The organism is Pseudomonas sp. NPDC087598 (assembly GCF_044743525.1).
GTDB lineage: Bacteria > Pseudomonadota > Gammaproteobacteria > Pseudomonadales > Pseudomonadaceae > Aquipseudomonas.
Window position 1 is genome coordinate 55,424 of the sequence record NZ_JBIUWQ010000005.1, and the last position, 54,880, is coordinate 110,303.

Consider the following 54,880-nt stretch of genomic DNA (forward strand, 5'->3'; position numbering starts at 1 on the left):
ATCGTTGAATCCTGAATGCTTGTCTAGGAATCAGCGCACAGGCAAACGCCGCGCGTTGGCGCAGTGAGCTGAAAAATCAAAACGGCAAAGGCACTCAGGCGAGCGGTGGGGCGCGAGGGTTGGCGGAGGGCCAGATGAAGCGGGCAGGCAGGTCGGCACTGACGATGGGCGCCAGTGGCGGGCTGTGTTGCTCTGGCAGGATCGCCAGGGTCAGGCTGGAGTTGAACGCCGGGCCCATGCCGCCAGTCGAGCACAACGGGCAGCCAAACGCTTTGGACAGCGTTGGTAGTTTTTCTTCGGTTGGATTGCTGGTGAGCGGTGCTTGAGTCGCCGGATCAACCGTACAAAACTGACCGCCGATGCCGTTGAGCTGCATCCCGACCATTTGTCCGTGACCGATGCTGCAGGCGAACACGTTGAACAGGACGCAGCAATAAAGCATCCAGGCCAGCAGTGAACGATCGGTACGGGAGAATTTCATGGGGCGGCACTTTACCGTACCGCTGATCGGTCGTGCACTTGAAAAAATTGCGACTAGGATGATTTGTTCAAATCCCTTTCAAGGATTTCAACCATGACCTTAGTGCTGGCTCAATGGCTGGTGACTGTTTTTGCGGTGATCGCCCTGGTGCATGTGTATTGGGCGCTGGGCGGACAATGGGCGGCGGTGGCGGCAGTGCCGCAAGTTCCGGTGGCAGGCCTGGTGCCGACGCTGCGTCCGGCGTTCAAGCCTTCGGGCTTGATCACGTTGCTGGTGGCGGCGGCATTATTGGCGATTGCCGCGCTGGTGTGTCTGCGGGTCGGGTGGGGCGTGCCGGCGGTGCATCACAAGGCGTTGCAATGGGTGATCAGTGCGATTGCATTATTGATGTTTGCCCGGGCGATTGGTGATTCGCATCTGGTGGGTTTTTTCAAGGACGTGAAGGGTTCACGGTTTGCGCGGCTGGATACCTGGGTGTATTCGCCATTGTGCGCAGCGTTGGGGGCGGGATTGTTGGCAGTGGCCTGGGTTTAAAAAGCAGGATCAAAAGATCGCAGCCTTCGGCAGCTCCTACAGGGGGTTGCATTCCAATGTAGGAGCTGCCGAAGGCTGCGATCTTTTAATGGGTCAGCTACCGCTTTCAGTGCGGCGGCTGCTGACTTCTGCCGGTACATCATCCCCGGCCATGCGCTTGCGGAACAACGCCGCCCGGGCCAGCAGCAATGTGGTCACCGGCACGGTGATCGCCAGCAGGATCGGAATCAGCCAAGCGTGCAGCACCGGCCCGGACTTCAGCGCCGAAAAGCAGATGATCGAAGCCAGCGCCACGCACCACGCGCCCAGTGTCGAAGCCAGTGCCGGCGGATGCATGCGTTGGAAATAATCCTTCATCCGCAACAGACCGGTCGCGCCGATCAGCGCAAACACGCCGCTGAGGACCAGCAGAATCGCCACCGGAATCTCAACCCACAGAGACAGTTCCGCGTTCATTCGATCACCTCGCCACGCAGCAGGAATTTCGCCAGGGCAAACGAGCCAACGAAGCCGAACAGCGCGATCAGCAGCGCCGCTTCGAAGTAAGTGTCACTGGAATAGCGAATGCCCAGGGTCAGCATCATCAGCATCGCCACGATGTACAGATAGTCCAGCGCGAGTACCCGATCTTGCGCCGACGGCCCTTTGAACAGGCGTACCAGCGTCAGCACCATGGCCAGCGAGAACAGGAACAGCGTCAGCAGAATCGCGTTGGACAGTAATGGGCTCATTCGAAAATCTCCATCAGCGGCCGCTCGTAAGTGCTCTTGAAGTGCTCGATGAATTGCACTTCGTCATCCAGATCCCAGACGTGCAGCAACAGAATGCTGCGATCCAGCGCCAGTTCCGACCACACCGTGCCGGGCACCACCGTGCAGATCATCGATAACGTGGCCAGGCCATGAGCATCGCGCAGGTCCAGCGGTACTTTCACGAAACAGGAACGAGGTGGGCGGCGACCGGCGTTGAGCACACCCCAGGCGACGATCAGGTTCGATACCACGACATCGCGGCCGACCAGGAGGAACAAACGCAGAATCGTCCCCGGACGGCGAATGCGCACTTGTTTCGGACGCAGTTTGCGCATCATCAAAGGTGCAGCGAAGCCCAGTATTGCGCCGAGCAGCAGGTTGCCCGGGCTGATCGACAGGTTCAGGGTCAACCACAACGCACACAGTGCCAGAGAGAGTAACGGAGCCGGAAACACACGCTTCATGGCTGCACCTCCAGCATCGCGGCCTTGGCTTCCGGGCTGGGCACCGCGCGGGTGCCGAGCACCGCCATGACGTATTGCTGCGGATTGTTCAGGGCATCGGCCGTGGCCTGGGTGTAGCGCAGCAGTGGTTCAGCCTTGAAAGTCAGAGCGATGCTCAAGCCCAGCAGCAGGAAAATCGGCGCGCATTCGAGTTTGCGCAGGAGCGGCGAAGGGCGTTCTTCCGGTGTCCAGAAGCGCTGGATGCCGAGGCGCGAGAACGCCATCAACGATGCCAGCCCTGACAGGATCAACAGCGCCAGCAAGGCCCACGCGGCATTGGAAATCGGTGCGCCGGTACCCAGTCCCAGCGGATTGAGCAGTGCGCCGATCAGGCTGAGTTTGCCGATGAACCCGGACAGCGGCGGCATCCCGATGATCAGCAGGGCGCAGGCAATGAAGCTCAGGCCGAGAAACGCCATGGTCCACGGGATGACCTGGCCGACCACGGCTTTCTGTTCATCGTCGAGGTTGATGCCTTTGGGCGGTTGCAGGGATTCCTGCGGTCGCGGCAGCAGCTCGCTTTCGTCTTCCAGCGGGATCTCGTTGGCCGAACGCGAACGCTCGATCAACTCGGCCAGCAGGAACAGCGCGCTCAAGGCCAGTGTCGAGCTGACCAGATAGAACAGCGCCGCGCCGATCAGGTTCGGCTGGGCGAAACCGACCGCCGACAGCAGAATCCCCGCCGAGACCAGAATGCTCAGGCTGGCCATGCGCTCCAGGCGTTGTGCGGCAAGAATCGCCAGCGCTGCGCAGGCGATGGTCGCCATGCCGCCGTAAATCAGCCAGTCACCGCCGAAGAATGCCGACGCCCCGGCCTGACCGGAAAACAGCAGCGTCCACAGACGCAGCAGGGTGTAGACGCCGACCTTGGTCATGATCGCGAACATCGCCGCGACCGGTGCACTGGCCGAAGAGTAGGCCGGCACCAGCCAGAAGTTCAGCGGCCACATGCCGGCCTTGGCCAGGAATGCTACGGCGAGAATCCCCGCGCCGGCATGCAGCAAGCCGCGGTCGGCTTCCGGCACCAGCGGAATCTTCAGTGCCAGGTCGGCCATGTTCAGGGTGCCGGTGACGCCGTAGATCAGTGCCGCGCCGATCAAAAACAGCGACGAGGCGAGCAGGTTGATCGAGATGTAATGCAGGCCCGACGACACGCGCGCGCGCCCCGATCCGTGCAGCAACAGGCCATAAGAAGCGGCCAGCAGCACTTCGAAGAACACGAACAGGTTGAACAGATCCGCCGTCAGGAACGCGCCATACAGGCCCATCAACTGAATCTGGAACAGTGCGTGGAAGCTCGAACCGGCCCCGTCCCAGCGGGCCATGGCGAAGAGCAGGGCGCTGACGCCGATGATCCCGGTCAGCACCAGCATCAGCGCGGACAGGCGATCGACCACCAGCACGATGCCGAACGGCGCTTGCCAGTTGCCCGGCAGGTACACGCCGATCGAACCGGGCACGCCGGTGGTCTGCGTCCATTGCAGCAGCAACACCGAAATGAACAGGCCGACGAGGCTGGAGAACAGGTTGATTTTCGCCTTCAGCGGCCGGTGCCGCTCGCCGAGCATCAGCATGATCGCGGCGGTCAGCAGCGGTAGCAGAATCGGTGCGGCGATCAGGTGAGTCATCGCCATCATTCTTTAGGCTCCCGGCCGTCAACGTGGTCAGTGCCGGTCAGGCCGCGCGAGGCGAGCAGCACCACCAGGAACAGTGCGGTCATGGCGAAACTGATGACGATCGCGGTGAGTACCAGCGCCTGCGGCAGCGGGTCGGTGTAGTGCAGCAAGTCTTGCGTCACGCCGTCCTTGATCACCGGCTCCTTGCCGATGAACAGGCTGCCCATGCTGAAAATGAACAGGTTGACCGCGTACGACAGCAGGCACAGGCCCATGACCACTTGAAAGGTCCGTGGTCGCAGGATCAGCCAGACGCCGGAAGCGGCGAGGACGCCGATGGCGATTGCGATGACTTCTTCCATCAGACGGCTCCTTTGCTGGCGACGGACTTGGGCAGCGACGCAGTCTTGTGACCACGCACCGATTGGTGGGCGAGGGCGGTGAGGATCAGCAGCGTCGAGCCGACCACCACGGCGTACACGCCGATATCAAAGAACAGCGCACTGGCGATATGGATGTCACCCAGCAGCGGCAGGGTGAAATGCCAGGTATGCGTGGTGAGAAACGGATAGCCGACCACCATCGCGCCGAGCCCGGTGGCAGTGGCGAACAGCAAACCGGTGCCCATCCAGCGCAACGGCCGCAGGCTCATTTGCGCCTCGACCCACTGCGTGCCGGCGACCATGTATTGCAGTATGAATGCCACCGACATCACCAGCCCCGCGACGAAACCGCCGCCCGGCTGATTGTGGCCGCGCATGAACAGATAGAACGACACCACCAGCGCAATCGGCAGCAGCAGGCGCACCAGCACTGCCGGCACCATCATGAAGCCGAGCGCGGTGTCGCTGGCCGAACGCGGGTTGACCAGATCGGTGACCACATCCGGTGCCAGCAAGCGTTGCTGGGCCGGCAGTTGCAGGCTTTCTTTCGGTGGGCGGAAGCGGCGCAGCAGGGCGAACACGGTCAGCGCTACCGCAACCAGCACGGTGATTTCACCGAGGGTGTCGAAGCCACGGAAGTCCACCAGCATCACGTTGACCACGTTGCTGCCACCGCCCTCGGGCATGGCGCGACTGAGGTAGAACGAAGAGATGTCGTTCGGTGTCTGCCGGGTGAGCATGGCGTAAGACAGCAGCGCCATTCCGCCGCCCACGGCGATCGACAGCAGCAAGTCGCGCAGACGGCGAATACGCGCCTTGCGCAGGCTGCTCGGCAGTGGCGAGACTTCTTCGATGCGTCGCGGCAGCCAGCGCAGGCCCAGCAGGATCAGCACGGTGGTGACCACTTCGACCGCCAGTTGCGTCAGCGCCAGATCCGGAGCGGAGAACCAGACGAACGTCACGCAGGTCATCAGGCCACAGACGCTGACCATGGTCAGGGCGGCGAGACGGTGATACTTGGCCTGCCATGCCGCGCCGAGGGCGCAGGCAATCGCCAGCAGCCACAGGGTCACGAAGACGATGGAACCCGGAATCTTCGGCCGGTCGCCCCAGCTCAGGCTGCTGTGCAGCATCGGGATCAGGCCGGCGAGTACCGCCGCCAACACCATCAGGAACAGTTGCATTTGCAGGCGTCGGGTGCCGAGCCGGCGTTCTACGCGACGGGCCATGCGCATCATCACCACCAGACTGCGCTCGAACAGACGCTTGCCGTTGAAGCGGCCTACCAGTGGTGGATATTTGAAGCGGCCACGCTTGAGCTGATTGCGCAGCAACAGATAAACCACGATGCCACCGGACATGGCGATCAGGCTCATGATCATCGGCGCATTCAGGCCGTGCCAGATCGCCAGGCTGTACTCCGGCAACGTTCCGCCGACCACGGGCAGCGCGGCAGCCGCCAGTAGCGGGCCGACCACTTGCGCCGGGAAGATCCCCACGACGAGACAGGTGAACACCAGCAGTTCGACTGGCGCACGCATCCAGCGCGGTGGTTCGTGCGGGGTGTGCGGCAGGTCGGTGGCGGTGGGGCCGAAGAACACGTCGACGGTGAAGCGCAGCGAGTAGGCGACGCTGAAGGTACCGGCGATGGTCGCGACAATCGGCAGCGCCGCTTCGACCCACGCCGTGGCGTTGATGAACACGGTTTCGGCGAAGAACATTTCTTTCGAGAGGAAACCGTTGAGCAGCGGCACGCCGGCCATCGAGGCGCTGGCGACCATGGCCAGCGTCGCGGTGAAGGGGATCAGCTTGATCAGACCGCTGAGCTTGCGGATATCCCGCGTGCCGCTTTCGTGGTCGATGATGCCGGCGGCCATGAACAGCGAGGCCTTGAAGGTCGCGTGGTTGAGGATGTGGAACACCGCCGCGACCGCCGCCAGCGGACTGTTCAGGCCCAACAGCAAGGTGATCAGGCCGAGGTGGCTGATGGTCGAGTAGGCGAGTAGACCCTTGAGGTCGTTCTGGAACATCGCGCAGTACGCGCCGAGCAGCAGCGTACACGCGCCGGCGCCGCTGACGATGTAGAACCATTCTTCACTGCCGGACAGTGATGGCCACAGGCGCGCGAGCAGGAACACCCCGGCCTTGACCATGGTCGCCGAGTGCAGATAAGCCGAAACCGGGGTGGGCGCCGCCATTGCGTGCGGTAGCCAGAAATGGAAGGGGAACTGGGCGCTTTTGCTGAGGGCGCCGATGAGGATGAGGGGTAGCAGAATAGGGTAGAGGGCATGTGCACGAATCTGATCGCCGGCGGCCAGGACCTTGTCCAGGTCATAGCTGCCGACGACATGGCCGAGGATCATGACCCCCGCCAGCAGGCACAATCCCCCTGCACCCGTGACCATCAGCGCCATATAGGCGCCACGGCGTGCGTCGGCGCGGTGGTGCCAGTAGCCGATCAGCAGGAACGAGAAGAGGCTGGTCAACTCCCAGAAAAACACGATCTGGATCAGGTTGCCGGAGATCACCAGCCCGAGCATGGCGCCCATGAACGCCAGAAAAAAAGCGAAGAAACGCGGCACCGGGTCGTCCGGCGACATGTAATAGCGGGCATATAAAGAGACGAGGGTGCCGATGCCCAGCACCAGCATCGAGAACAGCCAGGCAAAGCCGTCCATGCGCAGAACGAAGTTCAGACCGAGGCTGGGCAGCCACATGAACTCTTCGCGGATCACGCCGCCATGGGCAATTTGCGGGTACAACAGCGCGACCTGGACGGTACCGATCAGTGCGACCAGACCTGCCAACAGGGATTCGGTATTACGCGCGTTGTGTGGCAGCACGGCTGCCAGACAGCTGCCAATGAATGGCAGAAGCAGTAGAACTATCAGGGACATAGGCTTCTAATCTGCGGAAGTTTGTGAAGCATCATACGTGCCAGCTCCCCGATCACCAAACGCCAGGATGTCTCAGAATCCTACAAAGTAGTCTGGAATTAACTGTTTGGCATTGTTTCAGGTGGAGGGATGTTGCCTGTGATGGCCCTATCGCGAGCAGGCTCACTCCTACAGGGGAACGCATTTCAATTGTAGGAGTGAGCCTGCTCGCGATAGCAATTGATCAGACGCTGAAACTCTCAACCTTGAGTCTCTTGCTCCAATTCTGTCTCGGAGTCTTCAGATTTGCCCTTGGTCTTCAGCTCACTGACAATCACCGCCGCCACAATCAACCCGGCCCCCACCAATGCAATCGCCGGCAGTCGTTCCCCGGCGATCCGCCCGACAATCCCGGCCCATACCGGCTCACCGGCATAGATCAACGTGGCCCGGGTCGGCGAAACGCTCTTCTGCGCCCAGTTCATTGCTACCTGAATTGCTGCACTCGCCGCGCCCAGACCCAAAGCCGTCACCAGCAGGGTCCAGGAGAAGTCCGGAAGCACCTCACCCGTTGGCACCACCAGCAGAAATGACAACACCGAGGTCGTTGCCAGTTGCACCACGGTCACCCGGCGCACATCGACCTGGCCGGCATAGGTGCTGATCAGAATGATCTCGGCAGCAATCGCGATGGCGCTGATGAGCGTGGCAATCTCACCGGGACTGAAGTTCAGCGAAGCCCCGGACGGCCCGGACAGCAACATCAACCCGGTAAACGCCAGCATGATGCCGATGCTCGGCATCAATCCCGGACGCCGCCCGAGCACCAGCCATTGCAGCAATGGCACGAACGGCACATACAACGCGGTAATGAATGCCGACTGACTGCTCGGAATGGTTTGCAACCCGACCGTCTGCAAGCCGTAACCGAGCATGATTGCCACGCCGATGAAGGCGCCAGCCTTGAGTTCGAACAAGGTCAGTTCACGCAGATGCCGCCAGGAGAACAGCGCAACGATGCACGCTGCTGCGGCAAAGCGCAGGCCGACGAAAAACATCGGGCCGCTGACGGTCATCGCGTGTTGAACCAGCAAAAAAGTGCCGCCCCAGACCATGGTGATCAGCACCAGCACGCACTCGGCCTTGCTGAAGCGGTTGAAGCGAAGCGGTGTTTGGGGGCTGTTCACGGACGTCATGACCTTGCGCACTATAAAAGACAGGACGCACAATGCGCCCAACGTTGCGCAGTATACTGCCCAACCTCAGCGAGTGAGCAATATAGTGCACAAAGATTCCCACCAACGAGCCTCCGTCCTGCAACACGTCAGCCTGAATGTCCGGCGGCTGCGTCATGCCGCCGACATGAGCCAGACCGCGCTCGCGGAAAAGTCCGGAGTCAGTCGACGCATGCTGGTGGCGATCGAGGCCGGCGAAAAGAATGTCAGCCTGACCACCCTCGACCGCGTTGCCGAAGCGCTCGACGTCGCCTTCAGCGATTTGATCCAGGCACCCGATGCCCGCGATCCGAGCCGCATCAATGAAGTGGCATGGGCCGGAAAGATCCCCGGCAGCAAAGCAGTGCTGCTGTCCAAAGCCACCGCCACCCGCGAAGTCGAGCAGTGGGAATGGTGCCTGCAACCGGGCGAGGTCTATCCCTCCCAACCGGATGCCGACGGCTGGAGCGAGCAGATCTATGTGTTCGAAGGTTGCTTGACGTTAATGCTCGGCGATCAACCGCAGCACATCGGCACCGGTGAGTTTTTCATGTTTGCCAGCAACCAGCCGCACGCGTATCGCAATGATGGCGACGTGGCGGCGCGGTTTGTCCGAAATGTGGTGATTTGAATGATTCAGCGCGCAGACATCCTGATTATCGGCGGTGGCCTCAGTGGCTCGATGCTGGCGGTGCAATTGTTGCGGTTACCCGCTCAGCGCAAGATTCTGATTATCGAACCGCGCGCCGAACTGGGCCGGGGCGAAGCCTATAGCGCGGTCGAATTGGGCCACACGCTCAACGGCAATGCCGCACGCATGAGCGTTGATCCGGATAACCCGGATGATCTGACGCAATGGCTGACCGAACATATTGCCGCCGGGGGCTGGCCGGAGTCTGCCGAGCAGCAAGTGCCCGTCAGTGAACTGTTCCCGCCTCGCGGACTGTTTGGTGTCTATGTGCAGCAGCGCCTGGCGGAAGCGCGAAAGGTCGGCGAGCAATACGGCTCGATCGTCGAACATATCTGCGCGGAAGTCGTTGACCTGCAAACTGAAGCTGATTCTGTGCAGATCACTTTGAGCGATGGCCAGGCATTGCGGGGCGCCTACGCGGTACTCGCTACCGGCATGTTCCCCGCTGCACGCACGCCACAGAAAGAGTCCAGCGGCCTGAATGCCGCCGCACTCGATCCATGGGATGTCGCGGCCATGCGCCAGCTCGATCCGTTATCGACCGTGCTGATCATCGGTTCCGGCCTGACCATGGTCGATGCCGTGGTGTCGCTGGAACAGGCCGGGCATCGTGGGCCTATTGAAGTGTTCTCCCGTCACGGTTTGCTGCCCCGTGTGCGCCGGCAACCGCCAGCCTGGGTGGATTTCCTCGCTGAAAATCACAATATTCGCTCGCCGCGACAATTGTTGCGCGAGCTGCGCCGGCATTGCCGTGACGCTATCGCCCAAGGCATCGATTGGCAGGCACCGCTGGACACGGTTCGGGTGCACATCGGCCGATTGTGGAGTCAGGCAACTGACGTGCAGCGTCGACAATTCGTACGTCATGTGCGGCCGTGGTGGGAAAGCCATCATCATCGTTCGCCGCCGCTGAGTGCGCAGTTGGTTGAGCGTTTATCTGCAGAGGGACGGCTGCGGATTCATGCGGCTTCTTTTAAAGGGATTGAGCCGATCGTGGAGGGCGGGGTGAGTATCCGCATTCGTCGGCGGGGTGAAACAGAAACTTGCGTGATGCAGGGGGCGGCGTTGATCAACTCCAGCGGGATCGAATACGACTGGCGGCGTGTTGCCAGGCCATTGCCTCAGCAGTTGCTGGCACGTGGCCTGGTGCGGCCGGGGCCATTGGCGCTGGGGATTGCGGCTGCGATTGACGGTGCCGTGCTGGACGATAACGGGCAGGTCGCGAATCGGTTATTCGCCATGGGACCGCCGTTGCGCGGGATGTGGTGGGAGAGTACGGCGGTGACGGATGTGGCGTTGCAGGCGAAGGCACTGGCTGCGCGGTTAGTGGGGACGTCGAAAAATTGAGGTGCACTTTCGGGCCTGTTCGCGAGCAAGCTCGCTTCCACAGGACTCTGGTTGTAAACACCATTTGTGCTACACCACAGAACCTGTAGGAGTGAGCCTGCTCGCGATAGCGGTGGTTCAGTCGATATAAAAGGTGACTGATCTACCGCTATCGCGAGCAGGCTCGCTCCTACATTTATAGCGTGGTAAGTGAAAGAGTTACGCCACGACTCGATAGCACGGCACATACGCCGCGCCGCCCGGCAGTTTCATCCGGTGTTGGGCGACGAAGGCTTTGAGCAGCGCGTCCAGCGGTTGCATGATCGCCGCGTCACCGCGGATCTGGTACGGCCCGTGTTGCTCGATCAGGCGGATGCCCTTGTCCTTGACGTTGCCCGCAACGATCCCGGAGAACGCCCGGCGCAGGTTGGCCGCCAGTTCGTGCGGTGGCTGGTCGCGGTGCAACTTGAGGTTGGCCATGTTTTCGTGGGTCGGATCGAACGGACGCTGGAAGCCTTCGTCGATCTTCAGCAGCCAGTTGAAGTGGAACGCGTCGTTGCGTTCGCGGCGGAACTGCTTCACCGCTTTCAGGCCCTGAGTCATCTGACGCGCGACTTCGGCCGGGTCGTCGATGATGATTTCGTAGTGCTGTTTGGCGGCTTCGCCGAGAGTCGCGATGACGAACGCGTCGAGTTGCTCCAGATACGGCGCGGCATGCTTCGGCCCGGTCAGGATCACCGGGAACGGCAAACCCTCATTGTCCGGATGCATCAGGATGCCCAGCAGATAGAGGAATTCTTCAGCGGTACCGGCGCCGCCCGGGAAGATGATGATGCCGTGGCCAACCCGCACGAACGCTTCCAGACGTTTTTCGATGTCCGGCAGGATCACCAGTTCGTTGACGATCGGGTTCGGCGCTTCGGCGGCGATGATGCCCGGCTCGGTCAGGCCGAGGTAACGCCCGCCGTGAATGCGTTGTTTGGCGTGGGCGATGGTCGCGCCCTTCATCGGGCCTTTCATCACGCCGGGACCGCAACCGGTGCAGATGTCGAGGCTGCGCAGGCCCAGTTCGTGGCCGACTTTCTTGGTGTATTTATATTCTTCGGTGTTGATCGAGTGACCGCCCCAGCACACGACGATTTTCGGCTCAACGCCCGGACGCAGAGTGCGGGCGTTGCGCAGCAGGTGGAAAACGTAGTCGCTGATGCCTTGCGAGGTGCTCAGGTCGATGCGTTGGCTGTCGAGTTCGTTCTCGGTGTAGACGATGTCGCGCAGGGCGCTAAAAAGCATTTCGCGGGTGCTGGCGATCATTTCGCCGTCGACGAAAGCGTCGGCCGGAGCGTTCAGCAGCTCCAGGCGTACACCGCGATCCTGTTGGTGAATGCGGATTTCGAAATCTTTGTAGGCTTCAAGGATGGTCTTGGCGTTGTCGACATGCGCGCCGGTATTGAGGATGGCCAGGGCGCACTGGCGGAAGAGGGTATAGGTGCTGCCGGATCCGGCTTCGCTCAGTTGCTGAACTTCACGTTGAGAAAGGGTTTCCAGGCTGCCTTTCGGGCTGACCGAGGCATTGATTACGTGTCGTTGGGTCATGCAATGATCCTTAAAACGATGTCATCCCAAAACCAGGCGAATGGCATCCGAATAGTGTGTATCCATGAATGAAGATGGCACGATCTGCGCTATACCGCCATGTCCCCGTTGGACGCTGAAAAGATGAAAAGGAGCCCCAGCATAGCTAAATCCTTCGCAGAGGCGATAATGCGCGGGCGAGTTTTTTCCGTTGCTCTTTTTGTCGCTCAAGGAAGTCATAACTGATGTTCGAGATTCAGCCGATGGACGCCGCCACTTTTCGCCAGCAGACCCGGCGCAGCACAGTGATCATCGCGGTGCTGTTTCTGGTGCTGGCGATGTTGTTTTCAACGGCGGCAGTCGCGCTGTTCGGCGAGCCCGGGGGCGATAACCTGCGCTTCAATGTCGGCGGCGTGTTTGTCGCGTTCCTGTTGACGGCGGCGCTGTTGTGCGGGCGCTTCTGGAACCAGACGTGGATGGCCCCGGCGGTGTATAGCTGGCGGCTCAAACGCAGCCTGATGAGCGTCACCAATGTGATGCACCAGGTGACGGCGGCGGTAGAAAAGAATGATCCGACGGCAATGAAGGTGTTGCGTTTCTATCACCTGGGGCTGACGCAAATGCATGAACTGGACGGCAACTCCAGCGATCATGCGCAACTGCACCGTGAAGTCGAAGCCCATAAAGAGCGGATGCAGGCGCTGGGGCTCGACATCGATCAGCCACGCCTTGATCCGGCGTGGCTGCAAGCCTTGAAACCTGCGTCGCGTTAAAGCGCGATGCGGCTGGCGCGGCGCTGTTTCCACGAACGAATCAGGCGCCCGTACACCAGCAGGTTGACCGCCAGAACCACGCTGCCCAGCACCAGTTGAATCCCCGGGGTCAGCCCGGCCGGGTAAATGATCGGCCAGATGTAATGTTCGATGAAGCCGCCGGCGTATTCGGTTTGCCCGGCGGCGTGGCGCATCAGGTTTTCCCAGTAGGTCAGCGGACAGGTCAGGTGCAACACCTCGACCGCAAAGCCCCACGCGGCGGCCGGCAGGTGCAGCCACATCAGCCGTGGCCACTTGAGGACCAGCAGCCCGCCGAACAGCACGAACAGAATGAACAGCAAATGAAACAGCACCAGCCCGTCGGCTGCGATTCGGTACAGCATGTCGTCTCCCTGACGCAATTGTGAATGGCGCTATGTTACGCGCAAGGCCTGGGCAATTGCGCAAGATTGTTCAAGACCGGGCGGTGTTTTTGCTGGCACAGTCGTCGACCGTTTTCCTGGGTTGAAAAGCGTTATGTCTGATTCACTTATGCCGCGCAGTGCGTTTCTTCGCGGCGCTGCGGCGATCATGCCGCTGTCTCTGGCGACCGCGCCGTGGGGGCTGCTCGCCGGCTCCATGGCGATTGAAGCCAACCTCACGCCCCTGCAAGGGCAGGGCTTGTCGAGCATTGTGTTTGCCGGTGCTGCGCAATTGGTGGCAATCGGCATGCTCAAGGGCGGTGCCGGGATCTTCTCGATTCTGCTGACCACGCTGCTGCTGACCTCGCAACATCTGTTGTACGGCATGAGCATGCGCTCGGTGATTTCGCCGCTGCCAGGGCGTTGGCGAATCGGCCTGGGCTTTTTGCTCACCGACGAATTGTTCGCCCTGACCAGCCAGCATGACCGGCAGCAGTTCAATCGCTGGTATGCCTTGGGTGTCGGCCTGACGTTCTACATCGCGTGGAACCTGTTTACCTTCGCCGGAATCGTCCTGGGCAGCAGCATTCCGGGTCTTGAGCATCTGGGTCTGGACTTTTCGATTGCCGCGACCTTCATTGCCCTGATCACGCCGGTGGTGCGCAACGTGCCGACCGTGGTCTGCGTGGCGGTGTCGCTGTTCTGTTCGGTGTTGTTCAGTTATTGGCAATTGGGCTCGGCGCTCGTCCTGTCGGGACTGGCCGGGATGACCGCAGGGTTTATCTGCAACAAGCTGTATCGGGGGCGCACATGATGGTTTGGGCGGTAATTGTCGGGATGGGGCTGCTGGTGTTCCTCAACCGCTATGTGTTTCTTGAGCCGCGTTTGCCGGTGCGTCTGAGCAGTAACGCACGGCAGTTTCTCGGTTTCGCGGTGCCGGGCATGTTGACGGCAATCTGTGGGCCGATTGTATTCATGCCAGAGAAACAGCTGAATTTGCAGTGGGATAACCCGTATTTGCTTAGTTCGCTGGTAGCGATCGGGCTGGTGATCTACACGCGCAGTACGCTACTGAGCATGTTATTGAGCATGGGGTTTTTCTTTTTATTGCGTTGGTGGTTGTAAGTTGTCTGATGAAAACTGATCTACGCTTTATGGATGATGATTTCCTCTGAGAGCGAGGTGCGCATGGCAACCGAGAAAACGCGTCCGGATGATGACGATGAGCCAACAGAAGCGGAGATCGAGGAGCAAAAGAGAAGAGAGGAGCAAACCTGGAAACACGACGACAGCAGAGAGCTGTCGGATCGAGATCAGGAACGTCCTTTGAAACCCTGAACGCCGGAAACAAAAAGCCCCGCATAAGCGGGGCTTTTTGCATCTCAGATGTCTTCCAACTGCGTGAAATCGGGGTGTGCCGCCCGATAACCCAACGTTTTGTCGATCCAGGCATTGAGCTCATTGACCATCACCGGCGGATGGCCGGGATACCCTTCGAGGGTGGTGCGCAGGATACGTTCGATCTCAGGCACTGAACGCAGGTTTCGAGTCTTGATGTAGTGGCCGATAAAACAGTCGAGTTGAAAGCGTTCTGTCATGGACAGATAAATACACTCCAGGCCGTTGGCCTGTTTGATTGCAAAATCGTCGCGCAACTTAGTTCTCTGCAAGGCTTGTTAAAGTTGTAGGGGATTCCTGGTTTTGTTGACTCTTTGGTCAACTGGTATGCCAATTGGAAATGCGGCGCGCATGCTATCCGTAGTGCAACTAAATGTATGTATGACGGTTGAAATGTCAGACAGGCGGTTAGATCGCTCAAACGATTGTTTTATTGGCCTTGTCTCAGGGCTGAAACACCCCTTGTAAAGATCACGCATCACCCTGTAGGCGCTGCCGCAGGCTGCGATCTTTTGATCTTCGAGTCCAAAGTCAAAAGATCGCAGCCTGCGGCAGCGCCTACATAAAGAACGGGTGGCGCGGGGAGATTTTTAGGCGACTTCGGCAATCAGGCCGGCGCCTTGGTTGCGCACATTGCCCACGGCTTTGTCGACCTTGTGCCACTCGAACGTCTCCGCAGGCTCACCCTCGAACAGCAGCATTTGCTCGGCGCGTTCCACGGGCGTTGCAGGATCGAGCCATTCGCGCGCCAATTCTGCACACAACACCACGGGACGACGATCATGAATGTCGAGCATGCCGCCCGCACTGTCGGCGGTAATGATCACGAAACCATCGTCATCGCGAGGGTCCGTGCCGGGCGTGGGAAATTGCCCGATGGCGGCGCAGAAAACCGGCCCATGATCCGCCCGACGGATCAGCCACGGTTGTCGGCTTTTATCCTGTGTATCAACCCACTCGAACCAGTTGTCGATGGGGACGATCAAGCGCTGACGCCAGATCGCCCGGAAGAATGGCCCGTGGGCAACTTTCTCTACCCGGGCATTGATTGGCGCAGCGCGGTCCCTGGCCCAGTGCGGGCGCCAGCCCCAGCGCAAATTGTCGGCGTAGATTCGTTGCTCGTGCTGGTGCAGAACCGCCAGTGCGGTGGTCGGCGCGGCGTTATAACGCGCCAGCGGTGCATCGCCGACGTGATTGATCAACGCATCGGGAATGCTCAGCACCGCGACAAAGTCGTGAATGCCACGGTACTGCGAGAGTCTTCCGCACATCGGCTGAATCTCCTGATGGACGATGTCAGCTTAGTCGGCCCGGCGACTCACTCCCTGGCGGCCTGACCGGTGAACGTGTCGCGCCATCTCAGCCAGCGACGTTCCAGTGCGGCGAGCAAGCCGTCGCTGAGTTTGCCGAGCAGGGCGAGCACGATAATCGCGGCCAGTACGATGTCCGGACGCGATGTTTCGCGGCCGTCACTGAGCAGGTAGCCGAGGCCTTTGGTCGCGGCGATCAGTTCGGCGGCGACGAGAAACATCCACGCCAGGCTCATGCCGCTGCGCAGCCCCGTGAACAGGCCGGGCAGGGCGGCGGGCAGGAGAATCCGCCGCACCAGTTGCAGGCGGCTGAAGCCGTAGATATGGCCGACCTCGACCAGTTTGCGGTCGATGTTGCGAATCGCCGCGACCACGTTGACGTACACCGGGAAGAACGCGCCGATGGCGATCAAAACGATTTTCGAGGTCTCGTCGATGCCCAGCCACAGCAGCAACAACGGCACCCACGCCAGGCTCGGAATCGAGCGCAACGCGGCGAAGGTCGGCTCCAGATAGGCCTCGGCTTCACGGCTCAAACCGACCCACGCGGCGAACACCAGCGCCAGACTGGCACCGATGGCAAACCCCAGCAGTACGCGAATCAGACTGGCGCCGATGTGTTTCCACAGGGCGCCTTCGGCGAGGTCGGTGAGGGTCAGGGCGATCTCGCTCGGCGCCGGCATTTGATAGGACGGTAACCAGCCGATACGCACGATGATTTCCAGCGCAATGATGATCAGCGCCGGCAGGGCGAGGCCCTTGAATCTTCGTTGCCACGCTGGATTGAGGGGCGGTTGCTGGCGTCGCGGTACTGTGAGTGGTGCGGGCAGGTCTTTGCTGTGACTGGTCATGGGCTTGGCTCCGCTCACGACGAATCCGCGACGCGCGCGGATTCGTCGTGAGGCTGTTCGATTACTGGCGGGCGACGACTTGCTGCACACCGCTGTCGAGCAGTTGGTCGATGACTTGATCGACATTGACGCCACGGCGCACCAGCTCTTCGGAAACCAGAATCGGCGCGGCGGCTTTCGAGGCGACGACATCACTGGCGGTCAGTTGCGGACTGCTCAAGTCTGTGCGCGACAGCTGCAATTTGGCCACGTCCAGCGGCAGTCCCGATTCCTTGGCCAACAGCGCGGCGAACTCGTCAGGATTTTTCAGTGCCCATTCGCGGGCCTGTTCGTAGGCTTTGATTACCGTGTCGATAGTCTGCGGATGTTCCTTGGCGTACTGCTCGGTAACGCTGACCACGCCGTAACTGTTGAACGCCGGGTTGCGATACAACAGGCGCGAACCGGCCTGTACCTGACTGGCGGCCATGTGCGGATCGAGGCCGGCCCAGGCGTCGACATCGCCTTTTTCCAGCGCGGTGCGGCCGTCCGGATGTTGCAGGTGGACCAATTCCACATCGTCCTTTTTCAGCCCGGCCTGTTGCAGGCTGCGCAGGGTAAATAGATACGGGTCGGTGCCTTTGGTCGCAGCGATCTTCTTGCCCTTGAGGTCGGCGATGCTCTGGTACGGCGAGTCCTTGCGCACGACCAGCGCGGTCCATTCAGCGCGGCTGTAAACGTAGACCGATTTGATCGGGCTGCCGTTGGCGCGGCTCAGCACAGCGGCGAGGCTGGCGCTGGAGGCGAAATCGACGCCGCCGCTATTGAGGTACTCCAGTGAACGGTTGCTGCCCTGGCTCAACACCCAACTGACTTTGGTCTGCGGCAGGGCTTTTTCGAGGAAACCGAAATGTTTAAGCACCAGGCTGACCGGTGAGTAATAGGCGTAGTCCAGATGGACTTCCGCCGGAGCGGTTTCGGCGGCATGGGCCATCGGTTGCAGGCTCAATACCATTGCGCTGGCGGCGAGCAGTGTTTTGAGACGGGAAAACGGTAATGACAGTTTCATGGAGCGCTCCGGCAAAGGCACAGGTTTCTTATGTCCAAAAAGATATTTTTGTCGAATGCTTCCTGCATGAATGGAATATTGCAGGCTCTGTGCCATGTGCCCTCAAGTGCCGGTTTACTGGGGTTTCACTGAAGACTGTCGACGTATCGCTGTTGCTCTGTGAACAGTGTGATTTGCCGCTGTTGCTGCACGGACAGTGGAAATCCGCAGTGCTGAGCTTATGCATTAATCGAATTTAAAAGTGGTGATTTAACAGCGTTATGTTCTATGCAATTCAATTTGCAGGACTCGTCATGAAGCTCTCCCGTTTCCTACGCAGCGCGCTGACCGCTGCCCTGTTTGCATCGCCGCTTTCCTACGCAGCCGAACCTTTGGTCCTGCATGTCGGTGACCAGAACTACTACAACATCCGCGCTTCGATTGAAGCCTCCGGTGTGTTGAAAGACGCGCCTTATACGGTTGACTGGAAGCATTTCCAGGCGGCCGCACCGTTGGCAGAAGCTCTGCAAACCGGAGCGATTGACCTGGGATTCCTCGGTGACTCCGGTTTTCTGTTTCTGGCAGCGAAGCAGGCGCCAGTGAAGTTGATCGGCGTCTCCCGCCAGAATCCGGACACGATTGCGTTGCTGGTGCCCAAGGATTCCCCGGTGAAAACCATCGCCGACCTGAAAGGCAAGAAAGTCGCTTACTGGCCCGGCGCCTGGAGCCAGCAATTGACCTTGCGCGCGCTGGAGCAGGGAGGACTGCCAGAGAATTACGTCGACTTCGTCAAGCTGATGCCGATCGATGCCGCCGCCGCATTGCCGCAGGGCAGCATCGACGCCTTTCCGGTGTGGGAACCGTACATTTCCCAGCAGATTGTGTTTTCCGGCGCTCGACCGATTCTCACGGCGAAGAATCTGATGCCGGGGCTCAGTGCGATTGCGGCTTCAACGCCGTCCATCGACAGCAAGCGTGAGGCGATTGCCGATTTTCTCGGACGTTTGAAGCAGGCGCGGGCTTGGGTCGATAGCCATACCGATGAGTACGCTGACCTGTGGGCGAAGAAAGCCAATCTCGATCAGGAGGTTTCGCGGCACTGGCTGCGCCAGGCGCACATGACCGTCGGGCCGGTGGATCAACAGGCCGCCACGGATCTGCAAAGCACCGCTGACTTCCTGTTTAAAGTGAAAGCGCTGCCGGCACCGCTGGTGACGGCGGGGATTATCGACAGCTCCTTTGAGCAGGCACTGGCTCACTGAACGAGCGCCGGAACCAAACCCTGTGTACCTTATCCAACCTCGGCTCACAGAATCGGGCGCAAGGATGGATAAGGGCGAGGGAGTTTTGCCAATCGACAACATGACCGCAGCGGTCAGGCTCAAGGCAAAACATGACATCCGGATTCAGACTTCTTTGTGTAGCGGCCATGGTGTTGGGGTTGGCCGGTTGCATCGCCGCGCCCATCGAAATGACCGCACAAACCGAAACGCGCCTGAAGGCTCAGGCCCCCGTGCGTTTTCTGCTGACATTCGATGACGGCCCCAGCGCTTCGAGTTTCTGGAACCCGTCGGCCACGGTGCTCGACAGTCTCAAGGACAATCCTGTACAGCCGGGCATCAAAGCGGTGTTCTTTGTCCAGACCCGTGCGCCCCGGGCCGGCAACAGCGACATCGGCCGCGGCATCATGCGTCGCGAGTTTGCGGAGGGCCACATTCTGGCTTTCCACACCGCGACCCATTGGCACACCAACCATCGCTCGCTCGATCCTCAAGAGCTCGAAGAATCGCTGATCAACGGCACAGCGGACATCGCCGCCATCACCGGCGCACCACCGACCCTGCTGCGTCCGCCGTTCTGGAACTACGACAAACGCACGTTCGCTGCCTATCAACAACATGGCTTACACGTGTTGTTGACGGATTTGAGCGCCAATGACGGCAAGATCTGGGGCTTCAATGCCAGTCCGCGTCGGCGGGCGAACATGCTGCGGCAGTTATCGGAAGTTCGTGAGCGCGTTGCCCAGGGGGAGTTTCCCACCGTCGATGGCGTGATTCCGGTGGTGGTGACGTTCCATGACCTCAACCGTTACACCGCGCGGCACACTCGCGAATACTTGCAGATCCTTCTCGATAGCGCTGCGGCCACGGGTGTCAGGCTGGCGGATCAGCCGTTCTATACGGATCACGCTGCACTGGAAAAGGCCGCGCTGGCGCGCACTGTGCAAGAGAGTTCGGATCCGGTGCAGTTGCCGGGTATCTGGAACTGGATCTGGGATCACGACGCCCACTGAGTGGTCGCGTGAAAGTTGTGACCGGGTTAACAGTTTTGTACCGGGCACGGTACAAATTGCTCATCTATGCTCTACGGATTGATCGATTCTCGCCTGCGAGGCGTCCGTCCATGCTTGCCATTGCCGAGATTTGCCGCATCGTCGAATCCGGGTTTCCGGCGTTCAAGTGCGACTGTGTTCCCTCCACGCAGGGGCTGTTGCAGATCAAGGTGTATGAGCCGGAAAGCGGGCGCGTTGAATTGCTGCTCAATGGCGTTTCCCCGGAGCACCTCGTCACCATCCGTGACATTTCCAACTTCATCGGTGAACTGCGCACGGAGATGAGTGCGGGGCGCAGGGCTTTCGCCGGTTGAGCCTTCATAAACGCCGTTGAAACGCCTTGACGATCTGCAGCGTTGCTTCGCTGGTATTGAGATTCTGTACCGCATCCAGCGGATGCCAGATGCACTCGACGATTTCGTTTTGCGGGCGTAGCTGATCAATGTTCAGCACGGATGCTTCGTAGACGTGGTGCCGCGTGCCGCCGCTTTCCAGTTCCAGCAGATACAACACCTCGTCTGCATTCAACCCGGTTTCCTCCTGCAATTCGCGCACGGCCGCTGCCGCCCGGGTTTCTCCGGGCTCGACTTTGCCGCCGGGCAAGGCCCAGCGACAGCGAGGTTTGCGCACCAGGAGAATGTGTCGATCCTGTTCGCAAATGACGGTGGCACGTACTTTCATCTGTTACCTGTTTTACTGCTTGTCATGGAATTGAAATAAAACTGCAATATACGAGCCGGACCCGCGTTTGATGGTTCCGTCGGGATTTGGAGCATGCGGCTGAGTAAAAAGTGCCAGCTCATGGCCAGCAATCAGGCGACACCCGGGCGGGACTTCGCCGGGCACCGGGTGTAAGGTAAAAACCTGAGGCTGAATAACCGTTAGCGAAAAGGAGGTTTCCATGAGCATTGCGATGGTCAACAAAATGCACATGAACGGCTATGACGTGCTGAGCGTGAACAACGGCCCGTGGCGCGTTTGCACCCAGGGCGATCGGCTGGCGTCTTTTGCCAGCAGAGAGGAGGCACTGGCGTATGCAGCAGCGCTTCCCGGTTACAAAAAACGCTCGACGCGCGTGCAAAGTCACAAGACCCGTTGAATGACGGTAATGAAAAAGCCCCGGTTGATGCCGGGGCTTTTGTTTGAGGGGGGAAACGTCAGTGAACCTTGACCCGGCTGATCGCGCGGGCTTTCACTTCCTTGGCGTACAGTTGCAGCCGCTCTTCATCACTCTGCAGGACCTCGCAGGATCTCAGCACTGCCTGCGCATCCGCCTCGTTGCCGGACTTGCGCAGTTGCTCGGCGATGCGTTTGAGGTCGACTGCCGACCAGCGCAGATCCGATGCAACGCTTTGCAGGTCGCGCTGAAGTTCGTGTTCGTATTCATTGAGCCGCATGATCACCTCCCAGAACATTCTCGGTAAAAAATAGTAGTCGTATTTTCTCGCGGCGGCGTACGGCTCGTCTGTCTTCGGACTGAACGGATGTAAAAAATTGTCGAGACTTCGGCGAAGTCACGTTGCCACGATGGATGTGCACCCGGTTACAGGCTACATTCACTTTTTTTCAGTTCAGGGAAACACCATGCGGATATGGATCGGGAGTCTGGCGTTGGCCATGTTGACGGGTTGCTCGTTGCCGACGTCGTTGGTGCCGGGTGAACCGAATGTCAGCAAGACCAGCAGCAAGGCCCCCAAGGACTATGCCGCGTGTGTCTTGCCGTTGTGGCAGCAAGATGTCGCGAAGACCTCGCAGACGTCGATTTCCAACGGTTATCGCATCACTGCGCCGAGCATTATCACGGCGGACGAAATTCTCGACATCGTCAAATACAAGGACGGCAGCCGGGTGTCGTTGTATCAGGGACCGCCATGGGCCAAGTCCGGATCGTTGCGCAAGTCAGTGCGTGATTGCCTGTAACGAGCACATTGGGTGCATGAAAAAGCAGAAACCGGGTCAACGGTTTCTGCTTTTTTTTCGCCTTCTTCAGCCGAATCAGTCGGAAATATCGGTGAGTGCAATGGTACCGACATTGCCCTTTTTCTCGCGGCGATCCTGAATCCAGTCTTCCACCTGTTGGCCAAACTCTGCGGGTGCCTTGCGTCCGACTTTTCTGGCGATGTCGAGGATGGTCTGTTGGGAGAGGGCCTCTTCCATGCGTTGCTGTGCGGTCATCATTGCGGCGTGGATCGAGCAGGTGCCTTCGATGGCCCATTCTGGCGGTTTGCCTTCAAACAGGGCGCAACGCCCGCGAATGTCGCGACATTCAAAAATATTCTTGCGTCCATCGATGGCTTTGACGATGTCGAGCAGGGTGATTTCGTCTGCTGGCCGCGCCAGGCTGAAACCGCCACGTACGCCTTCGGAGGCAACCACCAGTTTGCTCTTGGCCAGTTTGGTGAAGATTTTCGCCAGATATTCCACGGGCACGCCTTGCAGTTCGGCGAGGTCGCGCACGCTGGCTTCGCGAGTATCGCCACCGCTGCCGACCAGAAATGCCAGGCAATGAATGCCGTATTCGACGCCTGCGCTGTATAGAGACATGGTTAAGTCCGACTTGATTTGTCGTAAATACTATCAGCCGTAACCAGAGTCGGCAATCTGCGAAAACAGTTGGAAATGTACCTGTATGTGGCTCTAAGCCCATTGTTCGAACGATTTATCCAAAATTTCCGCCCTGGATGTCATCGATAAATCCGATCAAACCTATCGGATAATCTGACTTGTGAGAATTATCTCCGATCAATACAGTCGGCGCTATTGAGTTGGCAGTGGCTGACTCAAAACGAATTCGATTTTCTCTCTTTCAGTCGCTAGGCGTTTTCTGGAGAAACACAATGAAGCAGCAGATTCTGGTTATCGGCGCAGGTTTTGGCGGTATGTGGTCGGCATTGAGTGCTACGCGGCTGGTCGACCTGCATGGTCGCAACGACGTTGAAATCAGCGTTCTCGCGCCGCAGGCCGAGCTACGTGTGCGTCCGCGTTTTTATGAGCCGAACGCTCATCAACTGGCCGCACCGCTGCATGAACTGTTCGAAGCAGTCGGCGTTCACTTCATCAAGGGCGCCGCGCAGACCATCGATGTCGCGGAAAAAACCGTCGGTTACACCGATGCGTCGGGTCAGAAACAGACGTTCCACTACGACAAACTCGTTCTGGCCAGCGGCAGTGGTCTGGCGCAGTCGGCGACCCCGGGCGTTGCGCAATACGCATTTGATGTCGATCAGATTGAAGCGGCCATTCGCCTGGAAGCCCACCTGAAATCCCTGAAAGACCTTCCCGACAGTCGTGCGCGCAACACGGTTGTCGTCGCGGGCGGTGGTTTCACCGGCATCGAAACGGCGACCGAGATGCCGGGGCGCCTGCGCGAGATTCTCGGCGAGCAGGCCGACATCAACGTGATCATCGTTGATCGCGGTCAGAAGATCGGTGCATCGATGGGCGAAGAGATCAGCCAGTCGATCGTCGCCGCCAGTGAAGAATTGGGCGTTGAATGGCGCTTGGGCGTGTCGGTGCAAACCGTCGATGCCAACGGCGTGACGCTGTCGGATGGCCAACACATCGAAGCGCAAACCGTGGTCTGGACCACGGGCGTACGCGCCAGTTCGCTCACCGAACAGATCCCGGCCGAGCGCGACAAGCAAGGTCGTCTGCACGTCGATGCACACCTGAAAGTCATCGGTCAGGACGACATTTTTGCCACCGGCGACGTGGCTTACGCCGCCACTGACGACATTGGCAACTACGCGCTGATGACCTGCCAGCACGCGATCTCGCTGGGGCGTCACGCCGGCAACAACGTCGCGGCGCAGATTCTCGGTGTCGATCCGACGCCGTACAGCCAGCCGAAATACGTCACCTGCCTGGACCTTGGCGCCTGGGGTGCGGTGTACACCGAAGGCTGGGATCGTCAGGTGAAGCTGGTCAAACAGGAAGGCAAAACCCTGAAGACTCAGATCAACACGCAATGGATCTACCCGCCTGCGGCTGATCGCGTCAGCGCACTGGCGGCTGCGGACCCGATGATTCCTGTGGTCGCATAAGCGACGAGCTATATGTGGCGAGGGAGCTTGCTCCCGCTGGGGCGCGAAGCGGCCCTCTTCAAAACGCTGAGGCCTGCTGCGCAGTGCAGCGCGAGCAAGCTCCCTCGCCACAATTAAAGCGTTCAGTTTCCCGCTCCTTGAGCGGGATTTTTTTTGCCCGCTCTCAGGGCTATGACTAAAAGTCATTGCCCCATGATTTTTAATGGTTACGGCCGGCCCGTGACCCGGTGTTAAAAAATCGCAAACACAGCTCATCAATAACAACCAGAGAGCGTTTGCAGCCATGTCGTATTTCTCCCGCCGCTTCTCCCCACGCCCGTTATTGACCGCGCTCGCCATCCGGCCTGCGTGAGCTATCGACCATCCCTCGTATCGCAAAAGAGTAATGACTGATGAAAGAACTCGACCTGTACATCGGTGAAGGTTTCGAAGGCCCGGGCGTGAACGCCGCGCACATCAATATTCTGATCGGCCCGCGCAATGGCCCGGCGGGGCAGGCGTTCGCCAACAGTCTGGCATCGCCGAGCCAGGGCCATTGCCCGTTCATGGTGATCGCCCAGCCGAACATTCCGGTCAAGCCGATGACTTTGTATGTCAACAAAGCCGCGATCAGCAGCGACCTGCACGGCAACGCGACGTGGGGCGCGTCCCAGGCCGGCATCGCCAAAGCCGTGCTCGAAGCGCTGCTCGACGGCACGCTGCCGGCGGAAGCCGAAGACGAATGGGCGATCGTCACCGCCAATTGGGTCAACCCGGCTTGCGACGATCTCGATGCGGTGTACCTGAACAACTACAACGCCTGCCGCACGGCGATCCGCGCCGCTCTGACCGGCAAGCCGGAAACTGCGCAGCTCAAAGATGTGGTCAACCACATCAGCAACCCTTTCTACACACCAAAAGCCTGAGGTCAGCGCCATGCAATACATCCGTTTGGGCAACTCCGGCCTGCAGGTTTCGCGTCTGTGCCTGGGCACCATGAACATGGGCACACCGGACTGGAAACCGTGGATCTTCAACGAAAAACAGAGCGAGCCGATCGTCGCGCACGCCTTGGCTAACGGCGTGAACTTCATCGACCTCGCCGACTTCTATTCCGCCGGCGTCGGTGAGGAAGTCGTGGGCCGCATCGTCAAGCGTCTGGCCCGTCGCGAAGACCTGGTGATCACCACCAAAGTCGGTTACGGCACCCGCAACGGCATCAACGCCAGCGGCCATTCGCGCAAGCACATCATGGACAGCATCGATGCGTCGCTGACGCGTCTGAACATGGATTACGTCGATGTGTTCATGCTGCATTACTTCGATGTGAACACCCCGGTTGAAGAAACCATGAGCGCGCTGAACGACATCGTGCGCTCCGGCAAGGCCCGTTACATCGGCGTGTCGACCATGCTCACCGGGCAACTGGCGAAAATCCTCATGGCCTGCGAGCGCAACGGCTGGGTCAAACCGATCAACATGCAGCTGCAATTGAACTGCGCTTACCGCGAAGAAGAGCGCGAGATGATCCCGTTCTGCAAGGATCAGGGCCTCGGTGTCTCGGTGTTCAGTCCGCTGGCGCGCGGTCTGTTGACCGGTGATGTGCAGTCGACGCGTAACCAGACCGACTTCTTCACCCAGCAGATGTACAGCGACGAAGCTTCCTTCGAAATCGCCCATTCGGTGCAACGTGTTGCCCGCGCTCGCGGTGTGTCGAACGCGCAGATCGCGCAGGCCTGGGTGGCCAATCATCCGGGCGTCGATTGCATGCTGGTCGGCGCCGACACCACGGCGCAATTTGACAGTGCGCTGGCAGCGCTGGACACCCGACTCGATGCTGACGAGCTGCATGAGCTTGAGCGCAATTACACCCCGTGCGACGTGATCAACGATTACACCGCCGGCAAACGCATCCTGCGCACGGCGCGTCCGGGCCTTGAGCGTTTCACTTTGCAAGGGGCGGTGGCATGAGCGATCTGATCCGTCACGGCAACTTCATCGATGGCCAGTGGGAGCAGGGTGGCGAAACCTACGCGGTGCGCAACCCGGCTGACGGCGAGTTGATTGCCGACGTGCAGAAGGCCGGCGCCGAAGAAACCAACCGAGCCATCGAGGCAGCCAATCGCGCCTTGCCGGCGTGGCGCAAATTGACCGCCAAGGAACGCAGTCAACGCCTCAAGCGCTGGAGCGAGTTGATGCTCGCCCAGCAAAAAGAACTGGCGACCCTGCTCAGTCGCGAACAGGGCAAGCCGCTGGCCGAAGCCATGGGCGAAGTGGTCTATGCGGCGAGTTTTCTCGAGTGGTTTGCTGAGGAAGCCAAACGCGCTTACGGCGATGTGATCCCCAGCCACAAGGCCGATGCGCGGATCATTGTGGTCAAGGAAGCCATCGGCGTGGTCGCCGCGATCACTCCGTGGAATTTCCCGCTGGCGATGGTCACGCGCAAGGTCGGCCCGGCGCTGGCGGCCGGTTGCACGATGATTCTCAAGCCGTCCGAGGAAACGCCGTTGTCGGCGTTCGCCTTGGCAGTGTTGGCCGAGCAGGCCGGCATTCCACCGGGCGTGTTCAACATCGTGTCTGGTGATGCGGTGGCGATTGGCGGCGCCCTGCAAGCGTCGAGCATCGTGCGCAAACTGTCGTTCACCGGCTCCACGCGCACCGGCAAATTGCTGATGCGCCAGGCCGCCGACACGTTGAAAAAGGTCTCGCTGGAGTTGGGTGGCAACGCGCCGTTCATTGTCTTCGAGGATGCCGATCTCGACGCTGCCGTAAAAGGCGCGATGGCCTCGAAATTCCGCAACACCGGGCAGACCTGCGTCTGCGTCAATCGCTTCTTTATTCAGGACAGCGTCTACGAAGCCTTCACCGGCAAGCTCGCCGAAGCGGTGGCGGCGATGCGGGTTGGCAGTGCGCTGGACGGCGACACCGAACAAGGACCGCTGATCAACGTCACCGCGCTGGCCAAGGTCGAAAGTCATGTCAGCGATGCGCTGGAGAAGGGCGCCACGCTGTTGTGCGGCGGTCGTCGCCATGCCCTCGGCGGCACCTTCTACGAACCGACCATCCTCACCGAAGTCAACGGCGACATGCTCATCGCTCAGGACGAAACCTTTGGCCCGGTGGCCGCGTGTTTCCGCTTCAAGGATGAAGCTGAAGTGCTGGCGCGGGCCAATGACACGCCATTCGGGTTGTCGGCGTACTTCTACAGCCGCGACATCGGCCGGGTCTGGCGCATGGCCGAAGGGCTGGAAGCCGGCATGGTCGGGATCAACGAAGGGATCATTTCCACGGAAGTGGCGCCTTTCGGCGGGATCAAGGAATCGGGCCTTGGGCGTGAAGGTTCGAAGTACGGTCTGGATGACTATCTGGAGATCAAATACCTGTTGATGGGCGGTCTCTGAGTCCGGCGAAAGTCCCCTTGTGGGAGCGAGCCTGCTCGCGATGAAGGTGGATCAGTTGAATTCATGTTGACTGGCACTCCGCTTTCGCGAGCAGGCTCGCTCCCACATTTGAAACAACAAGCGCTTTCCGTTTCTCCGTCAATAACAACAATTGGAGACGAACATGTCCGCTCAACCGGTAAAAATCGACGACCTGCCCATCGGCCGGTTCCACCTCAAGATCGCCGGCCTGACCTTCGGCGCGCACTTCACCGACGGCTACATCCTTGGCCTGATCGGCATCGCGTTCACCTTGCTCAGTCCGCAGATGCAACTGGATGCATTCTGGCAGGGCTTGATCGGCGCGTCGGCGCTGATCGGGCTGTTTCTCGGCAGCCTGTTTTTCGGCTGGATCTCGGACAAGGTCGGCCGGCAGAAGATTTTCCTCGTCAGTTTCGTGCTGATCACCATCGCCTCGGTGATGCAGTTCTACGTCGAAAGCGCGATGAGCCTGTTCCTTTGTCGGGTGTTGATCGGCATCGGCCTGGGCGGCGATTTCAGTGTCGGTCATGCGATGCTCGCCGAGTTCTCGCCGAAGAAACATCGTGGCGTGCTACTCGGTTCGTTCAGCGTGATCTGGACCTTCGGTTATGTGGCCGCGACCTTCGTCGGCACCGCGATGCTCAGCCTTGGCGATGATGCCTGGCGCTGGATGCTGGCGTCGTCGGCCATCCCGGCAGCGTTGATCCTGATTGCGCGCATCGGTACGCCGGAATCGCCGCGCTGGCTGGTCAATCAGGGGCGCATTGCCGAGGCGCGAGCCATCGTCAAAAAGCATTTGGGCGACAACGTCGAGCTCGACGAAACCCGTTCAACGGAAACCCGTTCCGGTTATGCCGTGCTGTTCAGTCGCGAGTACCGCAAACGCACGGCGTTCAACTGCCTGTTCTTCGTCTGCATCGTGATGCCGTACTTCGCGATTTACACGTTCCTGCCGTCGATCCTGCAGAAAATGGGCCTGGCCGAAGGCTTCGGCACCGAGCTGATGCTCAATCTGCTGCTGATCCTCGGCGCGCTGATCGGCATCTGGTGCACGATCAAGTTCACCCGTCGCGGGTTCCTGATCAACTCGTTCATCATTCTGGCGGTGGCGCTGTTTCTGCTGGCGGTGTTGCCTAGCAGTGCGGCGTGGTTGATGGTGTTGGTGTTCGGCCTGTTCACGCTGGTGCTGTCGGCGGTGAGCAACCTGGTTGGTGTGTTCCCGGCAGAGAGCTTCCCGACCGAAGTGCGCGCCAGCGGCATTGGTCTGGCGACGGCGGTCAGCCGCCTGGGTTCGGCGGTTAGTACCTTTCTGTTGCCGGTGAGCGTGGCGGGCATCGGCCTGAGCCCGACGATGGGCATTCTCGCGGCGATTCTGGCCATCGGCGCGCTGCTGTCGTGGGCCTGGGCGCCGGAGACCAAGTCGCTGACGCTGAGTCAGGCGTGCAAGGCGCAGAGTCCAGTGGAGGCGGGTGTCATCACAGTGTCCAAAGTCGCCACACAAATCTAACTGTAGGAGCGAGCCTGCTCGCGATAGCGGTCTTTCAGTCGACATCCATGCTGGATGTCAGTCCCTCATCGCGAGCAGGCTCACTCCTACAGTGGGTCTGTGGTGTTTCAGGGATTGCTCACCAGACTCAGCCAGTCGGTGAACAGCTTCACCTTCGACAGGCCTTGTTTGTCATTCGCCACGTCCAGCCAATAACCATACGGGCCGATCACTTCAATCGGGGTGATCGGCAACAGGCTGCCGTTGGCCAGTTCCTTTTCGATCATCTGCCGGTCGATCACCGCCAGGCCGCCACCCGCCAGTGCGGTGTGAATCACCTGGTCCAGGGTGCTGAATTCCAGGCCTTGGGCGGCATCAATGTCATCACGGCCCATGGCCGCCAGCCAGTTTTCCCAGACCTTCAGGCGTTTGCCGTCGTGGAGGATGTGCAGCAGCGGAAATTGCTGCAGATCCGGCGCTTGCTCGCCGTCGAACAGTTCAGGGCTGGCCACCGCGATATGCCGTTCCATCACCAGCAATTGGCTGGCGCAGTGCGTCGACGCCGCGAGGCCGAAACGGATGTGGCAATCAATTTCGGCGAGGCTGTCGTGGCTGGCCTGATTGGTCACACTGAGGCTGATATCCGGGTAGCGCTGGCAGAACGCACGCAAGTGTGGCGAGAGCCAGCGAGTCGCCCAGGTGGGCGGCGCGAGTACGCGCAGGCGTTGGCGCAGATTGGGCACGCGCACGGCTTGCAGGGCGCGTTCCATGTGGTCGAAAGCTTCAGCCAGATGCGGTTTGAGGTTGCTGCCGGCTTCGGTCAGCGACAGGCCTTGCGGGGTGCGCACGAACAGCGCGACGCCGAGGTAGTCTTCGAGTTGTTTGATCTGGCGGCTGACCGCGCCCTGAGTGACGTTCAGGCCAAGGGCGGCCTGACTGAAACTGCGGTGGCGCGCGACTTCTTCGAACACGCGCAGGGTGTTGAGGGAGGGCAGTTGACGCATGGAGGCAGAACTCCGGGATCGGGCGGTTTATTGTTGTTTTGATATGAGCCTATCTGACTATCGGTGAGGGTTTGATGCAAGTGTTGTCTGGTCGGACGCCATCGCAGACAAGCCCCACACACAGGTATCAAGGTGACCGCAAATATTGCGGCCGCCATCAACTCTGTGGGAGCTGGCTTGCCAGCGATGGCTGACTTTCAGGCGCTGAAAGTTCGGGCGTCAGAAGTAATACCCGACGTTCACATACATTTCCCACAGGATTGATGGCGGTCGCAATATTTGCGGTCACTGTGATACCTGTGGGAGCTGGCTTGCCAGCGATGGCTGACTTTCAGGCGCTGAAAGTTCGGGCGTCAGAAGTAATACCCGACGTTCACATACATCTGGTTTTCCCACTGATCCAGCCCGCCCGCGCCCAGGCTCTGCGTGTAACTGCTGCCGCCGATGTACGGATCATTCCGGCCAATCAGCCATTCGGCCGCGACCCACAACTTGCTCACCGAAAACGAGCTGCCGAGGATCATCCGTTGCGAGGTCTTGTAGCCTTCGGCGGATTTGTCGAAGGCGCTGTAGTTGGCGTAAAGCTTGATCCCGCTGATCTGGTCGAACAGGTATTTGCCGGCGACGTCGTAACTCAGATCGGCCACGTACAGATTGCCGCGACTGGCGACGTTGTAGGTGCCGTCGTAACCGCCGAGCGTGACCACTTCGTCGCTGCCGGGATTGCGCGGCGACATCTGCTGGCGTGCGGCCTGCAACTGCACGCCCCATGGGCCGTTCTTGCCCAGGTAGTGCACGGCCACGGCGTTGCGTCGGCCGTCATTGTCGGTGTCTTTGTTCTCGAGGGTTGAGGTCAGACCGGAGAGACCGACCTCGGATTTCCACGGGCCAAAGTCCAGTGATCGGGCGACGCGCAGGACCACGGTGTTGCGTTCCTGGTTGGCGCTGCCGTCGGCGACATAACTGTCCGCTTCGGAGACCACGCTGGAATAGGTCACACCGTTGCTGGTGCCTTTGCCTTGCCACGCCGGGCGCAGGTAGTAACCGGCCTGAAGGTTCCAGTCGCCGCTTTGCTGGATGTACTTGGCGCCGACCTGTTGCACATCCTCAAGGCCGATGACGTTGCCCAGGGTTTCGTAAAACGTACTGCCGAAGTACGGCTGCAAACCGAACGGCACCGTGTTCAAGCCGACCTGCACCTGCTGCTCCGGATTGAATTTATAACCTGCCCAGGCGAACTTGGCGAAGCGGATGTCGCCGTAATTTTTTGTGTACTTGTAAGGGTAGGAACGACCGTAGAAGCGGTACTGCGCCTCGCCGATCCAACTGTCCGAGTTGTATTTGGCACTGAGGAAGACCGTGTCGAGGCCAAACTTTTGAATGTCGCGATCCGGGTCCACGTCCCAGCGTGCGCGAATGGCGCCGCCCAGATCCAGATTGTCGGTGACCTGAACGGCCATCGCCGGGGCGGCAACGCTGCAGAACAACGCGATCGAAGTGGTGCGCAGACGAAAAGAAGCAGAGAAGGGCATGGCGCGGCTCTCGATTGTTTTTATTAGAGATGCCGCGCAGTTTTGCCAGCCGCCGATTGTTGGACAAACGATAAAAACGTCGGGCAAACCTGCGTTGAATGCATGTTACCGGCAAAAGGCTGTAGGACAATCTGGCGGGTTCGTGGGATGCTCTGCGCCTTGTCAGTGGTTTTCGAGTACCTCGATATGAAACGCAAAATGCCAGGCCTGAATGCGCTCAAAGCGTTCGAAGTGGCCGGCAGCACCGGCAGTTTTACCCGCGCCGCCGAGTTGCTCAATGTCACCCAGAGCGCAGTCAGCCGTCAGGTGCGGCAGCTGGAAGAACAGCTCGGCGAGAGCCTGCTCGAGCGTCGTCACCATCATCTGGAACTGACCGCTGCCGGCAAGATTCTGCTGCGTGCGCTGCACCAGTCGTTCGACAAGATCGAGCTGACGGTGCGCAGTATCCAGCAGAAAACCCATTCCAATCGTCTGCACGTCAATGCGCCGCCGACCTTTACCAGTCGCTGGCTGATGCCGCGTCTGGGGCGACTTCGCGAGCAGCATCCGGAGCTGGAACTGAGCATCACCACGCGCTTGCAGGACAGTCTCGCGGAAACCAGCACGCTCGATTGTGCGATTCGTTTTGGTGACGGTGAGTGGGACGGCCTCGACAGCTCGCTGCTGATTCAGGAACGCCACATCGCGGTCTGCGCGCCCTCGCTGTACGCCCGTGAGGGCGGCGAGCAGGGCATTGATCTCAATCGCTTGACGCTGCTGCATGTGCTGGCCAAGGAAGATCAGCGCTACCTGACCTGGAAGCACTGGCTCGACGCCGCACGCATCCACGGCGTCGATACTCAGGGCGGTTACGAATTCGATCTGCTCGACCTGGCGATCCAGGCGGCGACCGATGGCCTGGGCATCACCATTGCCGACTGGCACATGGTCGCGGCCGAACTGGCCAGCGGGCAGTTGACTCAAGTGCTCAACGTGCATGTTGAAGGGCATCAATCGTATTGGCTGGTGACCCGGCCGGAGCAGACCGAGACGCCGCAGTTGCAACTGTTCAGTCAGTGGCTGCAGGAAGAGATCTGGCTCGCACAGCGCCAGTTAGAGCCTTCGACCGCAGCCATCTGATAAACCCGTGGTTCCCTGTGGGAGCGAGCAGGCTCGCTCCCACAGGGGGCAGGGGTGTACTTCGGAGTAACCTGCATTTTTCGAATGTTTCTTCGCCGGATAAATCGTTTGTTGAAGTCGCCATCGATGACAAGACTGGCGGCATTGATAAAAACAAACGATGGGCGATGCACATGCGAACCGAGCGAAATTTTGTTAACGGCCAATTCATCGAGCCTGCCAGCGCGGCGCTGATCGCGGTTTACAACCCGGCCACCGAAGCGCTGCTCGGCCATGTCTCGGCGGCGACCGCTGAAGAAGCCACCGTCGCGGTCGAGGCCGCAGCCATTGCGCAGAAAGCCTGGGGCCGACTCACCAGTATCGAACGCGCAGAGCATCTGCGAGCGTTTGCCGCCGCCCTTGAAGATCGCGCCGAAGCCATCGGCGCCGCCCTGGCCGCCGAATCCGGCAAAAGTGTCAGCGACGCCAGCAACGAAGCCCGTTATGCGGCGCAGATCACCCGGTATCACGCCGAGTGGGCACGCCGCATCGAAGGCGAAATCATTCCGAGCGACAGCCCCGACGAAAACCTGTTTCTGCACCGCGAACCCATTGGCGTCGTCGCCTGCCTGATTCCGTTCAACTACCCGGTCTACACCCTGTTGCGCAAAATCGCCCCGGCGCTGATTGCCGGCAATACCGTGGTGGTGCGGCCGAGCAACAACACGCCGACCTCGGCGTTCGAAATTGCCAAAGCGGTACAGCAATCGGGCATGCCGGCGGGTGTGATCAATATTCTGACCATGGATCACGCCACCGCAGCGGCCGTCTGCACCCATAAGGCCGTGGGCCTGATCACCCTGACCGGCAGCGTCAACGCCGGGCGGATCGTCCTCGATTACTGCAAGGCCAATATCGCCAAACCGTCGCTGGAACTGGGCGGCAAGACCCCGGCGATCATCGAGGCCGACGCCGATCTTGAAGCAGCGGCCAGCGCGATCATCGCGTCGAAGACCACCCACTGCGGCCAGTTGTGCACGGCGGTGGAGCGGGTTTACGTGCAGGAAAGCGTCTACGACCGATTCCTCGCATTGCTCAAGGCCAAGATTGCACTAGTGAAATTCGGCGACCGCGCCACAGACGCGAGTCTGATGGGGCCGCTGGTCAACGCCAGTTCGCAGAAGAACATCCATGCCATGGTTGAACGCGCCATCGCCGACGGCGCCGTCCTCGAAAGCGGCGGAGTGCTGCCCGAAGGCCCGGGGCATTTCTACCCGCCGACCTTGCTCAGCGGTTGCCGCCAGGACATGGAAATCGTCCAGGAAGAAATCTTCGGCCCGGTGCTGCCGGTGCTCAAGTACCGCGACATCGACGAAGCGCTGGCCATGGCCAACGATCACCAGTTCGGTCTGTCCTCGGTGCTCTACACCGAGAACTACCGCACCGCGCAGAAAGTCGCCAACGCCATCGAGGCCGGCGAGTTGTACGTCAATCGCACCCCGGCCGATCCGTATCAGGGTTATCACGCGGGGTGGAAACGCTCAGGCCTGGGCGGCGATGACGGCAAGCACGGCATGCTCGAATTCACCCAGACCCGACTCGTGGTCATGAAGTACTGATCCACTGCACCACGCCTCACGCTGCACCTATAAAAACAATTATCAGGGGCGCCCGGACACCGGGTCGCCCGAGGTCACTTCAATGTCCAAGCATGCATCCTCTGCTGCCGCTGTTCAGGGTTCCGATTCGGCTGTGAAAAGCCCGAGCGACAAGGGAAGTCGCTATTTCCAATTGATGTTGCTGGTGCTCGCCGCCGGTGCGATCTATCCGATTCTGTACCTGCGTCAGGTCTATCAGACGACCATGCTCGAAGTGTTCCAGATCAGCCACAGTGAACTGGGCTATCTGTACTCGATGCTCGGTACGATTTTCCTGCTCAGTTACTTGCCGAGCGGTTGGCTGGCCGATCGTATTGCGCCGCGCTTCCTGATTTTCTTCTCGCTGGTGGCGACCGGGGCGCTGGGTCTCTGGTACTCGACGGCGCCGTCGCTGACCGGGCTGATGATCATCTTCGGTTGCTGGGGGCTGACCACCGGTTTGACCTTCTGGGCCTCGGTGCTCAAACGCGTGAAAATGATCGCCCACCACACCGAGCAGGGACGCTTTTTCGGCATCCTTGACGGCGGTCGTGGCCTGGTCGAGGCGCTGCTGGCAACCGTTGCGCTGGGGCTGTTTGCCTTCGCCACCGAAACCCGTGGCGAGTCCAGCGCTGAAGGTTTTCGCCATGTGGTCTATCTCTACGCCTTCACCTGTATCGCCATCGGCTGTGTGCTGGTGTTGATCAAGGATCCGAAGTCGATGGAAGAAACGCCAGCGGTGGAGAAGGGCAAGTTCAACCTGCTCAGCGATCTGGCGACGCTGGTGAAGATTCCCGAGCTGTGGCTGGTCACGGCCATTGTGTTCTGCGGTTACCACATCTTCTGGGCCACCTACAGTTTCTCCGACTACCTGCAAGGCAGCGGCATGACTGCGGTCATGGCCGGCACCATCACCACCATCAAACTGTGGATGCGCCCGATTGGCGGCATCGGCGGCGGCTGGCTCGGCGACAAGTTTTCGAATATTTCGGTGCTGATCGTGGCGTTGTTGCTGGCGAGCCTGGCCATCGTCGGACTGATCGTTTTCCCGGCGCTGAACAGCATGGGCCTGTTGATTGCCACGGTGATTTTCATCGGTCTGATGACCTATGCGATTCGCGGTCTGTACTGGGCGATCCTCGACAGCTGCAACATTCCGCTGCGCATCACCGGCCTGGCCATCGGCATCGTCTCGGTGGTCGGTTACATGCCGGATGCCTTTATCCCGCTGATCAACGGCTACCTCACCGAGCACTTCCCCGGTGCCCTCGGCTACAAGCTCTACTTCGGCTACATCGCCGCCATCGGCCTGATCGGCACGCTCGCTGCCGTGACCCTGCGTGCCCGAATCAATCGCCAATCTTTGAACAAAACAGGTGCCTGAGATGAAAATCGTCGCCCTTGAAACCCACATCGTCGCCGTACCACCACCGCACATCGGTGGCATGTACTGGCTGTTCGTCAAGCTCAAGACCGATTGCGGCATCGAAGGTGTCGGCGAGATCTATGCCGCGACCTTCGGCCCGAAAGCCATGTTGCCGATCATCGAGGACGTGTTCGAACGCTACCTGCTCGATCAGGATCCGCACCACATCGAACGCTTCTTCCGTCAGGCCTATTCGAGCGGTTTCACCCAGCGCCCCGACCTGACCATGATGGGTGTGGTCAGCGGTCTGGAGATGGCGTGCTGGGACATCATCGGTAAAGCGGCGAACAAACCGGTGTACGAATTGCTCGGCGGCAAAGTCAACGAGCGCCTGCGTTCCTACACCTACCTGTACCCGGTCAACAGCCGTGGCGAGTACGACTACGACGACCCGGACCTGGCGGCCGAATGCGCGGTCGAGAACATGAACAAAGGCTTCACTGCGTTGAAGTTCGACCCGGCCGGCCCGTACACGGCGTATTCCGGTCACCAGATCTCGCTGGAAGTGCTCGAGCGCTGCGAAACCTTCTGCCGCAAGATCCGCGAAGCAGTGGGCAATAAGTGCGATTTGCTGTTCGGCACGCACGGGCAAATGGTGCCGTCCTCGGCCATCCGTCTGGCCAAGCGTCTGGAAAAATACGACCCGCTGTGGTTCGAAGAACCCGTGCCGCCGGGGCAGGAAGAGGCGATGGCGCAAGTCGCGGCCAAGACCAGCATCCCGATTGCGACCGGCGAGCGCCTGACCACCAAGTACGAATTCTTCAAGCTGTTGCAGGCCGGCGGTGCGTCGATTCTGCAGATGAACGTGGCGCGCTGCGGCGGCCTGCTCGAAGCCAAGAAAATCGCCAGCATGGCCGAGGCCTACTACGCGCAAATTGCCCCGCATCTGTACAACGGGCCGATTGGCGCGGCGGCGAGTTTTCAGCTCGCCACCTGCACGCCGAACTTCCTGATCCAGGAAAGCATCGAGACCTGGGGCGGCTTCCATGCCGAGATCTTGAAGAAGCCGTTGCAGTGGGAGGACGGCTACATCATTCCGTCCACCGAGCCGGGCCTCGGGGTTGAGCTGAACATGGACGTCGTGCGCAAGCATTCGCCGTACACCGGCCAGCGCCTGCACCTGCAAATGGCCCCGACGCCTGCGGACGTCAAAGACACATCGCCAGCCAAGGGCTGACGGGACAGGCGCAGTTCCTGTGGGAGCGAGCCTGCTCGCGAAAACGGTGGGTCATCCTCTGAAAATGGCGGCTGATACGACGCCTTCGCGAGCAGGCTCGCTCCCACAAGGGAGTGTGGTGCGCTTTTCGATTTGTACAACGACTTACGCGGTAACCGTGCATGACATACGACTACATCATCGCTGGCGCAGGCGCCGCAGGCTGCGTGCTCGCCAACCGGCTCTCGGCGTCGGGCCAATACACCGTGCTGTTGCTTGAAGCGGGCGGCAAGGACAATTCGCTGTGGTTCAGGATCCCGGTCGGCTTCGCCAAAATGTATTACAACCCGACCTTCAACTGGATGTACTACAGCCAGCCGCAGAAGCAGCTCGGCAACCGCGAAATCTATGCCCCGCGCGGCAAGGTGCAGGGTGGCTCGGGCTCGATCAACGCGATGATCTATGTGCGCGGCCAGGCGCATGATTTCGACGATTGGGCGGCCAACGGCAACGATGGCTGGGGCTTCAAGGATGTCTTGCCGTACTTCCGCAAACTGGAAAATCATCCGCTCGGCGACAGCGAGTACCACGGCGGCAGCGGCCCGATCAGCATCACGCCGATGAAGGGCCAGACGCACCCGATCTGCGATGTGTTCCTTGAAGGCTGTTCCGAGCTGGGTTATCCGCGCAGCGAAGATTTCAACGGCGCGAAATTCGAGGGCGCCGGGCTCTATGACGTCAACACCCGCAACGGCGAGCGTTGCTCCAGCAGTTTTGCGCATCTGCATCCGGCACTGAAACGGCCGAACCTGACGGTTGAGCATTACGCCCTGGTGGATCGCGTGCTGTTCGACGAAGCGCAGCAGCGTGCGACGGGGATTTCGGTCACCCAACACGGCGTGGCGCGCACCTTCACGGCGCGCAAGGAAGTGATCCTGTGCGCCGGCGCTGTCGATACGCCGAAGATCCTGCAATTGTCCGGTGTCGCGGATCGCGAGTTGCTGGCCAGACATCAGATTCCGCTGGTCAGACACCTGCCGGCCGTGGGCCAAAACCTGCAGGATCACCTGTGCGCCAGTTATTACTACAAGGCCAATATTCCCACGCTCAACGATGAGCTGAGCTCGCTGTTCGGCCAGTTCAAGCTCGGCGTGAAATACCTGCTGACGCGCAAGGGCGCACTGGCGATGAGCGTCAATCAGGCCGGCGGTTTCTTCCGTGGTGACGAGCAGCAGAACCATCCGAACCTGCAGCTGTACTTCAACCCGTTGTCGTACCAGATTCCGAAGAACAACAAGGCCAGCCTCAAGCCAGAGCCTTATTCCGGGTTCCTGTTGTGCTTCAACCCTTGCCGGCCTACCAGTCGCGGGCACATCGAAATCGCCTCGGACAATCCCCGTGATGCGGCGCTGATCGATCCCAATTACCTGAGCACGCAAAAGGACATCGACGAGGTCATTCAGGGCAGCCGCCTGATGCGCAAAATCATGAACGCCCCGGCGCTCAAGAGCATCACCGTCGATGAGGTCCTGCCGGGACCTGCGGTGCACACCGATGAACAGATGTTGCAGTATTTCCGTGATAACTGCGGCTCGATCTACCACTTGTGCGGTTCTTGCGCGATGGGCGCGGACGAGCAGGCGTCGGTGGTCGACAAGCGTCTCAAGGTGCATGGCTTTGACGGGTTGCGGATCGTCGATGCATCGATCTTTCCCAACGTCACGTCGGGCAATACCCATGCGGCGGTGTTGATGGTGGCGGAGAAGGGCGCGGACCTGATTTTGCAGGACGCGTAATCGGTTTGTTGATGGGCGGCGTTCCCGATCATGCCGCCCTCGCTAAAACGCCAGTGCATCAACATTCCAGACGCCGCTCAATGAGCGGCGTTTTCGTTTGCGCCATAAAAATCGAAATGCTGCATCCAATCCTCGGGTTGCTTCGTATCTGCTTCAGAAGCAATCGCGCCTGCGCCCCGGGTGACAGGTATTCAGTGTTCCACTTTGGATGATCAGACGAATGCATCGGTCAGGGACTGTCGAAGTGATGTTGCCACCCACGGATGATCTGCTGTTTTTGCAGTGTCTGTTGAGCGGGGAGCAGCAAGCGTTTGTCGATCTGGTCAACCGCTATCAGGGCGCCATGCGCGCGGTTGCCGTGGCGATTGTCGGGCGCCGGCACATGGACGATGTGGTGCAGGAAGCCTGGTTGGCGGTGGTGCGGGGGCTGGCCGGGTTTCAGGGGCGATCGAGCCTGAAGACGTGGATTCTGACCATCACCGCGAATGCCGCGAAATGTCGCTACGGGCAGAATCGCCGGGATGATGTGCCGCTGCCGATCAGCCGTTTCGACGAGGAATGCTTTGCGTCTGACGGCAGTTGGCAGGCCGGGCCGCCGCTCTGGCACGAAGACACTCCCGAGGCGTTGCTGCATGAGCATGAGCTGCGCGAATGCCTTGAACAGGCCCTGAATGACTTGTCCGAGACCCAGCGTAGCGTTCTGGTCTTGCGCGAGCGTCAGGGCCTGGAACTGGAGGACATCGCGCAGTTGCTCGATCTCTCGCTGACCAACACCCGAGTATTGCTGCATCGGGCGCGGCTCAGTGTGTTTGCGGCGGTCGAGGGTTATCAGCAAGTGCGTGGCTGACGGCGGATCGTATGCCGTTGCCCATCAAAGCGTATCGACCAGCCAATCGCGAAACGCCTTCAGCGAAGGCAGCGCTTCATTGCGCGGCGGATACACCAGGTAATAGCTGCGGCGGCTGGTGATCGGCTCGCCCAGTTGCAGCAATTCACCGTTGAGTAATTCGTCCTCGACCAGAATGCGCGGCACCAGGCCCACGCCAATATTGGCACGCACCGCCTGAATCAAGTGTGAGGTCATTTCAAAGCTCGGGCCGATGCGCATGCTGCGATGCGGCAAGCCGTGATGGCTGAACCATTCGGCCCACGCCTGCGCATTGCTGCTGACATTGAGCAGCAGTTGCCCGGCAATCTGCTGCTCGGCGTCGTTGCGCTCGGCGGCCGACAATTGCGCACTGGCGATCACCACCAGTTCCTCGGTGTGCAGGGGCAGTGACGTCAGTCCTGGCCATTCACCGCCGCCGACGCAAATCGCCGCGTCGATTTCGCTGGTGTCGAAGTCGATGGCTTCGATGCGCGAATGCAGGTGCACGGTCATGCCCGGGTGCGCAGTGTAGAAATCCTTGAGGCGCGGCAGCAGCCACTTCGAACCAAAAGTCGGCAGCGTCGCCAGGCGCAAACTGTGGATGCCGGAACCGAACGCCATCGCTTGCAGCGTGGCACTGCGGATTTGCCCGAGGGCCTCAGCCAGTTCGCGCTGATACATGCGCCCGACATCGGTCAGCACGACTTTGCGCCCCTCGCGATTGAACAGACGCATGCCGAGCATCTTCTCGAGAATCTGTACCTGACGGCTGACCGCGCTTTGCGTCAGCGACAGTTCGTGGGCAGCGCGGGTGTAGCTTTCATGGCGAGCGGCAGCCTCGAAGGCCAGCAACAACGACATGGAAGGGGTGAGCGTTCGTGGATTCATTCGGAAAAGTCATTAATAGCGGGTCGAATTTACGGTTGTCCCAGCGTGCTTCAACAATGAACATGGGCAACATGAGATGGCGGAGCCTGACGCAATCATTCGTTGCGTACAACTGTTCACCGCCACACGGCCTGATTTTGACCGAGATACCCTGACCGATGATTGCCCAGCTGTCGCCCGCTACCGCCCTGACTTCCGATTACCAGCAGTTCCTCAACGCCCTGAAAACCAGCGGCTTTCGTGGCGAGATCAGCGCTGATTACGCCAGTCGCGTGGTGCTGGCAACCGATAACTCGATCTATCAGCGTTTGCCGCAGGCAGCCGTGTTTCCGCTGGACGCCGACGATGTCGCGCGGGTGGCGCGACTGATCGCCGAACCGGCCTATCAGCAGGTGGTCATCACCCCGCGTGGCGGCGGCACTGGCACCAATGGCCAGTCGTTGACTGACGGCATCGTTGTCGATCTGTCGCGGCACATGAATCGCATTCTCGAGATCAACGTCGAACAACGCTGGGTCCGTGTGCAGGCCGGGGTGGTCAAGGATCAGCTCAATGCCGCGCTGAAATCCGCCGGACTGTTCTTCGCCCCGGAACTGTCGACCTCCAACCGCGCCACGGTCGGCGGGATGATCAACACCGACGCCAGCGGCCAGGGCAGTTGCACCTACGGCAAGACCCGCGACCACGTCCTCGAACTCGACATGATCCTGCGCGGCGGCGAACGTCTGCACGGTCAACCGCTGCAAGAAAGTGAACTGCAAACACTGTGTGCCCGGGAGGATCGGGTCGGTGAAGTCTATCGTTGTGCGCGGCAGATCATTGATGAGCAAGGCGCGCTGATCAAACAGCGTTTTCCCGATCTCAACCGTTGCCTGACCGGTTACGACCTGGCGCACCTGCGCGAGGCAGACAATCGCTTCAACCTCAACAGCGTGCTCTGTGGCGCTGAAGGCTCGCTCGGTTTTGTGGTTGAGGCGAAGCTGAATGTGCTGCCGATTCCCAAGCACACGATGCTGGTGAACATTCGCTACGCCGGCTTCATGGACGCGCTGCGCGATGCCCGGGCCTTGATGGCGCTCAAGCCGCTGTCGATCGAAACCGTGGACTCGAAGGTGTTGTTGCTGGCGATGCAGGACATCGTCTGGCACGGCGTTGCCGAATATTTTCCGGAAAACGCCCAGCGACCGACGTTGGGTATCAACCTCGTCGAGTTTTGTGGCGACGATCCCGAGGAGTTGCAACAGCGGGTCGAGGCGTTCGTCGGACACCTGAGCAGCGACCTGACCGTTGAACGTCTGGGGCACACGCTGGCGGTCGGTCATGCGGCGGTGAACAAGGTCTACGGCATGCGCAAACGCGCGGTCGGCCTGCTTGGCAACGTCGCCGGGGAAGCGCGGCCACAGCCATTTGTCGAAGACACCGCGGTGCCGCCGCAACATCTGGCCGAGTACATCGCTGAACTGCGCGACCTGCTCGACAGCCACGGTTTGCAGTACGGCATGTTCGGCCACGTCGATGCCGGTGTGCTGCACGTGCGGCCGATTCTCGACATGAAGGATCCGCAGCAAGCGGCACTGGTGCGTCCGGTATCGGATGGCGTCGCCGCGCTGACTCAGCGTTACGGTGGTCTGTTGTGGGGGGAGCACGGCAAAGGTCTGCGCTCGGAATATGCTCCGGCATTCTTCGGCGAGCTGTATCCGGCGCTGCAAGCGCTGAAAGCGGCGTTTGACCCGTTCAACCAGTTCAACCCCGGCAAGATCGCCACCCCGGCCAACACGGGCGCAACATTGCTGAAGATCGACGAAGTGACCCTGCGCGGTGAACTCGATCGGCAGATCGACGAGAAAGTCTGGCAGGACTACGGCGCCGCCATGCACTGCAACGGCAACGGCGCCTGCTACAACTTCGATCCTGACGACGCGATGTGCCCGTCGTGGAAAGCCACCCGCGAACGCGCGCAATCGCCCAAGGGCCGCGCCTCGTTGATCCGCGAATGGCTGCGTTTGCAGGGCGAGGCGGGCGTTGATGTGTTGTCCGATGCGATCCGCCGGCCGGCGTTTTTCACCACGTTGTGGCAGCGCTGGCGCAACAGTCGCACGCAGGCTGAGGATTTCTCCCATGAAGTTTACGATGCTATGGCCGGCTGCCTGGCGTGCAAGTCCTGCGCGGGGCAGTGCCCGGTGAAGGTCAATGTGCCGGAGTTTCGCTCGCGGTTTCTCGAGCTGTACCACACGCGTTATCTGCGTCCGGCGCGGGATTATCTGATCGCCTCGCTGGAGTACAGCATCCCGTACATGGCGCGGATTCCGGTGCTGTACAACGGATTGATGGGCGCTGCGGTTGTTCGCAAGTTGCTGGAGCGTCTTGGCGGCATGGTCGATGTGCCGTTGCTCAGCCGCTTCGATTTCCACGCGGCGATGCGCCGCTGGCAGGTGCAACCGGCGACGCTGGCGACTTTGTCTGCGCTGACCCAGGCGCAGCGCGAGCGCAGCGTGGTGATCGTTCAGGACGCATTTACCCGCTACTTCGAAGCGCCGTTACTGGCGGATCTGGTCGAGCTGATTTCGCGTCTCGGATATCAGGTGTATCTGGCGCCGTTCAGTGCCAATGGCAAGCCGCTGCATGTACAGGGTTTTCTGACTGCGTTCAATCGGGCGGCGTTGCGCAATGCGCGGCAACTGCGTGAGCTGGCCGATATCGGCGTGCCGCTGGTGGGGCTGGACCCGGCGATGACCCTGGTTTACCGCCAGGAATACCTGAAAGTCCCGGGTATGGAGCAATGTCCGGAAGTCGCCCTGGTGCAGGAATGGCTGCTCAAGGTGCTGCCGGCACAGACCACTCCGACCCGTACCGAGACCTTCCGCTTGCTGGCGCACTGCACGGAGAAAACCAACGCCCCGGCCGCGACTCGGCAGTGGGAGCAAGTGTTTGAACGCGCAGGCTTGAAACTGGCGACCCAGGCCACCGGTTGCTGCGGCATGTCCGGGACTTACGGTCACGAGGCGCGCAACCGCGAAACGTCGGCGGTGATTTATGAGCAGTCGTGGGCGCGTCAGGTCGAGGCGCCGGCGGAGCAGGGCGAGGCACTGGCCACCGGTTATTCGTGCCGCAGTCAGGTCAAGCGCCAGTCGGATCGGGCGTTGCGCCATCCGTTGCAGGTGCTGCTTGAGGCTCAGCGTCGCTGAGCGGTTCATCGTCGGGGGCGTTGTCCCAGATCAGGCGCGGGTCGAAGCTCATCGCCGAGAGCATGGTGAACACCACCACCATGCCGAAAAACAGGATGCCCGGGCGCGGCTCGATGTCGCCCAGCGCCTGGAACTTCACCAGCGCCGCGACCAGCGCGACGACCAATACGTCGAGCATCGACCAATAGCCGATCAGCTCGACGAAACGGTACAGCTTCGAGCGCTCCCGGCGCGCCCAGGCACTGTCGCGCTGCACGGTGATCAGCAGCAGCGACAACGCAACAAACTTGATCCCCGGCACCGCGATGCTGGCGATGAAAATGATCAGGGCGATGTCCCACGCGCCACCTTCCCAGAACTCCAGTACACCGCTCATGATCGTGCTGTCGGCGCCGTTGCCGAGCATCATGGTGTTCATCACTGGCAGCAGATTGGCCGGCACGTAGAACGCCAGCGCGGCAAACAGAAAGGCCCAGGTGCGCGCCAGCGAATTGGTCTTGCGCCGATGCAATGGCGCGTCGCAACGCGGGCACTCGTGCGGCTCGTCGCTCATGTCACAGGCCAGTCCGCAGCTGTGGCACAGGCACAGATTGAGTTCGCTGGCAGTCGGTGGCCGTTTCATAGGATGTCCCAGAGTTCACGGATATCGCGACCGGCAATGCGGATCATCATCAGGCTCAGCACGGCCAGCGCGAACAGGCCGATGCCGGGCAAGACATCGAGCAGACCGGCGAGTTTGAACACCGCCACCATCGCCCCCAGCAGACACACTTCGAGCATGCTCCACGGGCGCAACGTTTCCAGCCAGCGCATGCACAACTTGAAGCCCGGCGCGCGGCGGGAGGACAGGGCATAACTCAGCACCCAGGCCAACAACACCAATTGAAACGCCGGGGCAATGATGATCGAAATGGCCGCGACCATCGCCATAAAGGTGATCGGCCCCTGACTCAACGCCAGCACCGAATCCCACAGCGTTGCGCTGTTTTTCAGGCCTTTCATGCTGATGCTCATCACCGGATAGAAATTGGCGAACAGCCACAATATCGCCGCCGTGAACGTCAGGGCCAGACGTTGCTCGACCGTCAGGCCATTGAAGCGCTGCAGTACAGCGCCGCAGCGCAGGCACAGGGTTTTCTGATGTTTGCCGAGCACGGCTTTCTCGTACACACAGTCGCAGTGCTCGCAGATGATCAGGTGTTCGGTGTTGACCATGGACAACGCTCGGCGCAGGGACCTGATCACTATAGACGCTGATCCCGTTAGGGGCGCGGCGGGAAGTGGCGGGCGAAGTCGATGAAGGCTTTGAGCGGTGCCGGTACGTGGCGGCGGCTCGGGTAATACAGGTTGAGGCCGGGGTACCAAGGGCACCAGTCTGCCAGCACTTGCACCAGACGCCCGGCGCGCAAATGCTCGCTGACCATCTCTTCGAACACATACGCCAGCCCCAATCCTTGCAGTGCGGGGCCGACCATCAGGCTGACGTCGCCGAGGGTCAGCGGGCCGTTGACTTCAATTTCCTGGGCGATACCGCCCCGTTCGAATTCCCAGCGATACATCGACCCACTGGGGAAACGATGGCGGATGCACGGCAGGTCATGCAGGTCCTCGGGTTTTTGCGGCGCGGCGTGGCGCTGGAAAAACGCTGGCGAACCGACAACCACCGAGCGCATCGACGGGCCGATCGGCAACGACACCATGTCTGCCTCGAGGCGATTGCCGAAGCGCACGCCGGCATCAAAGCCGTTGGCAACGATGTCCAGCAGTGCGTCGCTTTCGACCACTTCCAGACGAATGTCCGCATACGCCTGCAAAAACTCGCTGGCAATCGGCAGCAATACCAGTTCGCAGGCCTGGCGCCCGCAGGTGATGCGCAGATTGCCCGAGGGCTTGTCGCGAAAGTGGTTAAGGTCTTCCAGCGCATCGTCGATGTCGCGAAACGCCGGTTTCAGCCGTGCGTACAGACGTTCGCCGGCCTCGGTCAATGCCACGCTGCGGGTGGTGCGGTTAAACAGACGCACGCCGAGACGGTTTTCCAGTGCCTTCATCGAATGGCTGAGCGCGGAAGGCGTCAGGCCGAGTTCGATGGCGGCTTTGCTGAAGTTCAGCTGCTGCGCGGTGCAGAGGAATACCGAGAGGTCTGCAGCTGAGGGGGATTTCATCTGTGAATGCCTTTCACAAAGTCATGCGATTTTGTTGGGATTATCACATCAGTAGCACGGCCTTAAAGTCGCATCAACTCATCGAGAAGGCCCGGCACCATCGCTAAGGGTCGCTGACAGGAGGAGTTGCTATGCGTACCTGGTTCATTACTGGAGCTTCCCGTGGTTTTGGCACGCTCATCGCAGAACGTGCCCTGCGTGCCGGCGATGCGGTGATCGCCACCGCCCGTCAACCGCAAGACATCACCGAACGCCTCGGCGATCATCCAAATTTGCTGGCAGTGCGTCTCGACGTGACCCGTGAAGACGAAGCCCATCAAGCGGTCGCAACAGGCATCAAACGTTTCGGGCGCATCGATGTGCTGATCAACAATGCCGGGTTTGGCGTGCTGGGGGCGGTGGAAGAAACCAGCGCCAGCGAGACCGAACGCCTGTTCGCCACCAACGTCTTCGGCCTGCTTAACGTCACCCGCGCGGTGCTGCCACACATGCGCGCGCAACGCAGCGGTCACGTCATCAATATCTCGTCGATCGGCGGCTATCAGGCTTACATGGGCTGGGGTGTTTATGGTTCGACCAAGTTTGCCGTGGAAGGCATCAGCGAAGCACTGCATCAGGAACTGGCGCCGCTGGGCATCCATGCTACGGTGGTCGAGCCGGGCTTCTTTCGTACTGACTTCCTCGATGAACAATCGCTGATCAAAACCGCGCTGGTGTTGCCGGACTACGACGAAACCGTCGGCAAGATGCGCGCCTTCGCCGAGGCTGCCAACCACGCGCAACCGGGTGATCCGCAGAAGCTCGCCGAGGCGATGCTGACGCTGGTCAACGCACCCAACCCGCCACAGCGGTTGGCCCTCGGCAGTGATACCGTGGCGCGCGTCGAAGCGAAGAATCGCCTGGTAGCGCAGGAGCTGGCCGACTGGAACGAGCTGGCACTGTCCACCGACTTCAAGAACTGACAAAGATCCCCCTGTAGGAACTGCCGCAGGTTGCGATCTGTTGATGCTGTTTTTCAAAATCAACAGATCGCAGCCTGCGGCAGCTCCTGCAGGAGGGGCGTAGACCTCAAGCAAAGGACTGACTTATGACTTCTGTCGCTCAACAGCGCGGAGCGCGCGACAAGCTACTGATCCTCGCTGCCGTGTGCCTTTCAGCGCTGGTGCTTCCATTGAGTTTTACCGGCGGCGCGGTCGCCACGCCGGCCATTGGCCGTGACCTCGGCGGCAGCCCTGCGGCGCTGACCTGGATTACCAATGCGTTCATGTTGTCGTTCGGCAGTTTGCTGATGGCAGCGGGTGCGTTGGCCGACGCCTACGGGCGTAAACGGCTGTTCACGTTCGGCATGTTGCTGTTCACCGCGGCATCGATTGCGCAGAGTCTTGCGCCGTCAGTGTTCTGGCTGGATGTGCTGCGTGCCGTTCAGGGCGTGGCCGGTGCGGCGGCGCTGGCCAGTGGTTCGGCCTCTCTGGCTCAGGAGTTCGAGGGCTATGCCCGCACGCGGGCGTACAGTCTGCTCGGCACCACATTCGGCATTGGCCTGGCGTTTGGGCCGTTGTTGGCCGGAGCGTTGATCGAGGTGTTCAACTGGCGGGCGATTTTTGTCTTCACCGCGCTGATCGGCGTCATCGCCATGGTCTTCGGCCTGCCACGCATGCATGAAAGCCGCGATCTGGATGCGAAAGGTCTGGATTGGCCGGGCACCGTTCTGTTCAGTTCAATGTTGGCGCTGTTCACGTTTGGGCTGATCCAGGCGCCGGACAGTGGTTGGGGCAGCCCGTGGGTGATCGGTTTGCTCGGCGCTTCGGCGGTGCTGCTGGTGGCCTTCGTGAGGGTGGAAATGCGCGTCAAACGGCCGATGCTCGATCTGACCCTGTTCCGCTTTCCGCGCTTCATCGGTGTGCAGATGCTGCCGATCGGCACCTGTTTTTGCTACATCGTGCTGGTGGTCATGCTGCCACTGCGCTTTATCGGTGTGGAAGGCTTGAGTGAAATCGACGCCGGCCTGCTGTTGCTGGCGCTGTCGGCACCGATGCTGGTGGTGCCGATGCTTGCCGCGTCGATGACGCGTTTTGTGTCGGCAGGCATCTTGTCCGGTGCCGGCTTCCTGATTGCTGCCGTGGGCCTGCACTGGCTGAGCCTGTACAACGTTGGCGAAGCGAAATTCGGGCTGGTGGTGCCGATGGTGTTGATCGGCATTGGTGCCGGTTTGCCGTGGGGCCTGATGGATGGTTTATCGGTCAGCGTCGTGCCGAAAGAGCGTGCCGGCATGGCGGCCGGGATCTTCAATACGGTGCGGGTGGCGGGCGAGGGGATTGCCTTAGCGATTGTCGCGGCGATTCTTGCTTCACTGCTGCACAGCGATCTGTCGAATGCGTTGGCAGGCAGTGGCGATGCGGCGCTGATTGCGGAAACGGCGCACCGAGTCACCACGGGCGACATGGCCCATGCGATCAACGCGATTCCGGGGCTGGCCAACGAACGATTGGTGCAAGGTTATGCCTCGGCGTTCCAGTATCTGCTGCATATCCTTACGGTGATCACTCTCGCTTCGGCGGCAGTGGTGCTGGGGCTGTTGAGCAAGGATCGCACCGTCAAGGAGCCGCAACAGGCAGCGGCCTGACACCCTCCATGTGGGAGCTGGCTTGCCCGCGAAGGCGTCGGCCCGGCCAACATCGATTTCGCCTGACCCACCGCCATCGCTGGCAAGCCAGCTCCCACAGGTTTCACCGGTGTACTGAAATCCAGGGTCACCGTAGATCCCTGTGGGAGCGGGCTTGCCCGCGAAGGCGTCGGTCCGGCCAACATCGATTTCGCCTGACCCAGCGCCATCGCTGGCAAGCCAGCTCCCACAGGTTTCACTGGTGTACTGAAAATCCGGGACCACAGCAGATCTCTGTGGGAACGGGTGTACTCAAAATCCAGGGTCACCACAGATTCCTGTGGGAGCGGGCTTGCCCGCGAAGGCGTCGGCCCGGCCAACATCGATTGCGCCTGACCCAACGCCATCGCTGGCAAGCCAGCTCCCACAGGTTTCACTGGTGCACTGAAAATCCGGGACCACAGCAGATCCCTGTGGGAGCGGTTTGCTTTTACTTGCGATCCAGCCACACGGTTTGCGCGTTGCAGAACTCGCGTACGCCGAAGTGCGACAGCTCGCGGCCAAAACCGCTTTTCTTCACGCCACCAAAGGTCACGCGTGGGTCGCTGGCGGAGTAACCGTTGATGAACACGCCGCCGGTTTCCAGTTCGCTGGTCAGTTGCTGGGCCAGTTGCACATTGGCGGTGTAGATCGTCGCGGTGAGGCCGAAATCACTGTCGTTGGCCAGAGCGACGGCATGCGCACAATCTCGGGCGGTGATGATCGAGGCAACCGGGCCGAACAGTTCCTGTTTGAACGAGGTCATGCGATCGGTAACGTCGGCCAGCACCGTCGGCTGGTAGTAGTTGCCGGCGCCTTCAGCCTTGCCGCCACCCAGCAGCAGCGTTGCACCTTCTTCGAGGGTGTCGCGCACTTGCTGATCGAGTTCGTCACGCAGATCGAAACGCGCCATCGGCCCGATGTAAGTGTCGGCGGACAGAGGGTCGCCGACCTTCAGCTTGCGTGTGGCTTCAACGAATTTGCGGGTAAATTCCTCGACCACGCCTTCTTCGATGATCAGACGTTTGGCTGCCGCACAGACCTGACCGGAATTCTGGTAGCGACCGATCACGGCGGCCTGAACGGCTTCGTCGAGATCGGCGTCATTGAGCACTATGAACGGATCGGAACCACCCAGTTCCAGCACGCATTTCTTCAGTGCCGCGCCGGCCTGTGCGCCGATGGCCATGCCGGCACGCACGCTGCCGGTCAGGGTCACGGCGGCGATGCGCGGGTCGGCGATGGCGCTGGAGACGCCGTCCGGGGTGACGTTGATCACTTCAAATACGCCTGGGGCAAACCCGGCGCGGGTAAACGCATCGCGCAGCAGATAGGCGCTGCCCATCACGTTCGGCGCATGCTTGAGCACGTAGGTGTTGCCGGCGATCAGCGCTGGCACCGCACCGCGCAGCACCTGCCAGATCGGGAAGTTCCACGGCATCACCGCGAGGATCGGGCCGAGCGGACGGTATTCGATACGCGCCTTGCCGCCTTCGACTTGCGTCGGCTCGGCGTCGAGCATGGCCGGGCCATGTTCGGCGTACCACTCGCAGAGCTTGGCGCATTTTTCGATTTCGCCACGGGCCTGGGCGATGGGCTTGCCCATTTCCAGGGTGATCATGGTGGCCATGGCTTCAGCGGTTTCACGCAGGGCAGCGGCCAGCGCAGTCAGGGCGCGGGAGCGGTCTTGCAGCGGCTTGCGTTTCCATTTTCCAAAACCATAGGCGGCGCGGGTCAGGGCCGCGTCGAGGGCTTCGGCGGATTCAAAGGCGTAGGCGCCGATCTGCTCGCCGGTGGTCGGGTTGATCGAGATGGCGTGGGTCTGGCTGGAAATCTGGCTCATGGTTTTGTCCTGCGTGTTCAGTGGATGGGCCTAGAGTAGGGTGGCGTTTGTTTTCTGGAAACTGAATAATAAAGATCGTTTCTTTCACGATTGGAGAATGACTGTGGATCTGGTGCAGCTGGAAATCTTCAAAGCCGTGGCCGAGCACGGCAGCATCAGCGCGGCGGCGGCGCAGATTCATCGGGTGCCGTCGAACCTGACCACGCGTATCAAGCAGCTGGAGCAGGATCTGGGTGTCGATCTGTTCATTCGCGAGAAAAGCCGTTTGCGCCTGTCGCCGGCCGGATGGAGTTTTCTCGAATACGCGCGGCGCATCCTCGATCTGGTCCAGGAAGCCCGGGCCACCGTCGCGGGCGAAGAGCCGCAGGGCGCATTTCCCCTCGGTTCGCTGGAAAGCACGGCGGCGGTGCGCATTCCCGAACTGTTGGCGGCCTACAACCAATTGCACCCGAAAGTCGATCTCGATCTGTCCACCGGTCCGTCCGGTACGATGATCGACGGCGTACTCTCCGGGCGTCTGGCGGCAGCTTTTGTCGACGGTCCGGTGCTGCACCCGACGCTGGAAGGCGTGCCGGCCTTCGAAGAAGAGATGGTCATCATCGCGCCGCTCAATCACCCGCCCGTGCAGCGTGCGGCGGACGTCAACGGCGAGAGCATTTATGCCTTTCGCTCCAACTGTTCGTACCGCCATCACTTCGAAAAATGGTTCAGCACCGACGCCGCCGTCCCCGGCAAGATCTTCGAAATGGAGTCCTACCACGGCATGCTCGCCTGCGTCAGCGCGGGGGCGGGTCTGGCGTTGATGCCGCGCAAGATGCTGCAAAGCATGCCCGGCAGCGCGACGGTGAGTGTCTGGCCGCTGGCGGCGGACTTTCGTTATCTGACCACCTGGCTGGTGTGGCGGCGGGGCACGGTGTCGCGCAGTTTGAGCATGTTTGTGCGCTTGCTCGAGGAGCGTGGTGTGGTGCGTGCAGAAGAGTAATTGACACTTTGTGTCATGGCTGTATCTTTGTTCGCGTTTCGTAATATAAAAAACTATACAGCGAGCCGATGAGGAACCCGTAAATGACCACAGCCCTGAGCGGCAAAGAAGCGGTAGGTGAACGTTTCGTCCTGGAAACCATGCGCCACGCCCAACAGTTGACCTGGAAAGCCGTTGACGCGATTGCCGCGGTGATCAAACCCGGCATGCTTGAATCCGAAGCGACGGCCCGCGGCAAGGAAATCCTCGCTGAACTGGGCATGGACCGGATCTGGCACCCGCTGTTGATCCGCTTCGGCGCCAACACGCTGAAGACTTTCAAGCAGCGCTCCGACGGTGATCCGGTGCTGGGCACCAACGACATTTTCTTCATCGACATGGGCGTGGTCTGGCAAGGGCACGAAGGCGATGCGGGGGCGACGTTCACCACGGGGACCGACCCGGAAATGATCGCCTGCGCGGCGGCGGCCAAAGTGTTGTTCGACCGCGTCGAGGCGTTCTGGCGCGAGGGTGTTTCCGGCGTCGAACTTTACCGGTATGCCAGCGATCAGGCCGAGGCGATGGGCTGGGTGCTGAACCTGAATATCAAGGGCCATCGCGTCAGTGATTTCCCGCACGCCATTCATCGTGGCGGTGATCTGGGCGACTTCGAGCAGGCACCGAATGCCGGTGTGTGGATTCTGGAAATCCAGATCGCCCACCCATCGCGTCCGTTTGGCGCGTTTTACGAAGATTTGCTGATTTAAGGAAAACCCATGACGACCTCGACACCACAATCCGTGCTGCTGTTCTCCTACGGCACCCTGCAGGATCGCGCGGTACAACAGGCGAATTTCGGCCGTGAGTTGCAAGGTCAGCCGGACAGCCTGCCGGGCTACAAACAGGCAATGGTCGAGATCACCGACCCTGCCGTGCTCGCCACCAGCGGCAAGACTCACCACCCCATCGTGCAGGCGAGCGGCAACGCGGCGGATGAAATTGCCGGCACGGTATTTCACATCACGGCAGAGGAACTGGCTGCGGCCGATGAGTACGAAGTGGCCGACTACAAACGTGTCAGCGTGCTGCTAAAGTCTGGAGTCGATGCATGGGTTTATGTGCAGGCGTGACAACGGGGCGCAGCGCTGTAGTTGTTTTTATATAGCGTCAACTTTGATGATGCACGCCGTTTCCTAACTCCAAAGTCAAAAAACAGGACGTCCAGCATGAAAGTCAGCGCACGCAACGTATTCAAAGGTCAGGTCAGCCAGGTTCAGGCAGGGGCGGTCAACGCCGAAGTGGTGCTGACCCTCGCCGGTGGCGAGCAACTGGTTGCCGTCGTGACCATGAAAAGCATCAAGAACCTCGGCATCGCCGTCGGCAAAGAAGCCGTCGCGCTGGTCAAGGCACCGTGGGTGATGCTGATGACCGAATCCAGCGACATCCGCCTCTCGGCGCGCAACTGCCTGGAAGGCAAAGTGCTGAGCGTCACCGACGGTGCGGTCAATGCGGAAGTGGTGATCGAGTTGGCCGGTGGTTCGAAGGTCTACTCCATCGTGACCCGCGATGCCGTGGCCGAGTTGGGCCTGGCCAAAGGCGTCAGCGCGACGGCGGTGATCAAGGCGTCGCACATCATTCTGGGTGTTCCGGCCTGATTGTCTTTTCAGGCTGACAAGAACCTCTGATCCTGGTTTCGGGATCAGAGGTTTTTTGCTTCAAGGCGTGCCGTTTCGGCCGTACAGGCGAAAGCCTTCGCGTTGGTTCAAGCGGTCGTAGTAAGCGCTGACGGCGGGCAAGTGCGGGTGCTTGAGCGGCGTTTCGAACCAGCGATTGACCGACAGTCCGATCGGGATGTCCGCCAGTGAAAACTCATCGCCGCTGACATAAGCCCCGGTCGATTCCAACTGCCGATTCAAAATCTGCATATTCTTCGACCACTGCTCGATGCCGTTGGCCAGCGCCGCAGGATCCTGATGCTCCGGCGACTGGCGTACCAGCGACAAAAACGCATACGACCACGAGCGATTCAGCTCCGACGCCTGCCAGTCGATCCACTGATCGATGCGCGCACGGGTTCTCGGATCGGTTGGATAGAGAGGCGAGCCGCCGGAGCGGGCCACCAGATAACGAATGATCGAATTGGATTCCCACAAAGTGAAATCACCGTCCTGAATCACCGGCACCATGGCGCAAGGATTCAGTGCGAGGAACTCCGCTGTATCGGTCGGTTTGAACCCGGAGCCCCAGTCCTCACGCTCGAACGGAATCTGCAATTCGGAGCAGGTCCACAGCACTTTGCGCACGTTGATCGATGAAGCTTTACCGAGGATTCGCAGCATTGGATTTCCCTGTCCGGTGATTGTCGGGCGTCAACCAATACCACAATACAGAAGGCCCGCACACGGCGGGCCTTCTTGGCTCAGCGAAGCAATTTCAGAGGCTGCTCGCCAGCTTGCCACCGGTCATCCGCCGACGGTAGGCACTGTCACGATTGGCCAGCCAGAAATACAGCGGCGACGTCACCAGCAACCCCACTAGCCACGACAGATCCGCGCCGTTGATGTGCGCGGACACCGGGCCGACGTACAGTGGCGTGTTCATGAAGGGGATCTGCACGGCGATGCCGATCGCGTAGGCCAGCAAGGCCTGCGGGTTGTAGCGGCCGTAGATGCCACCGTCGACCTGGAAGATCGACTGGATGTCGTACTTGCCCTTGTGGATCGCGTAGAAGTCGATCAGGTTGATCGCAGTCCACGGCACCAACACCACCAGCAACACCAACACCATGTCGACGAAGTGACCGATGAAGTCCTTTGAGGCGCCCACGGCGGCAAAACAGCAGCCCAACAAGACGATGATCGAGATCACCGCACGGCTCTTGGCGGTCGGAATCCAGCGATAGGCGAAGGTCTGCACCAGGGTGATCAGCGACAGCACGGCGCCATACAGGTTGAGGGCGTTGTGGCTGATCACGCTGAGCAGGAACAGCACTAGCATCAGCGGGCCGATGGAACCGGTGGCGAGTTTGACCGCGTCCATGGTGTCCATGCCCACCGGCGTCGCCAGCACGGCAACGGCGCCGAAGATGAACGCCAGGCTCGACCCCAGCGCCGAGCCCAGATAGGTGGTCCAGAACGTCGACGACACCTTCACATCGGCCGGCAAATAACGTGAGTAGTCGGAAACGTACGGCGCAAACGCGATCTGCCACAACGCCGCCAACGACACGGTGGCCAGCCAGCCGGACAGGTTGAAGCTGCCCCGAGTGAGGAAATCGTCGGTCTGGATGTGGGTGAAGATGTAGCCGAAACCGACGACGATGCCGATCCCCAGCACCCAGGTGCCAATGCGGTTGAGCACGTGAATGAAGCGGTAGCCAATGATGCCGATGATCCCTGAACCGAAGGCGCCGATAACGATGCCGACCGGCACCGGGACGCTGTCGACCACGCCATGCAGCGACTTGCCGGCCAGGACGATGTTGGAGGCGAAGAAGCCGATGTACATGACGCCGGCAATCAACACCACCAGCAGGGCACCGAGGGAGCCGAACTGGGCGCGGCTCTGGATCATCTGCGGAATGCCCATCTGCGGGCCTTGCGCCGAGTGCAGCGCCATCAGCACGCCGCCGACCAGATGACCGACCAGAATGGCGACGATGCCCCACAGCAGATTCAAGTGAAACAGCTGCACGCCCAGCGCGCCGGTAACGA

The 54,880-nt window shown here is 60.4% G+C and carries 57 protein-coding genes (2 of these 57 cut by a window edge); 30 read left to right on the forward strand and 27 right to left on the reverse strand.

The genetic code is table 11. The features are described from left to right. Positions 1 to 2 carry a 2-nt sliver of a TonB-dependent receptor gene (locus ACIOWE_RS04620; protein ID WP_401387915.1) on the reverse strand. The gene continues 2,131 nt to the left of window position 1, outside the view, so only 2 of the gene's 2,133 nt are visible here; the start codon is cut by the window's left edge — 2 of its three bases fall inside, at positions 1 to 2; its stop codon lies beyond the left edge, outside the window. A 92-nt stretch (positions 3 to 94) separates the two neighbouring features. Next, positions 95 to 481 carry a DUF2946 domain-containing protein gene (locus tag ACIOWE_RS04625; protein ID WP_401387918.1) on the reverse strand — a complete coding sequence of 129 codons (387 nt, stop codon included), beginning with the start codon at positions 479 to 481 and terminating at the stop codon, positions 95 to 97. Positions 482 to 574: 93 nt separating this feature from the next. Between ACIOWE_RS04625 and ACIOWE_RS04630 the strand changes: the two genes are divergently transcribed. Beyond that, positions 575 to 1,015, forward strand: a complete 441-nt coding sequence (locus tag ACIOWE_RS04630; RefSeq protein WP_201238882.1) for a DUF3995 domain-containing protein — start codon at positions 575 to 577, stop codon at positions 1,013 to 1,015. A 93-nt stretch (positions 1,016 to 1,108) separates the two neighbouring features. Here the strand turns inward: ACIOWE_RS04630 and ACIOWE_RS04635 are convergent, their stop codons facing one another. From ACIOWE_RS04635 to ACIOWE_RS04665, 7 genes are all read right to left on the reverse strand, one after another. Next, complete coding sequence (locus ACIOWE_RS04635) at positions 1,109 to 1,471, reverse strand: Na+/H+ antiporter subunit G (protein WP_085711416.1); 363 nt, start codon at positions 1,469 to 1,471, stop codon at positions 1,109 to 1,111. Then, a complete protein-coding gene (locus tag ACIOWE_RS04640; RefSeq protein WP_007910754.1) occupies positions 1,468 to 1,746 on the reverse strand; it encodes a K+/H+ antiporter subunit F in 279 nt (92 codons plus the stop codon). The genes ACIOWE_RS04635 and ACIOWE_RS04640 overlap by 4 nt, the downstream gene beginning before the upstream one ends. Further along, positions 1,743 to 2,231, reverse strand: a complete 489-nt coding sequence (locus ACIOWE_RS04645) for a Na+/H+ antiporter subunit E (protein ID WP_201238881.1) — start codon at positions 2,229 to 2,231, stop codon at positions 1,743 to 1,745. Before ACIOWE_RS04645 ends, ACIOWE_RS04640 begins: the two co-directional genes overlap by 4 nt. After that, positions 2,228 to 3,907, reverse strand: a complete 1,680-nt coding sequence (locus ACIOWE_RS04650; protein ID WP_401387922.1) for a monovalent cation/H+ antiporter subunit D — start codon at positions 3,905 to 3,907, stop codon at positions 2,228 to 2,230. The genes ACIOWE_RS04645 and ACIOWE_RS04650 overlap by 4 nt, the downstream gene beginning before the upstream one ends. After that, positions 3,904 to 4,248: a Na+/H+ antiporter subunit C gene (locus ACIOWE_RS04655; RefSeq protein ID WP_008085854.1), complete on the reverse strand. Its 345-nt coding sequence runs from the start codon at positions 4,246 to 4,248 to the stop codon at positions 3,904 to 3,906. Before ACIOWE_RS04655 ends, ACIOWE_RS04650 begins: the two co-directional genes overlap by 4 nt. Next, positions 4,248 to 7,166 carry a monovalent cation/H+ antiporter subunit A gene (locus tag ACIOWE_RS04660; RefSeq protein WP_401387924.1) on the reverse strand — a complete coding sequence of 973 codons (2,919 nt, stop codon included), beginning with the start codon at positions 7,164 to 7,166 and terminating at the stop codon, positions 4,248 to 4,250. Before ACIOWE_RS04660 ends, ACIOWE_RS04655 begins: the two co-directional genes overlap by 1 nt. 239 nt (positions 7,167 to 7,405) lie before the next feature. After that, positions 7,406 to 8,341: a DMT family transporter gene (locus ACIOWE_RS04665; protein ID WP_401387926.1), complete on the reverse strand. Its 936-nt coding sequence runs from the start codon at positions 8,339 to 8,341 to the stop codon at positions 7,406 to 7,408. An 85-nt stretch (positions 8,342 to 8,426) separates the two neighbouring features. Here ACIOWE_RS04665 and ACIOWE_RS04670 point away from each other — a divergent pair, with 85 nt between their 5' ends. Together ACIOWE_RS04670 and ACIOWE_RS04675 are read left to right on the forward strand one after the other, a co-directional pair. Next, entirely contained in the window at positions 8,427 to 8,990 is a 564-nt protein-coding gene (locus ACIOWE_RS04670; protein ID WP_201238877.1) for an XRE family transcriptional regulator, read from the forward strand. Further along, positions 8,991 to 10,397 (forward strand): FAD/NAD(P)-binding protein, encoded by a 1,407-nt coding sequence (locus tag ACIOWE_RS04675; RefSeq protein WP_401387930.1) that lies wholly within the window; start codon positions 8,991 to 8,993, stop codon positions 10,395 to 10,397. It begins immediately after the preceding gene. Positions 10,398 to 10,595: 198 nt separating this feature from the next. Here ACIOWE_RS04675 and ppnN read toward each other — a convergent pair whose 3' ends face one another. Next, on the reverse strand, positions 10,596 to 11,969 hold the full coding sequence (gene ppnN, locus ACIOWE_RS04680) for a nucleotide 5'-monophosphate nucleosidase PpnN (RefSeq protein ID WP_401387933.1): 1,374 nt from the start codon (positions 11,967 to 11,969) through the stop codon (positions 10,596 to 10,598). Positions 11,970 to 12,193: 224 nt separating this feature from the next. On the opposite strand from ppnN, the gene ACIOWE_RS04685 reads away from it, so the two are divergent. After that, on the forward strand, positions 12,194 to 12,721 hold the full coding sequence (locus ACIOWE_RS04685) for a DUF3087 domain-containing protein (RefSeq protein WP_401387936.1): 528 nt from the start codon (positions 12,194 to 12,196) through the stop codon (positions 12,719 to 12,721). On the opposite strand, the gene ACIOWE_RS04690 is transcribed toward ACIOWE_RS04685, so the two are convergent. After that, positions 12,718 to 13,104 (reverse strand): DUF2784 domain-containing protein, encoded by a 387-nt coding sequence (locus ACIOWE_RS04690; protein ID WP_401387939.1) that lies wholly within the window; start codon positions 13,102 to 13,104, stop codon positions 12,718 to 12,720. The two genes, ACIOWE_RS04685 and ACIOWE_RS04690, sit on opposite strands and share 4 nt — an antisense overlap. 133 nt (positions 13,105 to 13,237) lie before the next feature. On the opposite strand from ACIOWE_RS04690, the gene ACIOWE_RS04695 reads away from it, so the two are divergent. From ACIOWE_RS04695 to ACIOWE_RS04705, 3 genes are all read left to right on the forward strand, one after another. Continuing rightward, the gene (locus ACIOWE_RS04695; RefSeq protein ID WP_401387942.1) at positions 13,238 to 13,936 is read left to right on the forward strand and encodes an AzlC family ABC transporter permease; all 699 of its coding nucleotides are present in this window, start codon (positions 13,238 to 13,240) and stop codon (positions 13,934 to 13,936) included. After that, the gene (locus tag ACIOWE_RS04700) at positions 13,933 to 14,247 is read left to right on the forward strand and encodes an AzlD domain-containing protein (protein WP_201238872.1); all 315 of its coding nucleotides are present in this window, start codon (positions 13,933 to 13,935) and stop codon (positions 14,245 to 14,247) included. Before ACIOWE_RS04695 ends, ACIOWE_RS04700 begins: the two co-directional genes overlap by 4 nt. Positions 14,248 to 14,310: 63 nt before the next feature. Further along, positions 14,311 to 14,460, forward strand: a complete 150-nt coding sequence (locus ACIOWE_RS04705; protein WP_401387945.1) for a hypothetical protein — start codon at positions 14,311 to 14,313, stop codon at positions 14,458 to 14,460. A 44-nt stretch (positions 14,461 to 14,504) separates the two neighbouring features. Here ACIOWE_RS04705 and ACIOWE_RS04710 read toward each other — a convergent pair whose 3' ends face one another. The 4 genes from ACIOWE_RS04710 to ACIOWE_RS04725 form a co-directional block, all read right to left on the reverse strand. After that, positions 14,505 to 14,777 (reverse strand): hypothetical protein, encoded by a 273-nt coding sequence (locus ACIOWE_RS04710; protein ID WP_401387948.1) that lies wholly within the window; start codon positions 14,775 to 14,777, stop codon positions 14,505 to 14,507. A gap of 333 nt (positions 14,778 to 15,110) precedes the next feature. Continuing rightward, positions 15,111 to 15,791, reverse strand: a complete 681-nt coding sequence (locus tag ACIOWE_RS04715; RefSeq protein WP_401387951.1) for an SOS response-associated peptidase — start codon at positions 15,789 to 15,791, stop codon at positions 15,111 to 15,113. A 47-nt stretch (positions 15,792 to 15,838) separates the two neighbouring features. Next, positions 15,839 to 16,681, reverse strand: a complete 843-nt coding sequence (locus tag ACIOWE_RS04720) for an ABC transporter permease (RefSeq protein ID WP_401387954.1) — start codon at positions 16,679 to 16,681, stop codon at positions 15,839 to 15,841. A gap of 61 nt (positions 16,682 to 16,742) precedes the next feature. After that, the gene (locus tag ACIOWE_RS04725) at positions 16,743 to 17,729 is read right to left on the reverse strand and encodes an aliphatic sulfonate ABC transporter substrate-binding protein (RefSeq protein WP_401387957.1); all 987 of its coding nucleotides are present in this window, start codon (positions 17,727 to 17,729) and stop codon (positions 16,743 to 16,745) included. 293 nt (positions 17,730 to 18,022) lie between these two features. Here ACIOWE_RS04725 and ACIOWE_RS04730 point away from each other — a divergent pair, with 293 nt between their 5' ends. From ACIOWE_RS04730 to ACIOWE_RS04740, 3 genes are all read left to right on the forward strand, one after another. Then, a complete protein-coding gene (locus ACIOWE_RS04730) occupies positions 18,023 to 18,970 on the forward strand; it encodes an ABC transporter substrate-binding protein (RefSeq protein WP_401387960.1) in 948 nt (315 codons plus the stop codon). 131 nt (positions 18,971 to 19,101) lie between these two features. After that, positions 19,102 to 20,001 (forward strand): polysaccharide deacetylase family protein, encoded by a 900-nt coding sequence (locus tag ACIOWE_RS04735; protein ID WP_401387963.1) that lies wholly within the window; start codon positions 19,102 to 19,104, stop codon positions 19,999 to 20,001. Positions 20,002 to 20,111: 110 nt separating this feature from the next. Next, positions 20,112 to 20,354 (forward strand): DUF1652 domain-containing protein, encoded by a 243-nt coding sequence (locus tag ACIOWE_RS04740; protein ID WP_103303443.1) that lies wholly within the window; start codon positions 20,112 to 20,114, stop codon positions 20,352 to 20,354. A gap of 4 nt (positions 20,355 to 20,358) precedes the next feature. Here the strand turns inward: ACIOWE_RS04740 and ACIOWE_RS04745 are convergent, their stop codons facing one another. Further along, complete coding sequence (locus ACIOWE_RS04745; protein ID WP_401387966.1) at positions 20,359 to 20,721, reverse strand: NUDIX hydrolase; 363 nt, start codon at positions 20,719 to 20,721, stop codon at positions 20,359 to 20,361. A 220-nt stretch (positions 20,722 to 20,941) separates the two neighbouring features. On the opposite strand from ACIOWE_RS04745, the gene ACIOWE_RS04750 reads away from it, so the two are divergent. Continuing rightward, positions 20,942 to 21,139, forward strand: a complete 198-nt coding sequence (locus tag ACIOWE_RS04750; RefSeq protein ID WP_401387969.1) for a DUF2188 domain-containing protein — start codon at positions 20,942 to 20,944, stop codon at positions 21,137 to 21,139. Between the two features lie 58 nt (positions 21,140 to 21,197). On the opposite strand, the gene ACIOWE_RS04755 is transcribed toward ACIOWE_RS04750, so the two are convergent. Further along, complete coding sequence (locus ACIOWE_RS04755; RefSeq protein ID WP_085586420.1) at positions 21,198 to 21,437, reverse strand: hypothetical protein; 240 nt, start codon at positions 21,435 to 21,437, stop codon at positions 21,198 to 21,200. 187 nt (positions 21,438 to 21,624) lie between these two features. On the opposite strand from ACIOWE_RS04755, the gene ACIOWE_RS04760 reads away from it, so the two are divergent. Next, the gene (locus ACIOWE_RS04760; protein WP_401387972.1) at positions 21,625 to 21,960 is read left to right on the forward strand and encodes a hypothetical protein; all 336 of its coding nucleotides are present in this window, start codon (positions 21,625 to 21,627) and stop codon (positions 21,958 to 21,960) included. 75 nt (positions 21,961 to 22,035) lie between these two features. Here ACIOWE_RS04760 and ACIOWE_RS04765 read toward each other — a convergent pair whose 3' ends face one another. Beyond that, on the reverse strand, positions 22,036 to 22,584 hold the full coding sequence (locus tag ACIOWE_RS04765; protein WP_201238862.1) for an Rrf2 family transcriptional regulator: 549 nt from the start codon (positions 22,582 to 22,584) through the stop codon (positions 22,036 to 22,038). 293 nt (positions 22,585 to 22,877) lie between these two features. Here ACIOWE_RS04765 and ACIOWE_RS04770 point away from each other — a divergent pair, with 293 nt between their 5' ends. From ACIOWE_RS04770 to ACIOWE_RS04790, 5 genes are all read left to right on the forward strand, one after another. Continuing rightward, complete coding sequence (locus ACIOWE_RS04770; RefSeq protein WP_401387975.1) at positions 22,878 to 24,083, forward strand: NAD(P)/FAD-dependent oxidoreductase; 1,206 nt, start codon at positions 22,878 to 22,880, stop codon at positions 24,081 to 24,083. Positions 24,084 to 24,475: 392 nt separating this feature from the next. After that, positions 24,476 to 24,988 carry a formaldehyde-activating enzyme gene (gene fae, locus ACIOWE_RS04775; RefSeq protein WP_401387978.1) on the forward strand — a complete coding sequence of 171 codons (513 nt, stop codon included), beginning with the start codon at positions 24,476 to 24,478 and terminating at the stop codon, positions 24,986 to 24,988. 10 nt (positions 24,989 to 24,998) lie between these two features. Next, positions 24,999 to 26,033 carry an aldo/keto reductase gene (locus tag ACIOWE_RS04780; protein ID WP_401387980.1) on the forward strand — a complete coding sequence of 345 codons (1,035 nt, stop codon included), beginning with the start codon at positions 24,999 to 25,001 and terminating at the stop codon, positions 26,031 to 26,033. Continuing rightward, a complete protein-coding gene (locus ACIOWE_RS04785; protein ID WP_401387983.1) occupies positions 26,030 to 27,463 on the forward strand; it encodes an NAD-dependent succinate-semialdehyde dehydrogenase in 1,434 nt (477 codons plus the stop codon). The genes ACIOWE_RS04780 and ACIOWE_RS04785 overlap by 4 nt, the downstream gene beginning before the upstream one ends. A 163-nt stretch (positions 27,464 to 27,626) precedes the next feature. Beyond that, complete coding sequence (locus ACIOWE_RS04790) at positions 27,627 to 28,991, forward strand: MFS transporter (RefSeq protein ID WP_401387986.1); 1,365 nt, start codon at positions 27,627 to 27,629, stop codon at positions 28,989 to 28,991. Positions 28,992 to 29,098: 107 nt separating this feature from the next. Here ACIOWE_RS04790 and ACIOWE_RS04795 read toward each other — a convergent pair whose 3' ends face one another. Next, positions 29,099 to 29,974: a LysR substrate-binding domain-containing protein gene (locus ACIOWE_RS04795; RefSeq protein ID WP_401387989.1), complete on the reverse strand. Its 876-nt coding sequence runs from the start codon at positions 29,972 to 29,974 to the stop codon at positions 29,099 to 29,101. A gap of 353 nt (positions 29,975 to 30,327) precedes the next feature. Further along, positions 30,328 to 31,506, reverse strand: coding sequence for a hypothetical protein (locus ACIOWE_RS04800; protein WP_401387992.1), 1,179 nt, complete (start codon positions 31,504 to 31,506; stop codon positions 30,328 to 30,330). Between the two features lie 186 nt (positions 31,507 to 31,692). Here ACIOWE_RS04800 and ACIOWE_RS04805 point away from each other — a divergent pair, with 186 nt between their 5' ends. The 6 genes from ACIOWE_RS04805 (at position 31,693) to ACIOWE_RS04830 (ending at position 39,466) form a co-directional block, all read left to right on the forward strand. Next, positions 31,693 to 32,625, forward strand: coding sequence for a LysR substrate-binding domain-containing protein (locus ACIOWE_RS04805; RefSeq protein ID WP_401387995.1), 933 nt, complete (start codon positions 31,693 to 31,695; stop codon positions 32,623 to 32,625). 173 nt (positions 32,626 to 32,798) lie between these two features. Continuing rightward, positions 32,799 to 34,223 carry an aldehyde dehydrogenase gene (gene aldA / locus ACIOWE_RS04810; RefSeq protein WP_401388180.1) on the forward strand — a complete coding sequence of 475 codons (1,425 nt, stop codon included), beginning with the start codon at positions 32,799 to 32,801 and terminating at the stop codon, positions 34,221 to 34,223. 82 nt (positions 34,224 to 34,305) lie between these two features. Further along, entirely contained in the window at positions 34,306 to 35,625 is a 1,320-nt protein-coding gene (locus ACIOWE_RS04815; RefSeq protein ID WP_401387998.1) for a nitrate/nitrite transporter, read from the forward strand. A 1-nt stretch (position 35,626) separates the two neighbouring features. Beyond that, positions 35,627 to 36,844, forward strand: a complete 1,218-nt coding sequence (locus ACIOWE_RS04820) for a mandelate racemase/muconate lactonizing enzyme family protein (protein ID WP_401388001.1) — start codon at positions 35,627 to 35,629, stop codon at positions 36,842 to 36,844. A 161-nt stretch (positions 36,845 to 37,005) separates the two neighbouring features. Next, positions 37,006 to 38,619 (forward strand): GMC family oxidoreductase, encoded by a 1,614-nt coding sequence (locus ACIOWE_RS04825; protein WP_401388004.1) that lies wholly within the window; start codon positions 37,006 to 37,008, stop codon positions 38,617 to 38,619. Positions 38,620 to 38,869: 250 nt separating this feature from the next. After that, positions 38,870 to 39,466 (forward strand): RNA polymerase sigma factor, encoded by a 597-nt coding sequence (locus ACIOWE_RS04830; protein WP_401388183.1) that lies wholly within the window; start codon positions 38,870 to 38,872, stop codon positions 39,464 to 39,466. 24 nt (positions 39,467 to 39,490) lie between these two features. Here the strand turns inward: ACIOWE_RS04830 and ACIOWE_RS04835 are convergent, their stop codons facing one another. Continuing rightward, complete coding sequence (locus ACIOWE_RS04835; protein WP_401388007.1) at positions 39,491 to 40,375, reverse strand: LysR substrate-binding domain-containing protein; 885 nt, start codon at positions 40,373 to 40,375, stop codon at positions 39,491 to 39,493. A gap of 158 nt (positions 40,376 to 40,533) precedes the next feature. Here ACIOWE_RS04835 and ACIOWE_RS04840 point away from each other — a divergent pair, with 158 nt between their 5' ends. Continuing rightward, complete coding sequence (locus ACIOWE_RS04840) at positions 40,534 to 43,560, forward strand: FAD-binding and (Fe-S)-binding domain-containing protein (protein WP_401388010.1); 3,027 nt, start codon at positions 40,534 to 40,536, stop codon at positions 43,558 to 43,560. Here ACIOWE_RS04840 and ACIOWE_RS04845 read toward each other — a convergent pair. Genes ACIOWE_RS04845 through ACIOWE_RS04855 form a run of 3 tightly spaced genes read right to left on the reverse strand, consistent with a single transcriptional unit; the run spans position 43,493 to position 45,722 of the window. Beyond that, positions 43,493 to 44,182 (reverse strand): paraquat-inducible protein A, encoded by a 690-nt coding sequence (locus ACIOWE_RS04845; RefSeq protein ID WP_401388013.1) that lies wholly within the window; start codon positions 44,180 to 44,182, stop codon positions 43,493 to 43,495. The genes ACIOWE_RS04840 and ACIOWE_RS04845 overlap by 68 nt on opposite strands. Next, entirely contained in the window at positions 44,179 to 44,775 is a 597-nt protein-coding gene (locus tag ACIOWE_RS04850) for a paraquat-inducible protein A (protein WP_401388016.1), read from the reverse strand. The genes ACIOWE_RS04845 and ACIOWE_RS04850 overlap by 4 nt, the downstream gene beginning before the upstream one ends. A gap of 47 nt (positions 44,776 to 44,822) precedes the next feature. Continuing rightward, entirely contained in the window at positions 44,823 to 45,722 is a 900-nt protein-coding gene (locus tag ACIOWE_RS04855) for a LysR family transcriptional regulator (protein WP_401388019.1), read from the reverse strand. Between the two features lie 131 nt (positions 45,723 to 45,853). Here ACIOWE_RS04855 and ACIOWE_RS04860 point away from each other — a divergent pair, with 131 nt between their 5' ends. Beyond that, positions 45,854 to 46,684, forward strand: coding sequence for an oxidoreductase (locus ACIOWE_RS04860; RefSeq protein ID WP_401388022.1), 831 nt, complete (start codon positions 45,854 to 45,856; stop codon positions 46,682 to 46,684). 125 nt (positions 46,685 to 46,809) lie between these two features. After that, positions 46,810 to 48,345, forward strand: coding sequence for an MFS transporter (locus ACIOWE_RS04865; protein ID WP_401388024.1), 1,536 nt, complete (start codon positions 46,810 to 46,812; stop codon positions 48,343 to 48,345). A gap of 469 nt (positions 48,346 to 48,814) precedes the next feature. On the opposite strand, the gene ACIOWE_RS04870 is transcribed toward ACIOWE_RS04865, so the two are convergent. Then, complete coding sequence (locus tag ACIOWE_RS04870) at positions 48,815 to 50,206, reverse strand: aldehyde dehydrogenase family protein (RefSeq protein ID WP_401388027.1); 1,392 nt, start codon at positions 50,204 to 50,206, stop codon at positions 48,815 to 48,817. Positions 50,207 to 50,309: 103 nt separating this feature from the next. On the opposite strand from ACIOWE_RS04870, the gene ACIOWE_RS04875 reads away from it, so the two are divergent. From ACIOWE_RS04875 to ACIOWE_RS04890, 4 genes are all read left to right on the forward strand, one after another. After that, positions 50,310 to 51,188: a putrescine utilization regulator PtrR gene (locus tag ACIOWE_RS04875; RefSeq protein WP_201239177.1), complete on the forward strand. Its 879-nt coding sequence runs from the start codon at positions 50,310 to 50,312 to the stop codon at positions 51,186 to 51,188. Between the two features lie 83 nt (positions 51,189 to 51,271). Further along, positions 51,272 to 51,934, forward strand: a complete 663-nt coding sequence (locus ACIOWE_RS04880; RefSeq protein WP_401388030.1) for a M24 family metallopeptidase — start codon at positions 51,272 to 51,274, stop codon at positions 51,932 to 51,934. Between the two features lie 9 nt (positions 51,935 to 51,943). Next, entirely contained in the window at positions 51,944 to 52,297 is a 354-nt protein-coding gene (locus ACIOWE_RS04885) for a gamma-glutamylcyclotransferase family protein (RefSeq protein WP_401388033.1), read from the forward strand. Between the two features lie 96 nt (positions 52,298 to 52,393). After that, the gene (locus ACIOWE_RS04890) at positions 52,394 to 52,822 is read left to right on the forward strand and encodes a molybdopterin-binding protein (protein WP_401388036.1); all 429 of its coding nucleotides are present in this window, start codon (positions 52,394 to 52,396) and stop codon (positions 52,820 to 52,822) included. A gap of 60 nt (positions 52,823 to 52,882) precedes the next feature. Here the strand turns inward: ACIOWE_RS04890 and ACIOWE_RS04895 are convergent, their stop codons facing one another. Together ACIOWE_RS04895 and ACIOWE_RS04900 are read right to left on the reverse strand one after the other, a co-directional pair. After that, positions 52,883 to 53,506 carry a glutathione S-transferase family protein gene (locus ACIOWE_RS04895; protein WP_401388039.1) on the reverse strand — a complete coding sequence of 208 codons (624 nt, stop codon included), beginning with the start codon at positions 53,504 to 53,506 and terminating at the stop codon, positions 52,883 to 52,885. A gap of 94 nt (positions 53,507 to 53,600) precedes the next feature. Continuing rightward, a protein-coding gene (locus ACIOWE_RS04900) for a purine-cytosine permease family protein (protein WP_401388042.1) crosses the window boundary here: on the reverse strand, positions 53,601 to 54,880 show its 3' portion. It continues 136 nt past the right edge of the window; only the last 1,280 of its 1,416 coding nucleotides appear in the window; its start codon lies off the right edge, out of view; the stop codon is at positions 53,601 to 53,603.

Bases quoted from the DNA above. Each gene is read 5' to 3' on its own strand.
- ACIOWE_RS04625 (WP_401387918.1), bottom strand. From the start codon at position 481: ATGAAATTCTCCCGTACCGATCGTTCACTGCTGGCCTGGATGCTTTAT.
- ACIOWE_RS04630 (WP_201238882.1), top strand. From the start codon at position 575: ATGACCTTAGTGCTGGCTCAATGGCTGGTGACTGTTTTTGCGGTGATC.
- ACIOWE_RS04635 (WP_085711416.1), bottom strand. From the start codon at position 1,471: ATGAACGCGGAACTGTCTCTGTGGGTTGAGATTCCGGTGGCGATTCTG.
- ACIOWE_RS04640 (WP_007910754.1), bottom strand. From the start codon at position 1,746: ATGAGCCCATTACTGTCCAACGCGATTCTGCTGACGCTGTTCCTGTTC.
- ACIOWE_RS04645 (WP_201238881.1), bottom strand. From the start codon at position 2,231: ATGAAGCGTGTGTTTCCGGCTCCGTTACTCTCTCTGGCACTGTGTGCG.
- ACIOWE_RS04650 (WP_401387922.1), bottom strand. From the start codon at position 3,907: ATGATGGCGATGACTCACCTGATCGCCGCACCGATTCTGCTACCGCTG.
- ACIOWE_RS04655 (WP_008085854.1), bottom strand. From the start codon at position 4,248: ATGGAAGAAGTCATCGCAATCGCCATCGGCGTCCTCGCCGCTTCCGGC.
- ACIOWE_RS04660 (WP_401387924.1), bottom strand. From the start codon at position 7,166: ATGTCCCTGATAGTTCTACTGCTTCTGCCATTCATTGGCAGCTGTCTG.
- ACIOWE_RS04665 (WP_401387926.1), bottom strand. From the start codon at position 8,341: ATGACGTCCGTGAACAGCCCCCAAACACCGCTTCGCTTCAACCGCTTC.
- ACIOWE_RS04675 (WP_401387930.1), top strand. From the start codon at position 8,991: ATGATTCAGCGCGCAGACATCCTGATTATCGGCGGTGGCCTCAGTGGC.
- ppnN (WP_401387933.1), bottom strand. From the start codon at position 11,969: ATGACCCAACGACACGTAATCAATGCCTCGGTCAGCCCGAAAGGCAGC.
- ACIOWE_RS04685 (WP_401387936.1), top strand. From the start codon at position 12,194: ATGTTCGAGATTCAGCCGATGGACGCCGCCACTTTTCGCCAGCAGACC.
- ACIOWE_RS04690 (WP_401387939.1), bottom strand. From the start codon at position 13,104: ATGCTGTACCGAATCGCAGCCGACGGGCTGGTGCTGTTTCATTTGCTG.
- ACIOWE_RS04695 (WP_401387942.1), top strand. From the start codon at position 13,238: ATGTCTGATTCACTTATGCCGCGCAGTGCGTTTCTTCGCGGCGCTGCG.
- ACIOWE_RS04700 (WP_201238872.1), top strand. From the start codon at position 13,933: ATGATGGTTTGGGCGGTAATTGTCGGGATGGGGCTGCTGGTGTTCCTC.
- ACIOWE_RS04705 (WP_401387945.1), top strand. From the start codon at position 14,311: ATGGCAACCGAGAAAACGCGTCCGGATGATGACGATGAGCCAACAGAA.
- ACIOWE_RS04715 (WP_401387951.1), bottom strand. From the start codon at position 15,791: ATGTGCGGAAGACTCTCGCAGTACCGTGGCATTCACGACTTTGTCGCG.
- ACIOWE_RS04720 (WP_401387954.1), bottom strand. From the start codon at position 16,681: ATGACCAGTCACAGCAAAGACCTGCCCGCACCACTCACAGTACCGCGA.
- ACIOWE_RS04725 (WP_401387957.1), bottom strand. From the start codon at position 17,729: ATGAAACTGTCATTACCGTTTTCCCGTCTCAAAACACTGCTCGCCGCC.
- ACIOWE_RS04730 (WP_401387960.1), top strand. From the start codon at position 18,023: ATGAAGCTCTCCCGTTTCCTACGCAGCGCGCTGACCGCTGCCCTGTTT.
- ACIOWE_RS04735 (WP_401387963.1), top strand. From the start codon at position 19,102: ATGACATCCGGATTCAGACTTCTTTGTGTAGCGGCCATGGTGTTGGGG.
- ACIOWE_RS04740 (WP_103303443.1), top strand. From the start codon at position 20,112: ATGCTTGCCATTGCCGAGATTTGCCGCATCGTCGAATCCGGGTTTCCG.
- ACIOWE_RS04745 (WP_401387966.1), bottom strand. From the start codon at position 20,721: ATGAAAGTACGTGCCACCGTCATTTGCGAACAGGATCGACACATTCTC.
- ACIOWE_RS04750 (WP_401387969.1), top strand. From the start codon at position 20,942: ATGAGCATTGCGATGGTCAACAAAATGCACATGAACGGCTATGACGTG.
- ACIOWE_RS04755 (WP_085586420.1), bottom strand. From the start codon at position 21,437: ATGCGGCTCAATGAATACGAACACGAACTTCAGCGCGACCTGCAAAGC.
- ACIOWE_RS04760 (WP_401387972.1), top strand. From the start codon at position 21,625: ATGCGGATATGGATCGGGAGTCTGGCGTTGGCCATGTTGACGGGTTGC.
- ACIOWE_RS04765 (WP_201238862.1), bottom strand. From the start codon at position 22,584: ATGTCTCTATACAGCGCAGGCGTCGAATACGGCATTCATTGCCTGGCA.
- ACIOWE_RS04770 (WP_401387975.1), top strand. From the start codon at position 22,878: ATGAAGCAGCAGATTCTGGTTATCGGCGCAGGTTTTGGCGGTATGTGG.
- fae (WP_401387978.1), top strand. From the start codon at position 24,476: ATGAAAGAACTCGACCTGTACATCGGTGAAGGTTTCGAAGGCCCGGGC.
- ACIOWE_RS04780 (WP_401387980.1), top strand. From the start codon at position 24,999: ATGCAATACATCCGTTTGGGCAACTCCGGCCTGCAGGTTTCGCGTCTG.
- ACIOWE_RS04785 (WP_401387983.1), top strand. From the start codon at position 26,030: ATGAGCGATCTGATCCGTCACGGCAACTTCATCGATGGCCAGTGGGAG.
- ACIOWE_RS04790 (WP_401387986.1), top strand. From the start codon at position 27,627: ATGTCCGCTCAACCGGTAAAAATCGACGACCTGCCCATCGGCCGGTTC.
- ACIOWE_RS04795 (WP_401387989.1), bottom strand. From the start codon at position 29,974: ATGCGTCAACTGCCCTCCCTCAACACCCTGCGCGTGTTCGAAGAAGTC.
- ACIOWE_RS04800 (WP_401387992.1), bottom strand. From the start codon at position 31,506: ATGCCCTTCTCTGCTTCTTTTCGTCTGCGCACCACTTCGATCGCGTTG.
- ACIOWE_RS04805 (WP_401387995.1), top strand. From the start codon at position 31,693: ATGAAACGCAAAATGCCAGGCCTGAATGCGCTCAAAGCGTTCGAAGTG.
- aldA (WP_401388180.1), top strand. From the start codon at position 32,799: ATGCGAACCGAGCGAAATTTTGTTAACGGCCAATTCATCGAGCCTGCC.
- ACIOWE_RS04815 (WP_401387998.1), top strand. From the start codon at position 34,306: ATGTCCAAGCATGCATCCTCTGCTGCCGCTGTTCAGGGTTCCGATTCG.
- ACIOWE_RS04820 (WP_401388001.1), top strand. From the start codon at position 35,627: ATGAAAATCGTCGCCCTTGAAACCCACATCGTCGCCGTACCACCACCG.
- ACIOWE_RS04825 (WP_401388004.1), top strand. From the start codon at position 37,006: ATGACATACGACTACATCATCGCTGGCGCAGGCGCCGCAGGCTGCGTG.
- ACIOWE_RS04835 (WP_401388007.1), bottom strand. From the start codon at position 40,375: ATGAATCCACGAACGCTCACCCCTTCCATGTCGTTGTTGCTGGCCTTC.
- ACIOWE_RS04840 (WP_401388010.1), top strand. From the start codon at position 40,534: ATGATTGCCCAGCTGTCGCCCGCTACCGCCCTGACTTCCGATTACCAG.
- ACIOWE_RS04845 (WP_401388013.1), bottom strand. From the start codon at position 44,182: ATGAAACGGCCACCGACTGCCAGCGAACTCAATCTGTGCCTGTGCCAC.
- ACIOWE_RS04850 (WP_401388016.1), bottom strand. From the start codon at position 44,775: ATGGTCAACACCGAACACCTGATCATCTGCGAGCACTGCGACTGTGTG.
- ACIOWE_RS04855 (WP_401388019.1), bottom strand. From the start codon at position 45,722: ATGAAATCCCCCTCAGCTGCAGACCTCTCGGTATTCCTCTGCACCGCG.
- ACIOWE_RS04860 (WP_401388022.1), top strand. From the start codon at position 45,854: ATGCGTACCTGGTTCATTACTGGAGCTTCCCGTGGTTTTGGCACGCTC.
- ACIOWE_RS04865 (WP_401388024.1), top strand. From the start codon at position 46,810: ATGACTTCTGTCGCTCAACAGCGCGGAGCGCGCGACAAGCTACTGATC.
- ACIOWE_RS04870 (WP_401388027.1), bottom strand. From the start codon at position 50,206: ATGAGCCAGATTTCCAGCCAGACCCACGCCATCTCGATCAACCCGACC.
- ACIOWE_RS04880 (WP_401388030.1), top strand. From the start codon at position 51,272: ATGACCACAGCCCTGAGCGGCAAAGAAGCGGTAGGTGAACGTTTCGTC.
- ACIOWE_RS04885 (WP_401388033.1), top strand. From the start codon at position 51,944: ATGACGACCTCGACACCACAATCCGTGCTGCTGTTCTCCTACGGCACC.
- ACIOWE_RS04890 (WP_401388036.1), top strand. From the start codon at position 52,394: ATGAAAGTCAGCGCACGCAACGTATTCAAAGGTCAGGTCAGCCAGGTT.
- ACIOWE_RS04895 (WP_401388039.1), bottom strand. From the start codon at position 53,506: ATGCTGCGAATCCTCGGTAAAGCTTCATCGATCAACGTGCGCAAAGTG.